This window comes from Bacillus sp. FSL R10-2780 (assembly GCF_038006125.1).
GTDB classification, from domain to species: Bacteria; Bacillota; Bacilli; order Bacillales; family Bacillaceae_G; genus Bacillus_A; species Bacillus_A cereus_U.
On sequence record NZ_JBBOUQ010000001.1, the window covers coordinates 4,403,529 to 4,461,199 of the forward strand.

The window sequence follows — 57,671 nt, forward strand, 5'->3', positions numbered from 1 at the left end:
ATTAATACCTGGTAATAAAAATATATTTTTGAATAAAATTCTATTGTTTATTTTCAGAAAAATTAAACATATAATAAGTATAAGGGAATGAATGGAAGGAGGGAATACTGTGGATTGGTTAGATGGATTTGGTATCTTTTACATCATTGGTGGAGTCACGATTCTCCTTGTATTTTTTATGTCATATTTACTAAAGAAACGTTTTCCAGACAAACAGTTTGATATTATATTTGCACTTAGTTTAGTATTTCTTTGTTTAGCTTTCTTTCCTGTAACAATGATTGCTATTGGTGGATGGGAAGGAATGGGATATGGATTTATTTGTTTCTTCGTTTTAATTGGTACACTTATTGGTATGGTTGCTCATCAACTTGTAAAAATAGTTCGGAAAAGTTATGTATAAAACAGTAAGAATTGAAAAGAATGTATAAAAAAAAAGAAAATTCACTCTTGTTTTGGAGTGGAATTTATATTATGATATTCAACAAATTTATTTCGTTATAACGATGAAAAAGGAATAGTACATGTCTTACCTTTTTGCAGAGAGAGAATCCTTTTGGCTGGAAGATTCTTAAAAGACGATATGGAACCTACCTTTGAGTTCTGCATATGCAGCGGGAAATTCCCGTTATCCAAAAGAGAGCATACTCAATTTTTTTGTGTATGAATCAGGGTGGTAACGCCGACAAAGCTCGGTCCCTATTTGGGGACACGGGCTTTTTCTATTTTCTAAAGGAGGAAGAATAACTATGGTAAAAGAACAAGTACAAGCCATTACGAAGATGGAAGAAGACTTTGCTCAGTGGTATACCGATATTGTAAAAAAAGCGGAGCTTGTTGATTATTCAAGTGTGAAAGGTTGTATGATTTTACGTCCATACGGTTATGCATTATGGGAAAATATGCAGAAAGTGATGGGTGAAAAATTAAAAGAATCTGGCCATGAAAATGTGTACATGCCAATGTTTATTCCAGAGAGTTTATTACAAAAAGAGAAAGATCATGTTGAAGGATTTGCTCCTGAAGTAGCATGGATTACTCATGGCGGGGATGAGAAATTGGCGGAAAGACTTTGTGTACGCCCTACATCTGAAACTCTATTTTGTGAGCATTTTTCAAAAATTGTTCAATCATATAATGATTTACCAAAGTTATATAACCAGTGGTGTTCAGTAGTTCGTTGGGAGAAGACAACGAGACCATTTCTTCGTACAACTGAATTTTTATGGCAAGAAGGTCACACGATTCATGAAACGGCAGAAGAATCTCAAATTGAAACATTAAATATTTTAAATCTATATGCTGCCTTTTGTGAAGAGTATTTAGCAATTCCGGTTATTAAAGGGCAAAAAACAGAAAAAGAAAAGTTTGCAGGAGCGAAGGCAACTTATACGATTGAAAGTTTAATGCATGATGGAAAAGCACTTCAAACAGGAACATCTCATAACTTTGGAACGAATTTCTCTGAAGCATTTGATATTAAGTTTTTAGATCGTAACGGTAAGTGGCAATATGTACACCAAACTTCGTGGGGTGTATCAACGAGAATGATAGGTGGACTTATTATGGTCCATAGCGATAATAACGGACTTGTAATGCCGCCCAAAGTCGCTCCATTACAAGTTGTTATTGTACCTATTGCTCAGCATAAAGAAGGTGTGTTAGAAAAAGCAACAGAGTTACAAGGACGTATTCAGAAGGTTGCGCGTGTAAAAATAGATGCTAGCAATAAAACACCGGGCTGGAAATTTAATGAGTATGAAATGAAGGGAATTCCAATTCGATTAGAAGTTGGTCCAAAGGATATTGAAAAGAATCAAGTTGTACTTGTAAGGCGAGATACGAAAGAAAAAGAATTTATAGCAATGGATCAATTAGAAGAACGTATTCCATCATTACTTGAGGAAATTCATCATTCTTTATTTAATAAAGCAAAAGTATTTCGCGATGAGAATACGTATAGTGTGACGAATTTCGAAGAGATGAAAAAAGCAGCTGATGAAAAGCAAGGGTTTATTAAGGCGATGTGGTGTGGAGAACTAGCTTGTGAAGAGAAACTAAAAGAAGAAGTTGGAGTATCTTCACGCTGTATGCCTTTTGAACAAGAACATTTAGCTGACGAATGTATTTGCTGTAGTAAAGAAGCAAAGCACATGGTCTATTGGGGAAAAGCATATTAATACTCTTTCTGATAGATGCCAAAAGGACTTTGGGTTGCATAATAAACTGCAATCCAAAGTCCTTTTTAGTTTTATATTGGTTTCATGTATTTTTTAGATGGAAGGATGTTGGTCTTTATTTTGCATTTTTACGGCGAATAAACAATAACATACCAATTAGGAATGTTGAAAGTCCCATTAAAATAGATGCAGGATAATGCGCTGCAGTAGTAGGTAACTTATCACCTTGTTTTGTCGCATTATCTTTTACGTTACCACCTTGTGAACTGCTATCACCTTTAACTCGATTGCCCTCTTGAGAGCCTTTGCCATCTTGCGAACTGCTATCGCCCTTAACTCGATTGCCACCAGAACCACTGCCATCAGAACCGTTGCCACCAGAACCGTTGCCACCGGAACCACTGCCATCAGAACCGTTGCCACCAGAACCGTTACCACCGGAACCGTTGCCACCAGAACCGCTACCACCAGAACCACTGCCATCAGAATCGTTGCCACCAGAACCGCTACCGCCAGAACCGTTGCCACCAGAACCGTTACCACCGGAACCGTTACCACCGGAACCGTTGCCACCAGAACCGTTACCACCGGAACCGTTGCCACCAGAACCGTTACCACCGGAACCGCTTGCCACCAGAACCACTGCCATCAGAACCGTTGCCACCAGAACCGCTACCGCCAGAGCCGCTACCACCAGAACCGTTACCACCGGAACCATTGCCACCAGAACCGTTGCCACCAGAACCGTTGCCACCAGAACCGTTGCCACCAGAACCACTGCCATCAGAACCGTTGCCACCAGAACCGTTGCCACCAGAACCACTGCCATCAGAGCCGCTACCGCCAGAACCGTTGCCACCAGAACCACTGCCATCAGAGCCGCTACCGCCAGAACCGTTGCCACCAGAGCCACTGCCATCAGAGCTACTACCGCCAGAACCGTTGCCACCAGAGCCGTTGCCACCAGAGCCGCTACCGCCAGAACCGTTGCCACCAGAACCACTGCCATCAGAGCCGCTACCGCCAGAACCGTTGCCACCAGAACCACTGCCATCAGAGCCGCTACCGCCAGAACCGTTGCCACCAGAGCCATTGCCGCCAGAACCACTATCGTCCTGAGAACCGTTGCTTCCTGGAGGTTTATTATTATCTTTTGAGTTTCCTTCTGCTAAATGATCACTGTTTTGTACAATAGCGTTTGTTATTGGATTGAAGTTTTCAGTTGCAGCACTACCAATATTTAAGCCGCTAAAAAAGGATAAAGAAAGTGTTGATGCTAAAATGAAGATTTTTGTCATTGTTTTCCTCCTGAAGAAAAAATTATTGTTCCATCTAAAATACACCCCTTCGTAATATTTCATAGGAAAAAGAGTTTTATGCAAAAAAAACTATATATAGAAAAAGGTGGTGTATTTCTAAAGGGAGAAAAGAGTTAATGTAAATTTTTTGCAAATAGTAGAGTGATGGAGAATTTATACTCATAACAGTAGAGGAAGTGGCAACGGATGAAAGAATATATTGCATTTGATATTGGTGGTACGCAAATTAAATATGGAATTGTTTCAGAAATAGGGGTAGTACTAATGCATAAAAAGGTCCCAACAGAAATTCACTTGGGCGGGGAACAAATTGTTCAAAAGCTTATATATTTATCAAAAAAGTTAATGACTGAACATACTATTTCCGGAATTGGTATTAGTACAGCGGGAATTGTTGATATTGATAAAGGAGTGATAACGGGAGGTGTGGATCATATTCCGCGTTATGCTAATATTTCTATTGTTGAGAGATTACAAGAAGCATTAAAAGTTCCTGTATCTATTGAAAATGATGTTAATTGTGCAGCCTTAGGCGAGAAATGGAAAGGTACAGGGAGGGGAGAAAGCGATTTTATTATGCTTACGCTTGGAACGGGCATTGGTGGAGCAATTGTTATAAATGGGGAGTTATACCGTGGACATTCGTTTGGCGCTGGGGAATGGGGGAACATGTTAATAGAAGGGAATACTTTTGAGGAGGTTGCCTCAATTTCGGGATTAATTCATCTTGTACGAAGATATAAAGGTGAAAAGGAGTGGGATGGTAAAACAATTTTCGAATTATATGATAAGGGTGATAGCGGTGTTACTCAAGCCGTGAAGATTTTCTTTAAACATTTGGCGATTGGAATTAGTAACCTTGCTTATATTTTTAATCCGAAAATAATTATTATTGGTGGGGGAATTACTGAAAGAGGAGATGATTTCTTAAATGAAGTGAAGAAAGAGATAGGAACATACTTAAATCAAGAGATTTATAGTAATTGTGAGATTAAACTTGCACAAAGCGGCAATTGTGCAGGAATGATTGGTTCTATTTACCACTTATTACATCAGTATAAATAAATATAGTATCTGTTTTCATATAATTGAGAATTTATCCTTTTTCTCATTAGATAAATAATGCTACAATATAAGAGGAGAATACAATGTTTTCCGATTTGGAAAATGCTTTGTAGAAAGGAAGAAACTTCATGCCTATTATTTTAGAAAAAGGACAAAAGATTGATTTAACGAAAGGACAACCGAGAGTAGCGAAACTGCAGGTTGGCTTAGGCTGGGATCCAATTGGGCAATCAGGTGGGTTTCTGTCTTCTTTATTTGGAAGTAAACCAAGTGTAGATTGTGATGCATCTGTTGTTATGTTAGAAGGGGATCGTTTTTTAAACAAAAATGATCTAGTTTACTTCGGCAACAAACTTTCTACTTGTGGTAGTATCATTCATTCAGGAGATAATTTAACAGGTGAAGGCGCTGGTGACGACGAAACAATTTTCGTAGAATTACATAAAGTTCCGAGCCGTATTAATCGTTTAGTATTCGTTGTAAATATTTACGACTGTGTAAATCGTCGTCAAGATTTTGGGATGATTCGCAATGCATATATTCGTATTCAAAACCCACAAACAGGTGAAGAATTAGCACGTTATAACTTGTCAGATAATTACGCTGGCAAAATGACTTTAATTGCAGGGGAAATGTATCGAGACGGAAACGAATGGAAGTTTTCAGCAGTTGGAGAAGGAACACAAGATAAAAACTTAAGTGAGATTGTATCACGTTACCAATAAAATAAACCAAGGAGGAATCGTATATGGCATCAATTTCATTGAAAAAAGGACAAAAGGTAGACTTAACAAAAACAAATCCAGGTCTTTCGAAAGTTCTTGTAGGACTTGGTTGGGATACGAATCGTTATGACGGACAAAACGATTTCGATTTAGATGTTAGTATCTTCTTAGTAGGTGCTAACGGTAAAGTTTCAGGAGCAGAGGATTTCGTCTTCTATAATAATCCAAAAGGTGCGAATGGTGCTGTAGAGCATTTAGGAGATAACCGTACAGGTGAAGGTGAAGGCGACGATGAAACAATTAAAATAGACTTAAAAAATGTTCCTGCACATATCGAACGTATTTGCTTCGCAATCACAATTTATGATGGAGAAGGCCGTAGCCAAAACTTCGGACAAGTTTCTAACTCTTTCGTACGCATTCTGGATGAAGAAAAGAATGCAGAATTAATTCGTTACGATTTAGGAGAAGATTTCTCTATTGAAACAGCTGTAGTAGTAAGCGAATTATACCGTCACGCAGGTGAATGGAAATTCAATGCAATCGGAAGTGGATTCCAAGGTGGATTAGGTTCTCTATGTAATAACTTTGGTTTAGATGTAGAGTAATAGATTTATATATCCATCAGTGAAACGCGTATTTACTGATGGATATATTTTTTGAAATTAAAATATAGAGGTGAATATATATGGTTATTCAATTGCAAAAAGGACAGAAAATTGATTTAGCTAAAACAAGCCCAGGTTTATCAAGAGCAGTAATTGGTCTTGGATGGGATATTAAATCTTATGATGGTGGATCTGATTTCGATTTAGATGCATCTGCCTTTTTATTAGATGCGAACGGGAAATGTACGAAGGAAACTGATTTTATTTTCTATAATAATTTACAGTCTCCTTGTGAATCAGTTTTACATACAGGAGATAACCGTACAGGTGCAGGTGACGGCGATGATGAGCAACTTGTTGTCGATTTGAAAAAGGTTCCAGCAGATGTTCATAAAATTGCTATTACAGTTACAATTTATGATGGTGAAGGCCGTAATCAAAACTTTGGACAGGTTGCAAATGCATTCGTTCGTTTAGCAAATGAAGAAACAAACGAAGAAGTTCTTCGTTTTGATTTAGGGGAAGATTTCTCCATTGAAACAGCAGTTGTCTTTTGTGAATTATATCGTCATAATGGACAGTGGAAGTTTAGTGCAGTAGGAAGCGGATTCCAAGGTGGATTAGGTGCGCTTGTAAAAGCGTATGGCTTGGATGCATAAGAAGGGAAACGGCATTCGTTTCCTTTTTTTGACCTTTCTATAAATCTAGCAAAGAATAGGGGATAAAGGTAAGATGAGTATTTTGCAAGGAATCCTTGATACGTATGCTCAGTTTTTCGACTTGGACATGTGGATTAAAGTGTTACAAGATCCAGTATCTTGGGGGTTAATAGGTACACTTGTTGTACTTGAAGGTTTATTATCTGCTGACAATGCACTTGTGTTAGCGGTAATGGTAAAACATCTTCCAGAAGAAAAACGAAAAAAAGCATTATTCTATGGACTGATTGGAGCTTATGTATTCCGTTTTATTGCAATTGGAATCGGAATGTTCTTAATTAAATTGGCCTGGGTAAAAGTGTTAGGTGCGCTTTACTTAGCTTGGTTGTCAATTAAATATTTCATTGATAAAAGAAAAGGCACTTCAGAAGAAGAGGAAGCCCATGGTATGAACCAAAATAGTATTCTCTTCAGGATGTTCGGTGTTTTCTGGGGAACGGTTGCGATGGTTGAATTAATGGATATCGCATTCTCTGTAGATAGTGTACTTGCTGCATTTGGTGTATCGAATGAAGTTTGGATTTTACTATTAGGTGGAATGCTCGGTATTTTAATGATGCGTGGTATCGCTGGCGTATTCTTAAAATTGTTAGAGCGTATTCCAGAACTTGAAACGACAGCATATATTTTAATCTTAATTATTGCGGCAAAAATGCTGTTATCTGTCATTCATATTGAAGTAAGTCATACAGTGTTCTTTATTGTTTTAGTTGTAGCGTTTGGAATAACATTTATAATTCACTACATGAAGAATAGTGGACAAGCACGAGAAGAAGTTGCAGCTACTAAAAATGAACATAAATAATTGAAATGGGTTTGCTCGTTATGCGAGCGCCCATTTTTTATAACTAAAAATAGTTTATAATAGAAGAGAGACTTTAGAAAAAACGTAAATGTTTTTGGAGGTGAACTGTTGTGTTTTCACGTTTTACACTTCAACCATGTGCATTAAAAGATGAATCAGATTTAAAGCAATTTGAAGCACTTTTAGAAAAACGCCCACAATATGAACTGACAGAGAATGAGATGAAATTTAGTTACATAGCAAGTCGCATTCTTGGTGTTCCGAATGATGTAGATGAATATTTCAATGGGCTATTTGATTATAGTGAAGCAAAAGGGATTGAGGTTTTGCATGAACAAAATTTAAATAAGGTGATTGATCCCGAAAAACTGCGCCATATTCAAGAAGTTTTTGCATTACATCAAGAAGCGCCGAATGGACTTACAGTAAATAGGCTTGTAGCACATTTGTCTGGGAAACAACTATTACCGCAAGTAGACAATCCGGATTTACAGCATTATATATATACGACGTTTATTGCTGTATTGAAATTGTATGAGAAACAACATAATCAATCTTTAAAAACAGAAGGATTCCGGCGTTTCTTAATCGATATGATTAAATTAAGTGAAAATTACGTAGCGAAGTGGTTCTCTACGATTAATTATAAGAAACAAATGCCGCGTATCGTTTGGTACGGTGATGCGACGGAGAGTCGTATATATTTCTTATACTTTCTTATTATGCTCGGCTGCGATGTGCTTTATTATCACCCAGAAGGAAAAGATGGATTTGAGAGTGTAGATGAGGAAGGAAAGACCCTTGTCATATCTCATTCGGGGCGTATTTCATTAGAACCATTTCCTGATCGGCGTCGTGAACGCGTCGCAACAGTAGCTTATCAAGCTTCAAAAGAAATCGAGCAAGTACTTCACCACGATAATTCATTATTATACAAACCGTGGCAATTCCGTTCGTATACACCTGTAGCCCGTACGCTCAAAACAACGTACGATGAACTCTTTTTAATTACGAAAGAAAAGGCATTTGTACGTCCAACATTCTTTGTTGAAAATAAGCATATTTATATTCCTTCTTTATTTGCAAAAATATCAGGCGTTTCAAAGAATGATAAAGAATATTTCCAGCGATTAAAGGCTGTTACATCATTTGATAACAGTTTTTTAATTAATACATTCCCGTTTACGAAAGAACAAAAAGCGAATTTCCAATATCATTATCGTGATGCATTGGACCGCGGGGGGAAGTTACACCCGGATTTAATTATGAACAGCCACTGGTGGCCGCATAAGCGTTTACCAGAAGGATTACAACATGGTATTGCAGAAGCGATTATTCATACGTGTGAAAGTGAAATGTGTAAACCAATTGCGAGAGAGACGAAACAAGATGTAGCACTGTATGTTTTCGCACAACTCTCGCAAATACCACCGAACATTTTAGAGCAGCTTGAGAAATTTGATTATTCGCAAGAAGTACCGAAAATTGTTATATTTAATAATGAGAAGAGCGGAGAATTAAGTCGTTCTGATGCTGTGTTATTACTATTTTTAAATCAAATTGGAGTAGATGTATTCCACTTTAATCCAACGGGGAGAAACGATATTGAACCGTATATTGAATCAGGAGCATTTGATTCACATTGGCTTGAAGAAGTTAATTTCGATCTTGAATTTCATGGTTCATCAGCCTATAAAAATTTATCACAAACAATAAAAGGACTATTTCGTCCATTTTTATAAGGAAAGGGAGAATATCATATGAATAACCCAGTCGTACTAGATTCGAAAACAGAATTGAATGAGCAAACCGCACAAGACGTTCGCTTGCAACTTAGACAAGATGCTGAAGTACAACGTATTTATAATGCAGTAGACATTAAAGACCAACTAGAATTAATCGAGCTTGGAAAAGAGCCTTCTATGGAGATTTCACGTTTCGCTGATCAAATTTTACATACAATGTCTTTATCGAAAATAGAAGACTCTGGTGAATTATTAAAACAGCTTGGTAAAATTATGGACAGATTTGATAGTAAAGACTTTGCGGAAGAGAAAAGTGGTTTCTTCTCACGTATGTTCAAAAAAGCAGATAAAATGATTGAACAAATCTTTAGTAAGTATCAGACGATGGGTCGCGAAATGGATAAAGTATACGTAGAAATTACGAAGTATCAAGATGAAATGAAAAAATCAATTGGTACGTTAGATGGTTTATATGAGCAAAACTTAAAGTATTATTTAGACTTAGAAAAATACGTAGTAGCAGGGGAAATGTTATTAGAGCGTTTAAATACAGAGTTAGTTCCGATGTACGAAGAGCGCATACGTAATAATGATCAGTTAGCAGGTATTGAATTAGAATCGCTTAAAAACTCTGTTGAAATTTTAGAACAACGTATTGATGATTTAGAAAAAGCACGTATGGTTGCTCTATTAACAGCGCCACAAATTCGTATGATTCAACGCGGTAACAATAAATTAATCGGTAAAATCAATACAGCATTTATTACAACGATTCCTATTTTTAAAAATGGTATCATTCAAGCGGTAAATGCGAAACGTCAAAAACTTGTTGCGGACTCTATGGCTGAACTTGATCGCCGTACAAATGAATTACTTAAGAAAAATGCACAAAATATCGCAACTCAAAGTGTGGAAGTAGCGAGAATATCAGGTTCTTCTAGTATTAAGATGGAAACACTTGAGGAAACTTGGAACATTATTTCAAGAGGTATGCAAGAAACACAACAAATTGAAGAGCAAAATAAACGTGAGCGTGAAGAAAGTCGCAAGCGTATGGCTACATTAACAGAAAACATTAAAAAAGAATTACAAGGATAAACAAAAAGGCAATGAGGAATATTCCTCATTGCCTTTTATTCGCTATTTGCGTGCTAATAATTAGTGGGGATGAACAAAATCTCCACTGATTAAAGTTGCACTTTATTTTCTCTTAAATAATTTAATGATTTCATTCACAACAAGCGGAATGATACTTAACAAGAGAACAAATCCCCAATCTCGCATTGTTAATGCATGCACACCAAATATATTGGCAAGAGGTGGGATGGAGATGATACACACTTGCATAAGAACACCGATTAGAAGTGAGAAGACTAAATATTTATTTGTAAATATCCCAATTGAAAAAATTGATTTCGTTCTTGAACGTAAGTTAAATGAATGAACGAGTTGAGAAAAACTAAGAACGACAAATGCCATCGTTTGAGCGTGTAATAGAGCGTCATCATCAATTTGATCTGGGAAGAGAGGAAATAAATTTGTATCTCCTGTATAGAGCTTTGCCCCGACGATAAAGGCTGTTAAAGTAAGAAGTCCAATTAAAACCCCATTGAAAATAAGAAAAGGAACGCTGCCGCTAAATAAGCTTTCTTTCGCATGTCGTGGTTTGTCCTTCATCACATCTGGATCTTCAGGATCAACACCGAGTGATAATGCAGGCAGTGTATCTGTAATTAAATTTACCCACAAAATGTGAATAGGTCGTAGTGGTGTTGCCCAGCCGAGTAAAATAGCTAAAAAGAGAGCTATAATTTCGCCGAAGTTACAAGAGAGTAGGAAGAGAATAGACTTTTTAATATTACGATAAATATTTCTTCCTTCTTCAACAGCTTTCACAATAGATGAGAAGTTATCATCTGTTAAAACTACATCTGCTGCGCCTTTTGCGACATCTGTTCCTGTAATTCCCATCGCTACTCCAACATCAGCTTGTTTTAAAGAGGGAGCATCATTTACACCGTCACCAGTCATGGAAACGATATTTCCTTCATCACGTAATGCTTTTACAATCTTCACTTTATGTTCTGGAGAAACCCTAGCAAAGACATTTAAGTGATTAATTTTACTTGCTAGTTCTGTATCTGAAATGTTATCTAATTCAGTTCCAATCATAATTTCAGATTTTTTTTCAGCAATACCAAGTTCTTTGGCAATTGCAAAGGCGGTATCCTTATGATCACCAGTAATCATAACTGTGCGAATACCAGCTTTTTTACATTCTATAATTGAATCTTTTACTTCTGTGCGTGGTGGATCAATCATACCGACAAGACCGATAAAGATGAGATTTTCTTCGAGGTGATTAATATCCACATCGTTTGAATCGTATCGTTTATATGCGAATGAAAGTACTCTTAAGGCTTCTTGCGACATTGACCCGGCAGATTCTAATATTTGATTTTTATCAGAATCTGTTAGGACCTCCAGTTTATTATTTATAAAAATATGGGTACAGTGAGGTAAAAGTTTATCAATAGCACCTTTCGTCATGCTATAGTAGCCTTCATCGTACGTATGTACAGTTGACATCATTTTACGATCAGAATCGAAAGGCAATTCGTTAACACGTTCATGTTTATTTTCTAAATAATCTTTTTGAATGTTAAAAGAGCTTCCGGCAACAAGAAGGGCAATTTCTGTAGGATCCCCCGTTTGTGAGTCGGCACCGTAAGAAGCATCGTTGCATAAAACCATATTTTCTAATAATAGACGGTGTGCAGCATTATTTACATTCAAATTTTCTAGCTGATCGTATGCACGATCACTATAAAAGTGAGTAACAGTCATTTTATTTTGAGTTAATGTACCTGTTTTATCTGAACAAATAATCGTGACAGAACCGAGAGCTTCAACAGCTGGTAGTTTACGAATGATAACGTTTTGTTTAATCATACGCTGAACACCAATTGCAAGAACGATGGAAACGATAGCTGGTAAGCCTTCTGGAATGGCTGCAACAGCTAAACTAATTGCGGTCATAAACATTTCCAAAGTATCTCTTCCTTGTAAAAAACCGATGAGAAACATAATAACGCAAATAGCTACAGCGACAAAACCTAAATATTTTCCTACTTGTGCTAAGCTTTTTTGAAGCGGTGTCATATCATCTTCAGCTTCATGCAAAAGAGTTGCGATTTTTCCGATTTGTGATTTCATTCCAGTTTCGACAGCAACACCGACGCCACGTCCGTATGTTACTAACGTCGACATAAAGGCCATGTTTTTTTGATCGCCTAATGGTACTTGCTCATCACTTTGCATGGAAGGGTGGTAGACTGCATCTTTATCGACAGGGACAGATTCACCAGTTAGAGCAGATTCTTCAATTTTTAAATTCGCAGTTTCGATAAGTCGTAAATCGCAGGGGATATACCGCCCAGCATCAAGCATAACGATATCACCTGGAACGACGTGCTCAGATGGAATCTCTTTAAGTTCACCATCTCGCTTTACGATAGCTTTAGGTGTTGCCATCTTTTTCAATGCTTCTAAAGCCTGTTCTGCTTTCGATTCTTGGATTACACCGATAACAGCATTTAAAACTACAACGAGCGCGATAATACTTGCATCGGCCCATTCACCTACAAAGGCGGAAATAAGGGCAGCGATAATAAGGACATATACGAGGACGTCATTAATTTGGGCGAAAACGCGCTGCCATAAAGTACGTTTTTGTTTTGAAGTCAATTCGTTTGGACCATACTGTTTTAAACGTTCATTTACGTTTTCATCTGTTAAACCGTGCTGTTCATTTGTTTCTAGGTCGATTAATGTTTGATTTTTCGTCTTACTGTACCAATTGCTCATAAGTAAGCACCCCCAGTAAAAACAGTTAGCAATGGTAGTGTGGCAATTTTTTTAGAGTAGTATGTATGGAGAAAAAATCTAAGGTGAGGTTCTACTTTCATTGTACAGTATTTTAGAATGTGATGAGGAAAAGAGAAGAGTTGTCATGAATTTGTTGAAATTAAAAGAGCCTCGAATACGTGAGGCTCTTTGTTATTTTTTAATTAATGTACCTAATTCCTCAGTAATAGCTTGCATTTCACTAATACTGAATGTTTCACGTTTCATAACATGCTCATAAATGTCACGTAAGTCCTCGTACATTTCTGCGTTAAAACTAGCAGCTCTCATTGCTCCAGCATTAACCATGCGTAATTTTTCTTTAATAGCTTCTACCATATATTCAACGTTTGCTTCTGATTTTACGGATAAATCCACCGAAGTGTCCCCCTTTAAAATAACATAAGGTTATCTTAACATTTTTTTATCATTTTCGTTAATGAAACTTTTCAATCCTATTAAATTAGTAGGGATTTCCTTTATATTTAATAATTGGTTGTTTATACTATATAAGTATATAGTAAGAAATGCACCAAGAAGGGAAGAAACAAAAATATGGTCCGGGTATTGTTTGTTTGTCTTGGGAACATTTGTCGTTCTCCAATGGCAGAAGCAATTTTTCGAGATATTGTCGTAAAAGAGGGACTCGAAGAGAAAATTGTCATTGATTCTGCAGGAACTGGAGATTGGCATATTGGTCATCCACCACATAAAGGAACACAAAAAATTTTAAAAGAAAATGAAGTCTCTTTTGAAGGAATTAAAGCACGGCAAGTAGAAAAAGAAGACTTAACAAAGTTTGATTATATTATTGCCATGGACAACAAGAATATAGCGGATTTAAAAAGTTTTGATAAAACTGGAGGCTATATTGGTAGACTGTCCGATTTTGTTCCAGACGGTGGCTGGACAGACGTTCCTGACCCTTACTTTACAGGGAACTTCCAAGAAGTGTATGACCTTGTAACAGAAGGGTGTGTAAAGCTATTAGCTTTCATTCGAAATGAACAAGGAATATGAGGAAGCTTAGAAAGTAATACTTTCTAATATAAGAAATGAAAGGGTGAAGGAATATGGCAAAGAAAAATAATATTGCTCGAAACATTGCGATTGGTGTAGCTGCAGGTGTAGCTGTATCTATGTTAAAGAAAGAAAACCGTGAAAAAGTAAAAAATACGGCAGAAAAAGCAAAAACAAAGATGATTGAAATTGGTGAAAATGCGAAGATAAAAGAAAAAGTGCAAACTGTTACAGATAAAGGACGCGAACTTGCTGATTTCAATGTAGTGAAAGCGAAAGTAGCAGAAATTAAAAAATTGACGCCGTCTGTTGTAGAAACGTTAAAAGAAACGAAAGAAATTTTTAGTAAGAAAAAAATTGTGCCAGTAGAAAAGCCGGAAACGATTGAAATTCAAGCTGTATCTCCAAAGGTAGATGAGCTTAAAGCAGAAGAAGAGCCAGTGGTAGCTGAAGATGGTGGTATGAAAGAAGCGCGTGAATTATTTATGAAGGACTCAAATGCAGAGGAAAAAAAAACTGAAGCATACATTGAGCTAAAGCAAAATAAAGAAGAGAAGAAAAGCGTCTAAAACATATGAAAAAATTTCTAGAAAAAGCAAAAAGAAATCGCACTTTTTCGTTTGGGAAAGATTTATATGACCGGACGATGCGCGATGATGTAGCGGGCTTAGCAGCACAGCTCGCTTATTTCTTCTTGCTTGCGATTTTCCCTGGGCTTGTTTTCTTAATTACGCTTCTTGGCTTTATTGACCTTCAAACAGAAAGTGTGCTCAATTTATTAGAACCGTACGTACCAGAAGATGCGATGAACTTAATTGAAGTAAACGTAGATAAAGTTGTAAACGAACAAAATGGTGGTTTATTATCATTCGGTTTACTATCGATGTTATGGTTTGCTTCTAATGGAGTAAATGCGATTATGAATGCTTTTAACCGTGCTTATGATGTAACAGAAACACGCTCCTTTATTAAAACAAGAGCTTTATCAATTGTGTTTACATTAGCTATTATTTTTATGATTGTGTTTGCGCTAATTGTTCCAGTATTCGGACAAGTAATTGGTGCAGCAGTGTTTAAAGCAATTGGTTTATCGGATAGTTTTGCTTATGTGTGGAGTATTGCACGTTTAGTAGCGAGTTTCTTCGTTTTGGTCGCTTTGTTTAGCTTTTTATATACGTTTGCACCTGATCGGAAATTAAAGCGAAGAGAAGTCATATCGGGGGCTTTATTTGCTACTGTAGGGTGGATTGTGGTATCGTACTCATTTGCCTATTATGTAGATAAATTTGCAAATTACGCTAATACATATGGTGGTCTCGGTGGTATCATTATTTTAATGTTATGGTTTTACTTAACTGCGTGGGTAATTTTACTTGGCGGTGAAATTAATGGTTTACTCCATCATTATAGAACGGGTGACAATAATTCCCGTAATGAAAAATGAGCTCTTGTTCCATAATAAAAGGGAACAGGGGGGATATTTCATGAGTAATAATAAAAAGAACCACAATAATAAAAGCAACAATAAACAAAAGAGCAGTTCGCATCCAAAGCATAAAACAAGCAGCAGTGCGAACGGTCATAATAGCTACCATTAAAAAAAACGGGTCCTTCATCAGGGACCCGTTATTTATTTCCTTTTAATAATCGTAAACCATTCAAAATGACAAGGATGGTACTTCCTTCATGTCCAATAACACCGAAGGGAAGAGCTAAAAACTGTAAAAAATTTGAACAAATCAGCATTGCAATGACAGCTAAAGAGAAGATAACGTTTTGCTTCACAATACGGTTCATTCGTTTTGATAAACGGATTGCTTGAGAGAGACGAGATAATTCGTTTTTCATAAGAACAACGTCTGCAGTCTCTAATGCTACGTCTGTTCCTTCACCCATCGCAACACCAATACTAGCAGTAGCGAGGGCAGGTGCATCGTTTATACCATCTCCAACCATGGCGACTATGCCATACTTTTCTTTTAACTGCTTTATCGTTTCAACTTTTGTTTCCGGTAAACATGATGCGTAATATTCTTTTATATTACTTTCATTGGCAATTGCTTTTGCTGTTTCTTCATTATCACCAGTAATCATGATTGCTTCGACACCAATGCTTTGCAAATCACGAATAGCCGCTATCGTTTCTTGGCGAAGGGTATCTTTTAAAGCGATCAGTCCAAGAATACCATCCTCATCACTAATATAAACGACAGTTTTTCCCTCTTTTTCAAGTGAAGCAGAAATGCCATTATGGAATGTTTTTATTTCTTCCCCGATAAAATCAGCTTTACCAATTTTATAAGCTTTGTTTTCTAATATTCCTTTTAATCCAAAACCAGTTACATCTTCAACGTTTTCTGGTTTTTTTATCGTAATGTCGTAAGCATGTTTTGCATATTTAACAATCGCTTCTGCTAAAGGATGTGTAGAGTGACTTTCAATCGCTGCTGTAATAGAAAGTACTTCACTTTCTGCTATGCCTTCTCGAACATATACATCTGTTACAGTAGGTTTTCCTTGTGTTAATGTTCCTGTTTTATCAAAGGCAATCGCCTTTACTGAAGCTAGACGTTCTAAATGAATACCACCTTTAAAGAGAATACCGTTTCTCGCTCCGTTTGAAATCGCTGATAAAGTTGCCGGTGTAATGGCTGCAACTAGTGCGCAAGGAGAAGCGACTACAAGTAAGATCATAGCGCGATAAAACGTTTCATTCCAACTCCAATCAAGTAAGAAATGAGGAACGAACATCATAAGCGCAACAACAAGTAGTACACCTTTTACGTATGTTCCTTCAAATTTTTCGATGAATAGTTGTGATGGTGATTTTTCGCTTTGTGCACTTTGAACGAGACGAATAATCTTTTGGAATAATGTTTGATCGCTCGGCTTCGTAATTTTAACTTCAATAGCTCCACGTAAATTTACAGTGCCAGCAAATACTTCATCACCGAATTTTTTCTCATTTGGAATAGGTTCTCCTGTAATAGCAGCTTCATCAATATTTGTTTCACCAGTATGAATTGTGCCATCAGCAGGAACACGCTCACCTGGCTTAATTAAAATAATATCGTTAATTTGTAATTGTCCAACTGGAATACGTTCCTCGGTTCCGTGTGAAATACGTAATGCTTCTTCAGGTTGTAAGTCAAGAAGCGCTGAAATTTCTTTTTGGCTTTTACTTAATGTATAAGATTCCATTGCTCCGCTTAATGCAAAGATGAAGATTAAAATAGCACCTTCTGCCCAGTAACCGATAACTGCGGCGCCGATAGCTGCAAAAATCATGAGCATTTCAACATTTAGCTCTTTCTCTTCAATTGAGTCTGCAATACCTTCTTTCGCTTTTGCAAATCCTCCAATTACATAAGCAAGGATATAGAAAGTAATACCTGCACTTATTGCATCATTTTTTGTGAATAACCAGCCAGCTAAAATAAAAATACCAGATGCGATTGCAAATATAAGTTCATAATGTTTCTTTAATGTATCCCATAAAGAGGGATGAGAAATATCTTTTTGTGCTTGTAATGTTTTTACTTCTGCGTTCATTAATACTCGCTCCTTCCGAATTCTTATTGAGAAAAAGAATCAAAATCGAAACCCCTATAAAACGACGAAAGCTGCCATCCATAATGGATAGCAGCATTTCTGTTGAATCTGATTTTAATAGTTATTATGTTGTAATTATTCTATAGTATAGCATATGTTTTTCTTAGATGATATGTTTTTGTTTTAGTATAAAGTGAAACTTTAATCAGTGGGGGTTTTGTTCATCCCCCACTGATTATTAGCCTTCACCAATCGGGCTTTTACGGGCAGCAGGGCTCCCACCTAACTGCTTTGCCCCAGCCGAATTTGGAGGTGGGAGTTTTACTACCCGGCGAATAGCGGGATAAACTGAAAACTTGTGTTTTCGCATTTCCTTTGGTATATATGAATATTGTTCATAAAAAGGTCGGAAAGGAAGACATCAAGTTGAAGACAGAGAAATTTTTTACCCATCCGATTGGCGTGTTTATTGCTGCAATAGTAGCAACATTTTTATGGGGAAGCGCATTTCCCTTTATTAAATTAAGCTATGTTGAACTTGGAATTCAGCCACAAGAAGTCGGGGAACAAATATTATTTGCTGGCTATCGCTTTTTCTTATCTGGTGTAATGCTCTTATTATTTTTTAAAGCGTTAGGAAAAGATATGAAGTTCAAAAAAGGAACAGGAAAGCAGTTAGTTCAAATTGGCTTGTTTCAAACTTTTCTTCAATATATATGTTTTTATATTGGAATGAGTTACAGCTCAGGAATTGAAGGAGCGATTATTTCAGGAACATCATCATTCTTTCAAATTTTACTCGCACACTTTTTATATAAAGATGATGCTCTAAATAGGAGAAAGGTAATTGGAGTAGCTATCGGTTTTTGCGGTGTGATTTTAGTGAATGTACCGAGTGATGGAAGTTTATCATTCCATTTTGGAATAGGTAGCTTATTACTTCTTGGAGCAGCGATGATGTATTCGTATGGAAACATATTAGCGAAAGAAGGTAGTAAAACGTTAGATATTGGGTATATGACAGCATATCAGATGATTTTCGGATCAATTGGTTTGATATGTATAGGTGCATTTCAAGTTGGAATGATGCCATTCGCATTTAATCTACATGCAATACTTATGCTCATATATTTATCGTTCTTATCAGCAGCGGGATTCTGTATATGGAATACAATTATGAAGTATAACAAGGTAGGGAAAGTCTCGATGTATATGTTCTTTATACCAGTGTTTGGTGTGCTACTATCAAGTCTGATTTTAGGGGAAGCAATTCATTCCTTTGTATTATTTGGTTTAGCATGTGTCGCAGCGGGAATTATTGTAGTAAATCGTAACCCGGTTAAAAAGAAAGTTGAGCAAGAAAAACAACTAGCATAGAGAACAGAAAAACGATTAAAATGGAAGAACAGTATTGTTCTTCTTTTTTTACATAGAAAAAGGAGAACGTGCTATATGTAACGAAAAAAAGATAGAAAAAGCATTTATTGAGGAGAACATATTATGAATGTACTTTACATTGTGTTAGTCGGGCAAATTATTCTTTTTTTAATGGGAGCAATTTATGCAATAGGACAGACGAAAAGAACGAGAAATAATATGCCGTTACCTTTAGCGGTTCGTCTTATTCTTAGTTTTTCTTTAACAGGAAGTGCAATTTGGATATGGTTACAAGATCCATCGGTTGAGTACAGTACGTGGGTTGCACTCGGTATGACATTGTCAACTGTAGGGGATTTATTTATGGCAGGATTAATTCCAATTGGTCATCGATTAATTGGAGGAATGGTTACTTTCGCTCTTGCACATTGTTTCTATGTGAAAGCATTTTTACAAACAGGTATTTCATGGAATGGTTTTTGGATCGGTTTACTCGTATACGGACTCTTTCTAATTATAGGATGGTTCTTTTTTATCCGAAATGAAAAACAGGATAAATTGTTTACGATTGGGGCTCTAATTTACGGTTTGTGGGTTGGAGGAATGGCATGTTTTGCATTCGCCTTATATTACGAGAATACAGGAATATGGTGGGTGCCAGCACTTGGTGGCTTATTGTTTGTGATTTCTGATTTTATTATCGGTGTGACAGATATCGGGGGGCGCAAACTGAAGTATGAACCACTTTGGGTTTGGTTTACATATGTCGCAGCGCAGATGTGTATCGTATATGTAGGATTATAAAAAGATACTCTCAAAAATAGTTGATAGACTATTTTGAGAGTATCTTTTTTATTGCTATGCTACTATATTTGTTTTTTAACTTATGCAGTATTCTATATTTTCTAAGCATGAATGTCATAGAAAAAGTCCTGTTTAGTAGATGAAAAATATAGTATATAAGGATAGTAAATTTATGGGTGTTGTTATTTTTATATTTGTAATATTCCAATGTTATAATTCAGAATTTTGTGGAAATTCATCAGTCGGAGTACTTATAATAAAAATAAAAAGATGATGAGATGGTGGAATGATGCAAAAGAAAAAACGTTTGCGTGAATTCTTTGAAATAATTGCGATTGCATGCTTAGTGGTGTTTTTGGCAAAAATCTTTTTGTTTTTTCCTACGACTGTAAAAGGCGCATCGATGAGGCCGACGTTACAAGATGGAGATAAAGTAATTATTAATAAACTTGCAAAGAGATTGGAAAGTTATGAGAGAGAGGATATTATTGTCGTGAAGACAGATAATTTCTACGTGAAGAGAGTTATTGGATTGCCAGGAGATGTAATTGAGATGAAGAATGATCAATTATATGTTAATCATCAAGTGAAAAACGAAGAGTATTTAAAGAATAATAAAAAACAGGCAGAAAAATTACTTATCAATTTAACTGAAGATTTTGGACCGATTACAATTCCTAAAAACAAAATTTTTGTGATGGGAGATAATCGTTTAGTTAGTAGGGATAGTAGGAACGGCTTAGGGCTCATTGATAGAACAGAAGTATTAGGAAAGCTCATGGCGATATATTATCCATTTGAACATGTGAAAATGGATAATTAGAAATAAGAAAAACCAAGCGAATTAGTTGCTTGGTTTTTCTTATTTAAACAGTTGGTGTTTTATTTATTGTTTCTTGTGAAGCAATGATTTCATTGTTTCGGTCGATATTTAACATGAATTTTCGTTGTAACAATTGCAATTTAAAGAGTGTTAAAGGATCATGATAAGTTTCTGGGTTCGTTCTTAGCTTTGTTAATGTTTGCTCATCTTCTTGTATTTCAAGTTGGGCCGCTTCTACGGTTTGTTTCAATATGCTAAGAGGGTCTTTAAAGAACATCATGATATCACGTTCTAGCGCACCTTCAAATACTTCAAATTGAAGGAAAAATTGTTTTGAAATCATCTGAGCAACTTCTGTATAATCTTCTGTTTCAATATATTGTTTATATTTATTTGATAGCATAGATTGATTTTTTTGCATATTACCGAATAATTTCCCTGCACTCTTTAAGAAAAATTGTGTCGGTGTAAAGCGTAATAAAATATTGATGTTAGCTACTGTAATTCTATTCGTCATTCTTGCAACATCTCTATCCCAGTCATCTAGTAATTTGAAATCACAAGGAAGTTTAATACGCTCTTCCTCATAGAGCTTATTAAAGGTATCGCCCATTTCATCTAAATAAGCCTGAGCTTGAATGAATTCATTATGAGCAGTTTCAATCCATTCTTGAATAGATTGAGTAAATTTAGGGAGAAGCACTTGCTGTACATGTTTTTGAATTCTTTCATTCATTGCTACATTTAGTTCTTCATGGACCAATTTGAAATCACTATCTTCTTGAACAAGATCAGAGCAACTCTGCAACAATTCAGGAATTTGAGAATGTATATCCTGCGTAATCTCTTCTTTCGTTAAGAGATAAGATTCTGTAATGGAACGAATTTTATCTTTTTGGATGGCAGTAAGATTATTAATAAAACCATCAAGTTTTACTAAAATATGTTTATTCCAGCGGACGGATTTCACTAACGTATTTTCTAATTCCACACGTTCATTGACAAGGTATGCGATTGTTTTTTGGATAAACCATAATAATTTTTCAATGCGTTCTTTTTCAACGTTACGCTGAGTAAGGTTAGAAAGAATAGAGTCTGTTACGTTACCTAGCTGTTCACTACTCTCTTGTGAAGGAGAGTAAGGGAAAAATTGTGCTTCTGGGAAATGTACGAGTATTTTCTTTTTAATGTTGTTCGTGATGTTTTCACTAGTATTCGTATCAATTGTTTGTAAGACGAATTGAATTTGTAAATTTGGTACTTGCTCACGAATATATAATAATGTATCGAGCTCTTCATCATGTAATGGTGAAGCTGAATTTAGTACATAGATGAGACTATCTGCTGCCTGTAAGTATTCAAAGTGAGAGCTGTTTTTGTCAAGTTGTCCATGCACAGTAGGTGTGACAAGGAATGAAAACTTATTTTTTCGTAAAAATCTACTTGGTAATTTAACTTCAATACATTTTTTTTCTAGTTCTGACTGAGAAGGTGCCGCTAGTATGTTATGAAGTTCGTCAAAGTTTGGTATATTTCGTATATCTAGCTCTGTAAGCTCAGTTATTTCAGTTTGACTATCATCTTTAAATGTAATTGAAGTTGTTATAGCCCCATTTAATATATTTTCTCCTAGTATAGAGTTAATAAAGGCTGATTTATCATAATCGCTAGCGCCTGCTACTAGAAGTTGTGTAACAGTTAAATCGTATAACTCACGAACAAGTAGTGTGAATTGATGACCTAAATCTACATCATTCTTCTCAGCCCATACAGCAATCGTTTCAAATAATGCTGATACGTCTGCCATATCAACATTTGCATGAGCTGATGCATTTGAAAGTAAGGCACCTGCGCTTTTTACGAGTAATGATTCTAGAGTTGTCGGTGAAACTTCATTCCATGCTAATACTGCTGCGGAGACAAGTAAAGAATCCTCGGTTTTCGTTAAACTAAACCAATTTGTTAATAAATCTGGTACAAGTCCTTGTAATTCGTGCATGAAATATTGTCCAGTAATCAATTCAAAATACGTCTCTTGATAGCGAGTAGAAATTTCATTCCAATCATCATTAGCGTCTACTTCAATATGTAAGAATAAGTGATTTATTGTTTGAATCCAAGGTAGATGTAATGATTCATTTTGATAACTGTTCCAAAGTGAAATAACAAGCTCTTTAAATTGAACTTGATCAATTGTATATAAGGCTTTTAAAGATTCATAGAAATACTCAGGTTTAATTTTTTTAGTAAAGCCTCTGTTCACATAATTTATTAAAGTATCGAACCAGTGTAATGATTTTGTTCGAATTCCTTCTTGAACAGCGAGTTCAATAGCATTATTCCAATCTTCTTGTTTTTCATAGAACGATCGAGCAATCGCAGTAATATTCGGATAGTCTGGTTGAAATGCAACAGCTTCACTAATCGTCTTAAATGCCAGTCCTAGACGGTCTTGCTCGATATAAAGAGAAAGAAGTTGTAGGGAAACTTCCATCGTAAGAGTTGTATCTTCTGATTGAATAGATTTATAAAGTTCCTCTGCTTTTGGTAAGAAACCTAATTCGAAATAAGCATCTGCAATATTCTTCATGGCCCAGAGAGCAAGTTCATTATTTACTTTCTCCCATTTAAATATTGCTGCTTCAAAGTCGTTATTTTGAAAGTAAACTTCACCTTGTGCGAAGCGAATATTAGATATATTGGAGAATTCATTTTTTGATTCATTTATATATGCTTCACCGAGTACTTCCGTTACCGGAATGGAAGTTTCTTCTGTTAAAAATGTTTTATAGTAAATCTTTTGGATAAATTGTTTTTCAATGGTCATGTTCGTTCCCCCTGTATAATTTAGAAAAATGATGTTGTATGTAAAAGGGTGCATGTTACTTTATTAGGTAGAAGTTGCATTATATAGACCAAACTACGTTTTTGCTAGATATATCATTTTTCCTGAGAGTTAAACCGTTGCGAAAAGTAACTTTCCTTTATTGTAACAAAAAAACAAGCCTATGAATTTTTATTTTTTAATCCCGATTGGTGCAGGCTAATAATCAGTGGGGATGGATAAAAAACCCACTGATTAAATCTCTGTTTAAGGAATGGAATAGAAGTAGAGTTCATTATAAAAACAATGTATAGTGAATATGTATACCATGTTTGTCTTAAAGATAGAATGGGCACAATATGGAATAACGATCGTGTATAGGATGTGTCTTCCGAATGGAACAACATATTGGCGAGTTAATCGCACATTATGGTTATTTTGGAATTATTATAGCTCTAGCTGGCGGGATTGTTGGATTACCTATACCGGATGAGTTTTTATTGACTTTTATTGGATATAACATTTCAAAAGGAGTTATGTCAGGAACAGCTGCTTTTTTAAGTGGAATGGCAGGGGCAATGCTTGGCATTACATTAAGTTACATGTTAGGTTTAAAACTTGGGCTCCCTGTTTTAAAAAAATATGGTCCGAAAGTTAGAATTAAGGAACATCATATTGAAAAAACACATATTTTATTTGAAAAATACGGTCCATTTCTTTTAATGATTGGATATTTTATACCAGGAGTACGTCATTTAACAGCATATTTTGCTGGAGTTTCAAATTTAACATGGTGGCGTTTTTGTTTGTATGCTTACGGTGGTGCACTAATTTGGATAAGTGTTTTTATTGGCCTAGGTTGGAAACTGGGAGAGAAGTGGCGCTTTGTTGAATATAGTTTACATCATTATGGAATATGGATTTTATTAGTTTCGGCAATTGTAACATTGATTGTGTGGATTTACATAAGGAAAAGAAAAAACCGCTAATAATAGCGGTTTTTTAGCTGAAAGCAATAAATAATACACCAGCTGTAATAAAGACTACACCAATACCAGTCATAAAGTTTAACTTTTCACCTAATATAATCATCGCGAGAATAATGGAAAATACTACACTTAATTTATCGATAGGTGCTACTTGTGAAACTTTTCCTGTTTTTAATGCAAGAAAATAAAATAGCCATGACGAAGCACCAGCGATTCCACTTAATGTGATAAATAGCAGTGCTTTTTTATTTAAGAGAACATCACCGATATTTTGAAATTTACCTTGTATAATAATAACCCCTACCATAAATAATGCCATAATAATAGAGCGAACCGTTGTTGCGACGTTGGCATCGATTCCATCTAAGCCAATCTTTCCAAAAATAGATACGAGGGCAGCGGCAACTGCTGATAATAGTGCGAATAATAGCCATGAACTCATAGGGAAATTCCTCCAATCTTACATTATTATACATGAAAATCATTCTCATGTATAAATAACGAAATAAACCCCCGCCCTATATTTTTAATAAGGTGGGGGTTTATTATGCTACTCTGCTATTTCTTCATATAAAAAGTACGTTACATTATAAATATGTTCTACTTCATCATCCGTCATAAATAATAATTCGTCACGTTCAATCCCTTTTTTCTTTTCAATAAACTCAATCATGTTTTTTCGTTCTTCTCTTTTCATCAATTTTTATTTCTCCCCTCAATCTGTTTTAATACAGTTTATTTAAGTTACTTCTATTATATAACAGAATCTTTAGAAAGTTCCACCTATTTTATTGTTTTTTTCAGAAGAACCTTTCGACAAAACAAGCCCACCAAAGGGGGCTTGTTTTTATTTTATAGTCGTAAAAACTCGGGCTCGGTCGTACCGGCACTATCGATGTAATAAATTGTATCGGGATTAATTTTTATTAGTACGTAATTAGGGTCTTCCGCACCGAGTAACCAGCGTTTTAAGCTATTAGTCCAAAATTTGTTTTTTAATGTTTGATCTTCTTCGATGGAAGCTATACCTTCAACTTCAATGTAATCTTCATCTAATTTCTTTCCTTCGCGTCCAAGTAGTACATGTACATTGGGATTTTTTTCGATATCTGTTATCTTTTTTGAATTTCGATCTGTTGCAACATATAGTACAAAATCTTCGTGGAAAAACATCATAAAGGCGCTATGTGGCTTATCGTTACGTACAGTAGATAATACACCAGTACGTTGACCTTGAATAATAGTTGCGATTTTTTCTTTTAAGTGCATATTTTTAGCCTCTTTTCATAATTCGTAATTTTTTCTGTCTGAACAAGATAATTTAAATATCTTTCATACTGTTTTCTTCAATCCGATTTTTTAAACGTAATTGTGATGAAATCGGACAAGTTAGGAGATGAATAATAATAATATCGAGGAGAAATACATACGATGGAAGGATGAAAAGCATGTTTAATAAAATATTTCTTACAGTAGCGCTTATAGGTGTACCACTTTCTGTAATCGGAAAAACACTTCATTGGCCACAAACCATTATGTTTGCTGTATACTGCATTACTATTATTGCATTAGCTGGTTTTATGGGGAGGGCGACAGAAAGTTTAGCAATCGTTTCTGGGCCTCGGATAGGTGGTTTATTAAATGCCACTTTCGGTAATGCCGTTGAACTTATCATTTCAATTTTTGCACTTCAGGCAGGATTAACAGAAGTTGTTTTAGCTTCCTTAACTGGTTCTGTACTTGGAAACTTATTACTGGTAGGAGGGCTATCCTTCTTTATAGGTGGCCTTAAGTATAAAAGGCAAAGTTTCAATGTTTATGATGCAAGACATAATTCAGCTTTATTAATATTTGCTGTTGTCGTAGCCTTTGTTATTCCGGAGATTTTTTCAATGAAGATGGATGCTGGAAAGACGTATCAATTAAGTATTGGTGTTTCTATTATCATGATTATTATGTACCTTGCTGCATTGCTATTTAAGTTAGTTACGCACCGTGGTGTATATCAACATAAAAGTGATGAAGTAGCACATGAGGAAGAGCCAGAGTGGTCCAAAGGTAAAGCGCTACTCGTTTTAGCGATAGCAACACTTGCAGTTGCTTATGTGTCAGAGGCACTCGTACATACTTTTGAAACGGTCGCAAAGTCGTTTGGCTGGTCAGAGTTATTTATAGGGGTTATTATCGTTGCAATTGTTGGTAATGCAGCAGAACATGCATCTGCGATTATTATGGCATATAAAAATAAAGTGAATATCGCAGTAGAAATTGCAGTAGGTTCTACATTACAAATCGCCATGTTTGTTGCTCCTGTGTTAGTACTTCTTTCGATGCTTTTTGCACAAAAGATGCCTTTAGTATTTACAATACCAGAACTTGTTTCTATGATTACAGCTGTTTTCTTAACCATTGCGATTTCAAATGATGGGGATACAAACTGGTTTGAAGGAGGCACTTTATTAGCGGCGTATGTCATTATGGGAATTGGTTTTTATTTATTATGAAAAATAGGGATAACAATGCGTATGAGAGAAAACAATAAAGTGAAACTTTAATTAGTGGGGGATTTCCATCTCCCGCTAATTATTAGCTGAACCAATCGGGCTTTTACGGGCAGTTGATTTCCAAACTAATTTCTTTGTTTAATTGGAATATTAAGGTGGAAATCTTACTGCCCGTTAATGCGGGATAAATACAGTAAATTATATACCTTTATGTAGGAAGGAGCCAGACAGGTGAAACGAGTATACAGCATATGTCTTTCAACCATGGTCTCGTTTATCTTATTATTTCCTAACAGTAGTTTTGCAAAGACAACGGTAGAAGTAAAAATGCCTTCATCTGTTTTAAATATTTCAAAAGATAATACATTTCCGAATGATGCACAAGATTTACCGCGTTTACAGCCAAGTAAGTTTGCGCAAGAACTATTGAAAACAGCAAATATCAAAATTGAAAATCCAGATTTAATTCGAATGTTTAATGAAACAACAATTTCGAATGCACCGCTTGCGGTAGGATACCGGGCGAAAATTTATTTAGGTCAATGGGCATTAAATTATGAGTCAATAGATACATCGATTAATTGGGAATATAAGCAAGTGAATCGCAACGTGTACGATAATCGCGGAGGTGATCGCTTATACCCACTTCGCTATAAGCAAGAAACCCAAAAGACAATCGAAGGTGATTTAACAGCAGATATGAAAGATGCCACAGATGTGAAAAAAATGATGCTTCTAAAAGCGCTTGAAAAAGTACAATTGCCACTTTCATTTAAAACAACCATTGGTTATGGTACCGGACATGAGCGTGTTTATAATATTAGTCCAAGTCAAATTGGATATTTATATGCGTATACACCAGCAGTAAATGAAAAAGGAAAAGTAACATTTGGAGAAGTCTACCTTGTGTTAAAAGGGAATCAAAAAAGACTTGTCGTGAAAAATATTACATCTCAAGGAATCGGAGCTGCTATTCCAATTCATGATCATTTATTTTTTAAATTTGTTTCTTCATCACATTCACAATGAAATAAAAAACGTCAGCCTATAAGCTGACGTTTTTTATTTATCCCGCTATTTGCCGGACAGTAAAACTCCCACCTCAAAATTCGGCTGGAGCAAAGAAGTTAGGTGGGAGCCCTGCTGCCCGTAAACGCCCGAATGGTGAAGGCTAATAATCGGTGGGGGATGAATAAAACCCCACTGATTAAAGTTTCACTTTATAACATAATGTTTGATGTTTTTGATAAGAAATCTTCTTTTGGATAGTAGCTATTTTTTACAAGAACATTGGGTCCAAGGCATTTCACGGCAGGACAATGGCAACTCAATGATTTTGCTGTTTTTGAGTCACACCATTTGTCGTAAGCTTCTTGTAGTGTATTTGTTTGTACATTACCTAGAAGCGGGACATCACCGAAATCGGTCACGATAATATTTCCATCGAAAATATTTACGTTCAAACGAGAACGACCATCTGGATCATTGCGGACAGTTACATTTTTACTTTCATGTAATCTCTTCAATGTGTATAAATCACGTTCATCATCACTACATGCATAGAAAGGTAATGTTCCAAATAACATCCATACATTTTCATCACGGATCTCTAATAAATGTTCAATTGCATTTCGAATTTCTTCTTTTGTTAAAATTTCAAGTGTGCTAGCGAAGTCACTCGGATACATTGGGTGCACTTCATGACGTTTACAGCCCATTTCTTCAACGATTTGACGGTGAATATGTTCAATATGTGGTAGAGTTCGTTTGTTTAACATAGTTTCGGCTGATACGAGTACACCTGCCTCTGATAGAGCTTTACTATTTGTAATCATTCTTTCAAATAATTTAGCGCGCTGTTCATAAGTAGGTTTACGCTCCATCATTGCAAATCCGCCTTCAACGAAGTCATCGATTGTTCCCCAGTTATGTGAAATGTGCAATACATCTAAGTAGGGAATAATTTGTTCGTAACGTGCTAAATCTATAGTTAAGTTTGAGTTGATTTGAGTGCGAACGCCTCGTTCATGGGCGTATTTTAAGAGTGGTGTTACATAGTTGTCGACGGATTTTTTTGAAAGCATAGGTTCTCCGCCTGTAATACTTAAAGAACGCAGATAAGGAATCTCATCTAATCGTTTTAATAAAAGCTCCATCGGAAGCGGATTTGGATCTTTCGGCTGTAATGTGTAACCAACAGCGCAATGCTCGCAACGCATATTGCATAACGTCGTCGTTGTAAACTCAACGTTTGTTAATAGTAGTTTGCCGTACTCTTCAAGGTCCATATACGCTTCCCATGGATCGTAAGAAGGAGTAATCGGCTTCATTATTTGTGATATCGTCATATGAAATACTCCTTTGACTATTGAAATAACAATTTGTCCATTCTCTATAATAGAAGAATATGTGCTTTTTATAAAGTGAAACTTTTTTGTGAAAAAAGAGAGAGGGCTTACATTATAATGAATTACTGCGACAAATTTGATGAAATTACATGCCCATATCCATCATTTTTGCGGTATAATAAAAGCAACTCGAATTAAAAGGAGAGTGCCTTCATGGGAAAAGCAATTCAAGATAAAGATTCACAACTAGTATATTTGAAAAAACGTTTAAATATGTTCATTGAAGTAATTGATACGATTGAACCAGAAGAGGTAGAATTAGAAGATGTAGATCGTCTTCTTGCAATGTTAGATGAATTAGAACTGAAATGTGAGCAATTTAAAAAAGACGAATAATATATTAAAAAGGCTGCCACTACAAAATTGGCAGCCTTTTTCTGTACGGATAATAGAAGGAATATAGAAAAAAAGGTATAATCAAGTTGTGAAAAATTTCATTTAACCTTTAATGGCGTGAAATAAATAAACAGCTGAAGAGTATAACAATGGAATTTTTATTTCATAACGTTTTGGTAGCGTTCACAATTGAGGGGGAAGTAACAATGGAAAAGCTTCAAGAAAGCATGTATCAACTAATTGTTGAAACGTCAACGAACTTACCGAAAGATGTTCGTCGCGCAATTCAACAAGCGAAAGAACGAGAAAATGCAGGAACTCGTTCGGCGATGGCACTTGGCACAATTACGAATAATATTAAAATGGCAGATGATAATATCTCGCCAATTTGCCAAGATACAGGGATGCCAACGTTTAAAATTTATACACCAGTTGGTGTGAATCAATTAAAACTGAAGGAAGCTATCTATAGTGCGCTTGAGCGGGCGACAAAAGATGGTAAACTTCGTCCAAACTCTGTTGATTCTCTTTTTGGAGACAATAGCGGAAATAATTTAGGACCAGGTACACCTGTTATTAAGTTTGAACAATGGGAAAAAGATTACATTGATGCACGTTTAATTTTAAAGGGCGGGGGCTGTGAGAACAAAAATATTCAATATAGCTTGCCTTGTGAAATAGAAGGACTTGGACGAGCTGGGCGTGATTTAGAAGGAATTCGTAAATGCCTTCTTCATGCAGTATATCAAGCGCAAGGGCAAGGGTGTAGCGCTGGGGTAATCGGCGTCGGTATCGGGGGAGACCGCACATCAGGTTACGAATTAGCAAAAAATCAATTATTCCGTACATTAGATGATGTAAATTCAGTTCCAGAATTACAAAAGCTTGAAGAGTACGTATTAGAGAATGCAAATAAGCTTGGCATTGGTACGATGGGATTTGGCGGAGAAACAACTTTATTAGGTTGCAAAGTTGGAGTATATAATCGTTTGCCAGCGAGCTTCTACGTATCTGTTGCATATAATTGTTGGGCATATCGTCGTCTTGGTGTAACAATTCATCCTGAAACAGGTGAAATTATGGATTGGTTGTACCAGGAAGGTGAAGATACACTTCAGCAAGATGCTGCGCAAGAACAAACAGAGCAGCGTGAAATCGTATTACAAGCTCCAATTACAGAAGAGCAAATTCGTGAACTTCGTGTTGGTGATGTTGTTACAATTAACGGCATGATGTATACAGGACGTGATGCGATTCATAAACATTTAATGGATAACGATTGTCCAGTAGATTTAAAGGGACAAATTATTTATCACTGCGGTCCAGTTGTAGTGAAAGATGAGAATGACAATTGGCAAATTAAAGCGGCAGGTCCAACGACAAGCATTCGTGAAGAGCCATATCAAGGCGATATTATGAAAAAGTTCGGTATTCGTGCTGTAATTGGTAAAGGCGGTATGGGTGCTAAAACATTAGCAGCTTTAGAAGAACACGGTGGTGTGTACTTAAATGCAATTGGTGGTGCAGCACAATATTATGCTGAATGTATTAAAGAAGTGAAAGATGTTGATTTCTTACAATTCGGTATCCCAGAGGCAATGTGGCATTTACGTATCGATGGTTTTAAAGCAGTTGTAACGATGGATTCTCATGGTAAAAGTCTACATGCTGATGTTGATAAAACATCACTTGAAAAATTGGCGAGCTTTAAAGAACCTGTATTTAAGTAAAGAGAAATGCATCTCGAATTATTCGAGGTGCATTTTTTTGGTATATATAGAAAATCATGTTCAGCATGAAAGAAAGCAGGGAAACAGAAACTACAGGTACGATTATATATGGAAAGGAGACTATTTATGAAATATAAATGGTTATATATAGGTCTCATTTTTTCAATTATGATGGCACTTGTTCCAGTTTCAACATTTGCTTATACGAATACACCACATAACTGGGGAATCCCACGTCCTAAAAATGAAACGGTGCCAGATGCAGGGAAACTATATACAGAATTAATACAAAAAAATGGTGGGTTTTATTTAGGAGATACGAAGAAAAAAGATATTTATTTAACATTTGATAATGGATACGAAAATGGATACACAGGAAAGATTTTAGATGTATTAAAGGAGAAAAAAGTACCAGCAACTTTCTTTGTGACGGGACATTATATAAAAACACAAAAAGATTTATTATTAAGAATGAAAAATGAAGGACATATTATTGGTAATCATTCTTGGAGTCATCCAGATTTTACAACAGTAAATGATGCAAAACTTCGTGAAGAATTGACGAGCGTAACGGAAGAGATTAAAAAAGTAACAGGGCAAAAAGAAGTGAAATATGTACGCCCTCCGCGAGGTGTATTTAGCGAAAGAACGTTAGCTCTTACGAAAGAAATGGGATATTATAACGTGTTTTGGTCGCTTGCATTTCTTGATTGGAAAGTAGATCAGCAAAGAGGATGGCAATACGCTCATAATAATGTAATGACTATGATTCATCCAGGATCTGTTTTGTTACTTCATGCAATATCAAAAGATAATGCAGAAGCACTTGCGAAAATCATTGATGATTTGCGCGAGAAAGGGTATCATTTTAAAAGCCTAGATGATTTAGTAAAAAGCAATCAACCGTAAGCATGTATGCTTGCGGTTTTCTCATGCTATAATGATGTGTAAAAAGGATGGGGAAACGTATGTGGAGCGAACATGTTACGTTAGAATATCCGTACCATTTTGAAGAAGTGCTAAAGCGTTTAGCTTTCGACCCGTTAAACGTCATTCAATTAGACGAGAAAGTAATTTATGTCCCGCTTTTTATAGACGAAGAACAAATTGTTGTTCGTTTGCAAGGGATTGGTACTGTTCAAAATCCACAGTTTTGGATTTCTAGTCAGGCAGGAGATCAAGAGAAAGTAATGAAACGAATGAGGTCCATTTTTCACTGGAATGAACCGTTTCAAAATATACAAGATCATTTTTTAAACACATCATTACGTCCACTGTTTGAAACATATGCTTATACTCCAATTATATTAGAATTTGATTATTTCGCTTGTCTTCTTCGTTGTATTATTCATCAACAAATAAATTTGAAATTTGCTACGGTGCTAACAGATCAATTTGTAAAACGATATGGGACAGAGAAGAACGGCGTTTTCTTTTTCCCAACACCAGAAAGAGTAGCGAATATTTCAATAGAGGAATTGAGAGAGCAGAAGTTTAGTCAGCGAAAAGCCGAATATATAGTAGGATTAGCAAAACATATTGCAGACGGTAAATTAGATTTAGCAAGGATAGAAAACGAAACAGAAGAAGAAGTATCGGCACAATTGTTACCAATAAGGGGTATTGGAGCATGGACAGTGCAAAACTTTTTAATGTTTGGGCTTGGCCGGAAAAACATGTTTCCAGAAGCAGATATCGGGATTAGGCGTGCACTTCAAGGTGTATTTCAATTAGATAATAAGCCTGATGATGCATTTTTAGAAAAAGTGAAACAAGAGTGTGAACCATATTGCAGTTATGCAGCGTTATATTTATGGAAAAGTATAGAGTAGAGGTGTAATAATGATACAAGAGCAACAAGAGAGTAAGTTGGAAGTTGGTCAAACGTTTCCTGTGACAATTAAACGTCTTGGGATTAACGGAGAAGGCGTTGGTTATTTTAAGAGACAAGTTGTTTTCATTCCAGGGGCATTACCAGGAGAAGAAGTTGTTGCTGAAGCAACGAAAATTCAGCGTGGCTTCGCTGAAGCGAAAGTGAAAAAAGTTCGTAAATCATCACCACACCGTGTGAAAGCACCATGTTCAGTATATGAGGAGTGTGGTGGCTGTCAATTGCAGCACTTAGATTATAAAGAACAATTAAATCAAAAGCGTGATATCGTTGTACAGGCATTCGAGAAGTATATGAATGACAGTCTAGAAGAGAAAATTCGTCCGACGCTTGGTATGGAAAATCCATGGCATTATCGTAATAAAAGTCAATTGCAAGTGGGGCGTAAAGACGAAAAGGTTATTACAGGGTTATATAAGCAAAACTCACATCAGTTAATTGATATTTCTCATTGTATGATTCAACATAAAGCAACGAATGAAGCGACAAAAGTTGTAAGACGTATATTAGAAAAATTAAATGTTTCTATTTACAATGAGAAAAAACAAAAAGGTTTAGTACGCACAATTGTGACACGTACTGCAGTTCAAACAGGGGAAGTGCAAGTCACACTTATTACAACAAAAGAAGAATTACCAAATAAAGATCAATTTATCGCAGAAGTACAAAAACAAATGCCAAGTGTTAAATCAATTATGCAAAACGTAAACTGGCGTAAAACATCTGTTATTTTTGGTGATAAAACATTTAAATTAGCTGGAAAAGAAGTAATTCAAGAAACACTAGGTGATTTATCATTTGAATTATCAGCACGCGCATTCTTCCAATTAAATCCAGAACAAACGGTTGTTTTATACGATGAAGCGAAAAAAGCAGCTGCTTTAACAGGAAACGAGAAGATTGTGGATGCGTATTGCGGTGTCGGTACAATTGGACTTTGGCTTGCGAATGATGCAGCGGAAGTACGTGGTATGGATGTAATTCCAGAAGCGATTGAAGATGCAAAGAAAAATGCAAAACGCCACGGATTCACAAATGCAAAGTATGAAGCTGGTAAAGCGGAACAATGGTTACCAAAGTGGGTAAAAGAAGGATGGCGTCCAGATGTCATTGTTGTCGATCCACCGCGTACAGGTTGCGATGATAAATTACTGGAAACGATTTTAAAAGTAAAGCCGAAAAGAGTTGTTTACGTATCTTGTAATCCATCCTCATTAGCACGTGATGTGAACGCATTAATGAAGAGTTATGAAGTGGAATATGTACAACCAGTTGATATGTTCCCACATACAGCTCATGTGGAGAGTGTAGTTAGATTAAAGTTGAAATAAGAAGGATTAAAAATGTTGATGTAGTTAACTGCATCAACATTTTTTGTTATATTAGCAGCTAGATTCAAGGTAATTACTTATCACGTTACATAATCAATATACATATTTTCTGTAGAGAGTATATGAGTTTTTCTTTCTAAATTCGAAATGAGTTTGTAAAAATATACAGTATTAAGATTGTATAGACCACTACGCTTTAATAAATTACAATATGTATGTATTATAGCGATTTTGCTATAGAAAATAAGCTAAAAGGGAGAAGATTTATGAAAAAATGGTTGGCGTTATTTGTCTTTGGAATCGTTTCTTTATTCGCAACTTCTGCATATGCGGAATCGTATGAAACAACAAAAACATTAAAAGTATATGAAAGCCGCAGTTTTAATTCACCTGTAAAAAAAGAACTGCAGCCAGGAGAAATGGTTTATGTTACAAATCGACATCCTAATGGATGGTGGAAGATTAGTGGCGGATTTATTGCGCCTGAGGGTGCTCAAGTAGAAATTAATCGGACTTTTGAAGCTTTTGATTGGATTAATATGGACAGTGCGAAGTACGTATTTGGTCCTCAAACTGTTATTGCACGTGATGGTACACTGAGAGGTGAAATTTTAATTGATACATATTTGGGGCAGAAGTGGACAAGTGTAAATGGAATGCCGCAAATAATGAAGCAGAATTTCGCTGCATACAGTAGCCCTGAAGCTAAAAATCCAGATGCTTGGTTCGCTCCACAAACGGTTAATATTTTGCAGACAAAAGAAAACGGTTGGTCTTTAATTAATACGTATTTAGGACCGAAGTGGATTGTTCGTTACCCACACGTGGAACATATTAATCGTGATTTTTATGCATACAATGAACCGAAGTACATGCATCACGGTGTGAAAATTTCAGCTCAATCTGTAAGAGTACTTCAACAAGGAGAAAATGGTTGGAAGAAAATTAAGGCTGATGTTGGAGAAAAATGGATTGCGCCACAAGGGTCTTATTACTACGTCCCAAATGCGTTTACAGCATTTGACCAACCTTTAGGTAGAGCAATCGGCAGTTTTGCACCACAAACAGTATTTGTAGTTGAAGAATCTACAACATCATTTGGTTGGTTGAAAATTAAAACATATTTAGGAGATTCTTGGATTCAAACGAATCGTAATTAGTAAATAGATTACTGTATTCCTTTTGGAATGAAGTAACAATATGTTATAGTTCCCTCATATGGCAAAGTTGTATGAGGGATTATATTTTTAGCCTATTAAAGGCAAGGAGAATACAATGAACAATTATAAATTAACAATTCAGTATGACGGTGCACGATATAAAGGGTGGCAACGTCTTGGTAACAATGACAATACGATTCAAGGAAAAATCGAAAGCATAATATCTGAAATGGTCGGAAAAGAAACTGAAATTATCGGCTGTAGTAGAACGGATGCTGGTGTACACGCTTTGAATCAAGTAGCTAACTTTCAAAGTGATGAGAAGTTAGTAGAACATAAAGTGAAAAAGTATTTAAATCAATATTTACCAAATGATATTAGTATTACGAGTGTAGAAGAAGTACCAGATCGTTTCCACGCTCGTTACAATTCTAAAGCAAAAACATATCTGTATAAAATTTGGAATGAAGAGCATACGAACCCATTTATGCGTAAATACAGCATGCACGTGAATAAACAATTAAATGTGAAAAGCATGAAAGAAGCTGCGAAACATTTAATTGGTTCACATGACTTCACTGCTTTTTCAAATGCAAAGTCTAAGAAAAAATCTATGGTTCGAGAAGTGTATACACTTGATGTTTTCGAAGAATCAGGATTTGTACAAATTAGAGTAAGTGGTAACGGATTCCTTCATAACATGGTGCGAAAAATTGTTGGAGCATTAATTGAAGTTGGATTAGGACAATTAGAGGCGGACGCAATTCCAAACATTTTAGAGGAAAAACAACGTAATCAAATTAATTGTCTTGCTGAGGCGAGCGGGTTGTACTTGGAGAATGTTAAATTTTAATAATAAGTAAAAAAATCGAGCTGATAAGGCTCGATTTTTTTTGCACTTTGAAATTAAGAAGATTTTTCTTTCTTCATACGTAGCTTCAAATTCCAAAAAGCAGCAAGCATAATAGCTGCAAAGGAGCCACTAATTATGCCTAATAGCTTTGCATGAGGAAAGCTGCTCATATCAATGAATAGCATTATACATAGAATGGTAGGGAAAAGACCTAAATAGTGTAGTAACTTTAATTTTTTATCATTACTCATATATATAGCCCCTTTCTAGCATGTTGCATGTATATTATAACATATTTTCCCAAATGGTTACTTACACTTGGAGAAATATTCATCCCGCTATTTGCGGGCAGTAAGACTCCCACATCAAAATTCGGCGAATGCGAGGGAGTTAGGTGGGAGTCGGGCTGCCCGTAAACGCCCAATTGGTGTGGGCTAATGATCAGTGGGGGATGGACAAAACCCCCACTGATCAAAGTTTCACTTTATTTCATATGTGTAAATGCAATTTTTTAATTCGATATTGTAAGTTTTGTCTGCTCAATCCTAAAAACTTTGCGGCCTGTGAGATATTACCTTTATTTTCTTTAAGAATTTGATGGATATATTTCTTTTCCATTTCTTCGATTATACGTTTTAAATTTTGTGGCGTATCAGTATTGTGACTAGTTAGCGGAGTCTGCATATTGAGTTCCTTTTTTGCTAGTTCGCGAAAGTGCGTTGGCATATGGAACGCTGTAATGATATCTTCATCTTCTATTAAGTTCATGGAGCCTTCAATTATATGTTCTAGTTCTCTCACATTACCAGGCCAATCGTATTTATAGAAGAAGTTATTTACGTTTAAATCTACATCTTTTACGCTAAGATCAAATTGGATATTGTATTTTTCAATAAAGTGTTGAACAAGATATGCAATATCTTCTTTTCGTTCCCGTAAAGGTGGAAGACATAAAGTAACAACGCTTAATCTGTAATATAAGTCTTGCCTTAATCGATTGTGTGCTATGGCTTCAAGAGGATCTTCATTAATAGTTGCTATAATACGAACATCAATTTCTTTTTCTTGTGTGCCTCCGATTCTTCGTATTGTTTTTTCTTGTATAGCCCGCAGCAATTTAGCTTGAAGTGTTGGACTTAGTGAGTTGATTTCATCTAATAACAAAGTCCCGCCGTTTGCTTCTTCAAATAAACCAGGTTTATCTATTGCTCCTGTAAAAGCACCTCGATTTGTACCAAATAGTAGACTTTCCATTAAGGTTTCTGGTATAGCGGCACAGTTTTGCGAAATAAATGGTTTTGTTGAACGCTGGCTTTCATTATGGATGCTTTGCGCAAATAGCTCTTTACCAGTCCCTGTTTCCCCGATGATAAGTATGGAGGAGGATGTACGTATTACTCTCTTTGCCTCTGCAATGACCGATTGAATAGCTCTAGAATCACCAATTATGTGATCAAAGGTAAACTTAGTATTTTGTTTGCGAGAAAGGTTCGTTTTCATTGTTTGCTTTAAATGACTAATCTCTTTTGAAATTTCAATAGCGCCTTTAATTTTTCCATTTTCTATTATAGGAAAAGTATCGTTAATCGTCGTAATCTCTTGTCCTTTATTGTTAAAATACGTTTGTTTTATATTTTTGTTTGTTTTTCCAAGTTTTAATGCTTCTATAAGAGTACTATTTTTATTTTCTTCAAATGCAAATACTTCTAAAGGATTTTTGTCTAGCACATCAGAACGATCCATTGATTCAATGTCCATCATTTTGCGGTTATAGATAATCGTTTTACTTTCCTCATTAATAATATGAATCCCAATATCTAGTTCATTTAGTAAAGTTTCATATAGCATATTCATTTCAATAATCTTTTTAAAATTGATTTCTTCTGTATGCATGTATTATCTTCTCCTCGTTATACCCTATGAAGACTGACTTTTTATAATTTTATTAAAATTCTCATAAAATCGCAAAATTTTTTTGCTATTTTCTCTTAAAACTTTTCAAATGATAGAAAAATTTTGCGGTTATGCAGATTTTTTTCGTAAGAAATCCCAATTTTACATAGGTGTTGAGGTTGGTACGTATTTTGCATGAATAGTAGTTGAGATCTCTAAATTTAAAGAGTAGGGGGATTAGGAATCTTTATAGGTTATGCAACGTTTCAGTGCCAATTAATAAGAGGGAGGAATTTATAAAGTGAAGACGGTTATAGAAGGCGTGTATAGTCCTTGTTACGGGAAAGTAGAGAAATTATTTGTTACTGAAAGTTCTTACGTATATGAGTGGGAGAAATTAGCGTTAATTGAAACAATAGATAAGCAGCAAGTGGAAATTAAAGTGGGAATCAGTGGTTATATCGAATCCTTAGAAGTGGTAGAAGGACAAGCTATCGCTGATCAAAAACTATTAATAACAGTGAGAGATGACCTTTTAATAACGGGTAGTGATTAATAGTAGTAATATGTATTTTGCACTTTTTAATAATAATTTTTACTATGAAGGGTTTTAAAAACGCTTACATTAAAAGGGTTTGCTAAGTGAAAAGGGGGGATTTATATGATGGATCAAAACCAGGGATTAAAAAGGGAATTGAAAAGTCGGCACATATTTATGATTGCACTCGGGGGAGTTATTGGTACAGGACTTTTTTTAGGATCGGGTTATACAATTCATGAAGCTGGACCTGGAGGGGCAATTGTAGCGTATCTTGTCGGTGGGTTTGTTATGTATTTAACGATGCTCTGTCTAGGAGAGTTAGCGGTTGCGATGCCTGACGCAGGATCTTATCAAACGTATGCTACAAAGCACATTTCTCCTGCAGCGGGTTATGTAGTGGGATGGATGTCGTGGCTAAACTGGTCTGCTACGATAGGTATTGAATTAATTGCAGTTAGTATTTTGATGAAACGATGGTTTCCTGATGTACCGTCATGGATTTGGTGTGTAGCGTTTGCAGTGTTGCTCTTTGCTATTAATGCATTATCTTCAAGAAGTTTTGCGGAAGTTGAATTTTGGTTTGCAAGTATTAAAGTAATTACAATCATTGCATTTATTATTTTGGGCGGGGCGGCAATGTTTGGTTTTCTAGATATGAAAGGAAATGAACCAGCACCAATGTTTTCTAGCTTTACTGATTATGGTGGATTATTCCCAAATGGATTATCGGCTATTTTAATTACGATGATTGCAGTTAATTTTTCCTTCCAAGGAACAGAACTAGTTGGTATTGCAGCTGGTGAGAGTGAAAATCCAGAGAAAACTATCCCGAAGGCAATTAATAATACAGTTTGGCGCATACTTATTTTCTTTGTACTATCTATTTTTATTCTTGCGGGACTATTTCCTTGGCAGCAAGCAGGCGTGATAGAAAGTCCATTCGTAGTTGTATTTGATAAAATTGGTATTCCTTATGCGGCTGATATTATAAATTTCGTTATTATTACAGCTGTACTATCAGTTGCGAATTCAGGATTATATGCAACTTCCCGTATGCTATGGTCGATGTCGAATCAAGGAATGATTAGCCCGATTTTTGGTAAATTATCTAAAAACGGTGTTCCTATTTATGCATTGATTGTAAGTACGTTTGTAGGGTGTCTCTCATTACTATCAGGTATTTATGCGGAAGATACAGTTTATTTATGGCTTCTTTCAATTGCAGGGTTCGGAGCGATATTAGTTTGGGCATCTATTGCTTTATCTAACCTATTAGCTAGAAGGACATACTTAAAGCAGGGCGGAGATATTAAGGATTTGAAATTTAAAACACCACTGTATCCATTTGTTCCAATTCTTGCGTTAGTATTAAATTTAACTGTAATTGTTGGCATGGCTTTTATTCCGGAACAAAGAATGGCATTGTATTGTGGTATTCCATTTATGATTATTTGCTTACTGTTTTACCGTGCTACAAGAAATAAGGGAAGTAAAGTAGAACATATTGAAAAGACAAATACAACAGAAGTAGAAAGTTTACCCCGCATTAACGGGCAGTAAAACTCTCACTTCAAAATTCGGCTGGAGCAAAGAAGTTAGGTGGGAGATCAACTGCCCGTAAACGCCCGATTGGTGAAGGCTAATAATTAGTGGGGGATGAACACCCCCCACTAATTATAGTTTCACTTTATAATATTGATTAATTTGGAGACTGTAAGATTGTAAACAGTCTCTTTTTTTGTGAAAATAAAGCTGGAAACATACTACGTATGCAAAGGGGAATTAGCAATGAATCAAGAAGTTGCACAGCTATTAAAACAAATTGATTTACGAAAAGACGAGCTACTAGAACTTACAAAAGCTTTAATTCGCTTTGAAACACCAGCACCACCAGCAAGAAATATAAATGAGGCGCAAGAATTTGTGGCAGAGTTTCTAAAAAAACGAAATTTTAGTATTGATAAATGGGATGTATATCCGAATGATCCGAATGTTGTTGGAGTGAAAAAAGGGACAGCAAGTGAGTCACATAAAAGTCTCATTATTAATGGGCATATAGATGTTGCAGAAGTATCAAAGGACGAGCCGTGGGAAACAAATCCGTTTGAGCCGTTTATAACAGATGGTTGGTTAGTTGGGAGAGGCGCGGCAGATATGAAAGGTGGACTAGCTGGAGCCTTATTTGCTATTCAGCTTTTAGAAGAAGCGGGGATTGAATTGCCTGGGGATTTAATTTTTCAATCGGTAATTGGCGAAGAAGTAGGAGAAGCAGGGACACTTCAATGTTGTAAGCGTGGTTATGATGCTGATTTTGCAGTAGTAGTGGATACGAGTGATTTACATATGCAAGGACAGGGCGGCGTAATTACTGGATGGATTACTGTGAAAAGCCCGCAAACGTTTCATGATGCAACACGTAGACAAATGATCCATGCTGGAGGACGTCTATTTGGAGCGAGTGCGATTGAGAAAATGATGAAAATTGTGCAAAGCTTACAAGAATTAGAGCGTCATTGGGCAGTCATGAAAACATATGAAGGCTATCCATCTGGAACAACTACAATTAATCCAGCTGTTATTGAAGGAGGACGTCATGCGGCATTTATTGCGGATGAGTGCCGATTGTGGATAACCGTACATTTTTATCCAAATGAAACGCATGAACAAATAATAGAAGAAATAGAAGAGTATTTAGGAAAAGTGGCAGCAGCAGATCCATGGTTAAGCGAGAACCCACCACAATTTAAGTGGGGCGGAGAATCAATGATTGTGGATCGTGGCGAAATTTTTCCTTCTTTAGAAGTAGATAGCGAACATGTTGCTGTAAAAACTCTAAGTTCAGTACATGAATCTATTTTATCTAAAAATGCAATTTTAGATATGTCAGCAACGGTAACTGATGGCGGTTGGTTTAGTGAGTTCCACATTCCAGCGATTATTTATGGACCAGGCACACTAGAAGAAGCACACTCTGTAAATGAGAAAGTTGAAGTGGAGCAGTTAATTGAATTTACAAAAGTAATTACTGCTTTTATATATGAATGGTGTCATACGAGAAAATAAGAAAATAGTTTGATTTTTGAATCGTGCGAGTGAGTATGCTTGTACGATTTTTTTGTAACTATTTCAGAGGTGGATAAATTCAATATCTGAAATAGCTTGTTATGCTGTTTATGTTCTTCGTTTGACTTCAATTAATTTCTCTTTAGCTAATTCAACGGCAATGGCATCATCTAAATAGCCAATTGGAAAAAGATAATCGGGAATAATGTCTGTTGATAAAATGAAATATAGTAAGGCACCCCCAATAATTGCACGTTCTTCGTTTGAAATGGTTTCTGTACAAAATTGTTGGTACATACTTGTTAATTGTTCAATGAAAGGGCCGGCACTATCAATTTGTTCTAGTTTACTTTTGAAACTCTCGTGAATACGTTTTTCGCCTTCAGTAGTTTGAGCATAGCGCTCGTAATTTTCAAGTTCTTGTTTCACACGAGTTGTTGTGTACTCGAAGTCGAATAGGTTAGAGGATTGTAATGTTTGCTGAATTGTATCGAGAGATGTGTACATATCTGCTTTTTCCTTATTTATGTGTGGAGAGTCAGGATACATTTCATCAAGTAATAATTGCGGTGGAACTTGTAGACATTTTGCGAATTTTTGTAAATGATTTTGCTTCGGTTGTTGTTTGCCATTAATTATTCTTGAAATTGTTGCAGGATCAATATTTGTCAGTGTTCCTAGTTGGCGCATAGATAGAGCACGCTCCTTTAACAGTTTCTTTATTAATTTACCGAGCCGCTCATTTGGATTTTCCTTGGGCATAATGTAGGCACTCCTTTTCTAGTGTTTATCGTTGAAAAAATGTTGAGCATTTATTACAAGTATATGAAACAGACAGGCACAGTTGCTCAACATTTTCATAATATGCATTGAAAAGTGAGAAAGGGGTGACTGTACGATGAGTACAGCGGGTTTATTTTCAATTTTTTTAATCGGGATTGCGTCTAATTTAGATAATGCAGGTGTTGGGATTGCATATGGCATTCGTAAAATTCGAATTTCGTGGTTCAACAATTTTATCATCGCATTTTTTGGATTTTCATTTACTTTACTAGCTGGATTTTTTGGGAATTGGATCGCATTATTTATTTCAGAGTTCACAGCAAACCTTATTGGAGCAATTGTTTTAGGAATAATTGGGTTGTTTATTTTATGTCAGCCTTTCTTGAGTCAACAAGATACCCTAGGATCTAAAGATGGTAGTGTACTTATAGGGATTTTACGTGATCCAGAAAAAGCAGATTTTGATGGTTCTAAAACAATTAGTTTTTCTGAAGCAATTGTTTTAGGAGTTGCATTATCCATAAATAATATTGCAGGTGGATTTGATGCTGGAGTAACAAATTTAAATCTTTGGCTTACGGCATGTATTTCTGGGATTTTTAGTTTTATTTGTATTAGTGGTTTTATGTATGTTGGTAAAAGATTTTTAGCTGAATACTTAGGGAAATGGGCAACTATAATTGCAGGTGTGTTATTAATTCTTATTGGAATTGATCAATTGTTGTAAGAAGGATAGAGAAAACAGTATTCGAGTATTTCCTTGGAAATACACTAAGAAATTGCATATATCGACGTGAAATCTTTTCACGGTAATGAAAATTTGTAAGTATTATCCAATGTTTGTGCAAAAGGTTTAAAAAAATAAAAGCACCTGTATAGGTGCTTTTTAGCGTATATCTTCAATTAGTTGTGCACATTCATCATCATGCATACTGTACTCACTTAAAACTTGAATACAAAGCCATTTCAGCTCTTCAATACTATGCTCAAGTTCTTCGGGAAGTACATGGTAAATGTCTTCAAGTCCCATTCCGAAATGAATAAGTTCTAGTACTTGATCATCGATGTTCCGATCCATTAATAGTTCAAGCACTTCTAAATTGAATATGTATCGGTGAGCTTCATCGAGTGAAACAACTTTTAGTTTCAAACTTTCTACAATACTCAATATGAAAAGGAGAATTGTTTTTTCGAGAACAGGTTGTTTCTCCATTTGAAATATGAGTTTCATCTTTTACACCTCCACATACAGCGCTAGGTTGTACTATATTATTCAGGAGGGGGGAACAAATATGCATAATAAAGAGAACTTTTATTACTGTTTTTTTGAATTGTGTTGATGCCTAGTAGAAAGGACTTTTTCGTGAAATAAAAAATCCTGCCAATATAGCAGGATAACTTCTAAATTAAAACATACTCCAACCTTCTTGGGCAGAAAGTAATTCAAGAATTTTAAAACCAGCGATACTATTTCCATTTGCATCTAAAGCCGGTCCGAAAATGCCGATTCCCATTTCGCCTTTTACGCAGCCGAAAATGCCGCCCGCTACACCACTTTTTGCAGGGATTCCAACACGAATTGCAAATTCACCAGATTCATTATACATCCCGCAAGTAACCATAAATGTTTTACAGATTTTCGTAATATGTTTAGGGATGATCTGTTTCTTTTTATATGGATCATATCCATCCATTGCAAAAATTAAGCCAATACGTGCTAAATCGATACAGTTTACTTCAACTGCACATTGACGAGTGTATAAATCCATAAGTTCTTCAATATCACAATCGATAATGCTGTTTTGTTTCATATAGTAACAAAGTGAACGGTTTAAGTAAGCAGTCTCTAATTCTGAATTAGCAACTGTAGAAGAATAATTAATAGTAGGATTATCTGTTATTTCACGTACAAAATGAAGAATATGCTCCATTTTTTCTTCGTTATCTTTTCCCGCTAACATGCTTGTAATAGCTAGTGCTCCTGCATTAATCATTGGATTAAGAGGTTTGGAAGGACTTGTCGTTTCTAACTTAATAATAGAATTAAAAGGGTCACCAGTTGGCTCCATTCCAACTTTAGAAAATACATATTCTTCACCACGATCTAAAAGGGCAAGTGCAAGTGTAATTACTTTGGAAATACTTTGAAGAGTAAATAGTGTTTGTGAGTTGCCAGCATGGATATATTCTGTTTCTTTATGGAAAATGGCAATCCCTAAATCAGCTGGATCTGCATTTCCTAGTTCGGGGATATAAGTAGCAAGTTTTCCTTTTTTCGTATATGGTTTTACTTGTTCTAACAACTGCTGTAAGTTGTTTGTTTCAATGCACTGCATAGTACCAACGCTCCTATTTCGAATTAACTAAGTTTACTTTTCCCGATATGCTCGGAAATAAATAATAACATGAAAAAGTGGAATGATAAAACGAAAGTTATTTGTGCGATAATAAGTTTTTTTGTCTGTATATTGTGTAGCTAACAAGGAGAATTTTCCTTTTATATAACAGTTTGGAAATAGAAAACTTATCCATAAAAAGTTCGCAAATAAAAACTACACATCTATACAACTATATGTTATTATGGTTATGTAATAGAAAGCGTTTTCTAAAGCGTACTTATAATGATAACGATTTCATAAATTTGATAGGGGGAATTAAAATGTTGCAGTTTTTACAACGTATTGGTAAAGCGTTAATGCTTCCAATCGCAGTACTACCAGCAGCAGGATTATTGCTTCGTTTAGGACAAGAAGATGTATTTAATATTCCTGTTATGGCACAGGCCGGTGCAGCAATTTTTGATAATTTAGCACTTATTTTTGCAATTGGTGTTGCAATCGGTTTGTCTATTGATGGTAGTGGAGCAGCAGGACTTGCTGGGGCAATCGGATATCTTGTTTTACAAAATACAACGAACGCTCTAAGTAAGGCATATTCAGCAGCAGAGCTGAATGATAAATTTAAAAGTGTTCAGGATTTAGTCGGTTCAGCAGATCCAACTAAATTAGCAGATACAATGACAAAAGTTTCAAAAGCAGCGGCGTTAACGCCAAAAATAAATATGGCCATACTTGGTGGTATTATTGCTGGGGTTGTTGCGGGGTTACTATATAACAAATTCCATAAGATTAAATTACCAGAATGGTTAGGTTTCTTTGCGGGGAAACGTTTTGTACCAATCATTACTTCTATTGTAATGCTTCTTCTAGGATTAGTATTCGGTCAAATTTGGCCAACAATTCAAAGTGGTATTGATGCGGTAGCACACGGCATCGTGAACTTAGGTTCAGTTGGTGCTGGTTTATTCGGATTATTAAACCGTTTATTAATTCCAATCGGTTTACACCATGTAATGAACACATACTTCTGGTTTGTACTTGGTGACTTTACAAACGCAGCTGGTGATATCGTTCATGGTGATATTGCACGCTTCTTTGCAAAAGATCCATCAGCAGGTATGTTTATGACTGGTTTCTTCCCAATTATGATGTTCGGTTTACCGGCAGCATGTTTCGCAATGATTGCGGCTGCTAAACCAGAAAAACGTAAAATGGTTACAGGTATGTTAGGTGGTCTAGCATTAACTTCATTCTTAACTGGTATTACAGAACCAATTGAATTCTCATTCATGTTCTTATCACCAGTATTATATGGTATTCATGCAGTATTAACAGGTCTTTCTTTATTCATTACAACGACACTTGGCATTCATGATGGTTTCTCATTCAGTGCCGGTGCAATCGATTACGTTTTAAACTTTGGTATTGCAACAAAACCAGTATTATTAGCGGGAATCGGTTTAATTTACGCAGCAATTTACTTTGTAGTATTCTACTTCTTAATTAAGAAATTCGACTTGAAAACTCCTGGTCGTGAAGATGAAGATGAAGATGAGTTAGCTGAAGAGGGTGATGCACCAGTTGCAGGTTCAATTGGTGAAACTTACGTAGCTGCTTTAGGCGGAAAAGAAAACTTAGCAGTTATTGATAACTGTGCAACTCGTCTACGCTTACAAGTGAAAGATGCAAGTTTAGTAAATGAACCAGCATTAAAACGTGCCGGTGCAAAAGGTGTTATGAAATTAAGTAACACAAGTGTACAAGTTATCGTAGGTACAAATGTTGAATCTGTTGCCGATGATATGAAAAAACACGTGTAAATAGTTAGATAAGAGGATATCCAAAAAGATTGATAACAACAGTCTTTTACAGGATATCCTCTTTTTTTGTTAATTTTTTAAAGGGAATCTTACTTTTATAAATTTTCTTTTTCTTTTTTGAACATATAGGTTGGTAATATGTTCGGTGCGTGATACAGTAGTGATGACATGAAATGGAGTGTCCATAATCTGCGAAAATGATTTGAAATAAGTCTTGTGTAGATGAATTAAATTATCGGTAAATAAGGGGAAAAAGGTAATCATGGATCAGGAAAAAAATACTGTTAATGGGAAAGCAAATCGGTCGATTGTATACATAAAAAGAACAATCATTCTAGCCCTACTACTGTCACTTGTATATTTCATGTATACAAAAATTGTTGCGCATAATAAAAAAGAGGAAACTTTAAAAGCAGCAGCAGAAATGAAGAAGCAAGAAGAGTTGAAAAAGAAAGAAGAAGAAAAAAAGAAGCAAGAAGCACAAAAACAAAAAGAGCAGGAAGAACAAGTGAAACAAGCGCAAGCTATAGAGCAGCCTGCTGAAGGACCGCCTCAAGAAATTAATGAAAACGCTCAATTGGATCAATATTTACAAAACGCAGGATTTAGTGGAACAGCTGTTATTGTGAAGAACGGAAAAGTTCTTTTGAATAAAGGATACGGTATGGCGAACAAAGAGAAGCAAGTACCGAATAATTCAGAAACGACCTTTTATATTGGCTCTATTTCAAAGGCATTTGTAGCGACTGCTATTATGCAATTAAAAGATCAAAATAAATTACAAGTAGAGGACACGGTTGCAAAATATATTCCAGATTTTCCTCAAGGTAATAGCATTCAGCTAAAACATTTATTAACACATACATCAGGGATTCCAGAATATGAGCAGGGAACAGAAGATATCTCTCATGAAGAGTTGATAAAACGGATAGGAAAGCAAAAGCGTGTTGGGAGTCCAGGAGAAAAATGGAAATATTCCGATTCGAACTATTCGATACTTGCCTACATCGCTGAGAAGGTAAGTGGACAACCGTTAGAAGAATACATTAAACAACATATTTTTGCGACAGCTGGTATGAAACATTCTGGTTTCGGTAAAGCGTTAGAGCAAACCAGGTTTCCGTCGACAGGTTATAAAATAGTAAATAACAATATGACAACACCTAATATTCCGAGCATGTCACAACTATATGGTTGTGGTGATATATATACGAGTGCGCACGATTTATATTTATTTAATGAAGCGTTGTACTCTGGAAAGTTAATTTCTAAAGAGAGTTATGATCAAATGTTTACAGCTGTGAAAAAGGATTACGGATTTGGATGGTACGTTGACCCAGGAAGTTATTCGAATCACGGTGTAATGCCAGGATGGAATTGTTTAAATGGATTTAGTAAAAACGGAAGTGTTTATGTCGTTTTATTATCTAACATTCAAAATAACATTAAATCGTTTGGTAAAGTGAATAACGACATTTATACGATGTTGCGAAATATTGAAGTGTAAAAGACTGTCCTTTTGGATAGTTTTTTTTGCATTGAGGAAATATATGTGCGGTGCGATAATGAAATAAATGGAAAAGGGGGAGGTTTATGAGTATACATAAGCATCATGCACGCAATGCGAAACGAACTTTGTTTATAGCTATCATTGTATGGATTATCGTTGTAATTGGATTAGTTATGGAATATAAAAAAGGAACAATATTCACTTCAGATAAAGAAATCCTGAAATTAATAGGTATTTTGCTACCAACGTTTGGATTACTAATATATAGTTTTATAGAAAAACGAAGAGCAAAAATGCTTAAACAGGACAATTGTAATATAGGGAGCTCTAGATTATTTGAACAACAAAAGTTCGTTGTTCGTAGAGAGGTAGGGGTATTTCAAGTAATAACGTACTTTGGATTAGATGGCAAGGCAGTAGGGTTTTTAAAAGAAGAGTATAATTCCGTTATTCAAAGTATATGGAAAGGTGCACTTTCTTTTCTTTTTAAGGGACTACATAAGCAACAATTTTATTTATATAATCAATCGGGAGAAAGATTGCTGCGTGTTCAAAAGAAGATGGGCGTGCGTAACTTCTATATATTTTATAGTATAAATGGAAAGAAAATTGGAGAGTTGAAACAAGTACTAAGTTTAACAAAATGGGAATGGATATTTTTAGAGATGAATGGTAAGGAAATTGGTAAAGTGGCTGGGGACTTTTCAGCAACAATGCAGAAAATAGACTGGCAAGATGGAACACATATTGATGTGAAAGAAGATGGTATTCCGTTAGAAGCTGCAAAATATTTTTCGGCAAGTGGTGGATCCCTTGTTACAGCTTCTATATCCGAACAAGCAGAATTATCAAGAGCGGTATATTACGGCGTAGCTGCCATTGTGACAATTAAAAATTAAAGATTAGCAAAGAGATAGATGGGAAACCATCTATCTTTTTTTATGCTCTGAAACAATTATTTCTTTTAGAAAATGTATGCCTTACCTATCACAAAAAACCCTGCTTTGTATAAATTAAGATGTATGGATGTGAATTTTTGTACTTTAAAAATAATAGGAGGAGAAGCATATGTGTCTGTTCAAAAAATATTGGCATAAATTATCCAGACTGTTTAATAGACAATTAGGTTATTTTTTAGATGACAAGTTACTGCCTGCTGTGGAACGACTTTTATTTTCGCAAAACTTCGCGAGGTTTATTCAAAGAAATTCTAAGCAAGCTATGGAAGAATTTATAGAATCAAGTCAATTTCAATCTATTATTTGTAACATTTTAAAAGAATGCAATACATCACCTTTTAAAGAAATTGCAAAGCAATATTTAGGGGAAAACGTAGAAATTACTGTGACAGTTGGACAGTTAACAGGTGTTATTGTAGCAGTTGGTGACGATTTCTTAACGCTGCAAGAAGGAATAGGAACAGAAGTTTTATTACCATTTACAAGTATTATATCAATGAAAGAAGCGTAAGAAAGGAGACTTATATATGTTATTTACTGATGAATTGCGTAACCATGTTGGTGAGTTAGTGCAAGTTGTGACAGCTGTAGAAGTTGTTGCAGGTATTCTTTTATCTGTGACGGATGGGGCAGTAAGTGTTCGTACATCTCCTTCTTATGGACCACCTGAAGATGTACTCGTGCGTATTCCTATTATTGCTTATGTTCGCTTGGAAGGGTAAGAGTGATACAAGTATGAGAATATCAGTTGTTATTCCAGCGCATAATGAAGCAAGTACTTTATCACAAGTTTTAGTAGAAGTGGAGAAGTTGAAACCGTATGAAATTATTGTAGTAGATAATGGATCGACAGATGGAACGAAGGAAGTCGCATTACAGCATAGTTGCCATGTAATTTATTATAAACATTCTCTTGGTAATGATGTAGGAAGAGCAATTGGAGCTAGAGAAGCAAAAGGTGAAATTGTATTGTTTTTAGATGGTGACATCGTTATTGAGAGTAAAGAGCTACAACGTTTCGTGAAAGGAATTCAGCAGGGGCATCAAATTGTTGTGAATAATTTAACATGGTCTGTTTATTTAAAGATGAGACCACATTATACGACAGTTGGGAAATCCATGTTGAATCGTTATTTGAATAAAAAAGAGCTTGTTGTTGGTTCTTTAATCGCAATTCCACATGCGATGAGCCGGGAAGCTATCGAGAGACTTGGATGGTGGAATTTAGCAGATCCAGCACTATTTCAAGCGATGGCGATGTCTAGAGGAGTAGATATTGCTGATATGGCTTCGGTCGATGTAATTCACACGAATAAGGTTCGTCCTGTGCATACGGGTACATCACCTGGTTCTCCTTATCCGAAAGCGACTAGTCGTATTATGGGTGATCATTTGCGTGCTTTGCAATACGTAATCGAAACATATGGTAAACGCGGCGGTTTTTCGGAGGGAAACAGGGATAGAGAGTTTATAGGGAAGTATAAACCAGTTTTATTACAAAAGGAAAAAGCGAAATACAGTGCGATTATACCAGTATCAGAAGAAAAAATGACTATAAGATCTGTTATACAAGAAGTGAAAAAAGCAGATATAGATGAAATTATAGTTGTTGCGAATGGAGCGGATGCGGAGACAATTAAACAAGCAAAACTAGAGAATGTTATTGTAGTTGAATTCGCGAAGGCACTTGGACATAATGTAGCTCGAGCGATAGGGGCTATGCATGCTACGGCAGATATTTGTTTATTTGTTGATGGTGATTTTGCTATTCCGGCAAAAAAGCTAATTCCATTTTTGCATGCTATTGAAGACGGAAATGATGTGGCGTTAAATGATTTGCAATGTTTGTTAGATATGTTTCACCCGGCAGATCCAATTAGTATGGGGAAATATTTCGTGAATTTGGTAGCGAAACGACCAGATTTATGGAACAACTCATTAACGGCAGTGCCACATGCTATGCATAAAAAAGTAATAGAGAAGATTGGATACGAGGCCCTCGTTATTCCACCGTTAGCTCAAATGAAAGCTATTTTAGCTGATTTTTCTATAAGCGCAATAGATTTTGTTGATGTTATAAAACCGAACCGTATACGTCCAGAACAACACGGGTTTGTAAACGGACGAATTCCTGCATTCGATCGTATTTTCGGAGATCAGCTTGAGGCGATTGCTTATTTATTACAACATACGAATGAGCGCGGGAGTTTTACGGATGGAGAAAGGGATAGAGATATAATACTACAATTGAGAAGGGAAGAAGAGAATATAGATGAATGCTAGTAGTAAAGTAACCATTATTGGATTAGGATATGTTGGCCTTCCTTTAGCGGTCCTTTTTGCAGAAAGAGGACATGCTGTACTTGGATTAGATAAGGATACTAGGAAAATAGAATCAATTATAAAAGGAGAAAGTTATATTCCTGATGTGTCTTCTAAAGTATTACAAGGCTTAATAAACGAAAGAAAATTAATAGTGAATACACCAGATAAAGGTGTTGCGGATTTTAAGCATAGCGATTATGTCATTGTGACCGTGCCAACCCCAATTAATGAGCAGAAAGAACCAGATTTAAGTGCCCTCATTTCAGCCTCTTATTATATACAACAAAACCTTCAAAAAGGACAAACCTTCATTTTTGAAAGCTCCACATATCCAGGTACACTGGAGGAAGTTATCATTCCGATTATTTCTCAAACAGGTAAAAAGGTAGGAGAAGATTATTATACTGGCTATTCTCCAGAACGAATTGATCCAGCGAATAGCCAGTATTCAGTCCAAACTATTCCGAAAGTTATTAGTGGACAAACCGAGCAGTGTAAACAAAAAGTACAGGATTTGTATAGCGCTATATTTGATGTAGTCGTTCCAGTTAGCTCTCCGAAAGTGGCCGAGATGTGTAAGCTATTTGAAAATATTCAGCGCTTAGTTAATATTTCATTAGTAAATGAGTTAAATATACTTTGTGAAAGTTTGAATGTTAATTTTTATGAGGCGCTTGAAGCTGCATCTACAAAACCGTTTGGATTTACTCCATATTGGCCAGGTCCAGGGATAGGGGGACATTGTATTCCAGTAGACCCTTTATATTTTCAATGGAGAATAAAAAAGAGTGGAGCAATTAGTCAATTAATTGAGGCGGCACATGTAATTAATGAAGAAATGCCAGAGAAAATAATTGGGAAAATAAAAGGTATGGTGCAATCACCCGCAACGGTGTTAATTGTAGGGGTTGCGTATAAGAAAGATGTAAATGATCTGAGAGAATCACCAGCGTTGCCAATTATTCAATTATTAATAAAAGAAGGGTACAAGATAGAATATCATGACCCTTATATTTCTTCAGCGAAAATTGGGGATACACTATATCAATCCATTCCATTAGATGAACAAAGAATTAAACAAGCAGATTGTATTTTAATTGTAACGGATCACTCTAGTATCGATTGGAAGCTCTTTAAAGGAATTGAGCGATTAATAGATACACGTGGAATCGTAAAGAAGGTGAGTGTATGAGTAAAAAATGTTTAATTACAGGTGGAGCAGGATTTATTGGTTCACATTTAGCTGAAGGGTTGGTGAAAAGAGGTTATGAAGTTACTATTGTGGATAACTTCTATAAAGGAAAAAATAAATATCATAATGAGTTAATGAAAGAGATTTCAGTTATTCCAATAAGCGTGTTAGATAAAAGTTCAATTTATGAATTAGTAAATCAACATGATGTGGTGTTCCATTTAGCTGCAATTTTGGGAGTCAAAACTACAATGGAAAAAAGTGTAGAGCTCATTGAAACAAATTTCGATGGAACGAGAAATATTTTACAAGCAGCGTTAAAAGGGAAGAAGAAAGTAGTATTTGCATCTACTTCTGAAGTATATGGAAAGGGAGAGCCACCATTCTCTGAAGAAGGAGATCGTTTATACGGTGCAACTTCCAAAATACGTTGGAGTTATGCAATTTGTAAAACGTTAGAGGAAACATTATGTTTAGGGTACGCATTAGAAGGCTTACCTGTAACGATTGTTCGTTATTTTAATATTTATGGTCCAAGAGCGAAAGATGGTCCGTACGCAGGAGTAATTCCACGATTTATTCGTGCGGCTTTGCAAGGTGACGATATTCTCGTATATGGAGATGGGAAGCAGACACGTTGCTTTACGTATGTAAGTGATGCGGTCGAGGCAACAATTCTTGCAATGGATGAGAAGGTAAATGGTGAAATTATTAATATAGGTTCTGAGAATGAAAAAAATATAAGGGAAGTAGCGGAAGATATAAAAAAATTAACGAAGTCTGTTTCCAAAATTGTGCACGTTCCATTTGAGGAAGTATATCCACATGGATTTGAAGAAATTCCAAATCGAAAACCAGATGTAACGAAATTAAGAGAACTTGTTCAGTTTCAAGCGAAAGTAACGTGGGAACAAGGATTGAAAGAAACTATTAAGTGGTTTCGTGAAGAAAACAATGGCTAAGTCGTTATCAGTTATTATTCCCGTATGTAATGAAGTGGATACGATTTTAGACGTGGTTCAATCGGTAAAAGCACTAAACCCAGTAGAGATTATTGTAGTAGCAAATGGTTGTAATGATGGTACAGAAGCGATTGCTGAGAGCTTAGGATGTACAGTAATCCAGCATAAAGAGTCACTTGGTAACGATGTTGGACGCGCAGTTGGTGCAAAACATGCGATAGGTGATGTATTACTGTTTGTAGATGGTGATTTTGCTATTCAAACTTCAAAATTACAATTATTCCTTAATCCGATTTTGCATGATCAGGCGGACATCGTTTTAAATAATTTAGACGCATTATTTTTAAAGAAACAAAAACCACATTCTATTACAGTATGGCGCCAAATATTAAATGCAATGTTAGAGCATGAAGAATTAAAAATTGATTCTTTACTATCTGTACCACATGCGCTGAAGAAGGAAGTTGTGCAAAGTATTGGATACGAATGTTTTGTTAATCCTATTGTGGCTCATCTACGCCTAGCGCAAAGTAAATGGAGAATTAGTCGTCATTGTGCAATTGACGTTATTACGCCGAATAAATTTCGTCCATTTGAGCATGCTGCATACGGCACGAATCTTGCTCATTCCGAAAAACGAATGATAGGCGATCATATAGAAGCTGTAGCAGAAAGGATATTAGGCAGTGATACGCGCGGGGGATATTGCGATGGAAATAGGAAAAGAGATAGTGTCTACCATACTCTAAATTTTGAAGACTTTTATCAAGGATGGGGCATTACATCTAATTTGTATAAAGGACAGCAATTATCGGTTATTATTCCTGTGCAAAATGAAGAGATGACGATTGGAAAGATTATAGAAGAGCTTCGCAAAATTGAACCATTGGAAATCATTGTTGTTGTAAATGGTTCGTCCGATAAAACGGCAACAATTGCAAAAGACAAGGGAGCAACAACAATTGTGTATAAAGAAGCACTTGGAAACGATGTGGGGCGTTCACTTGGAACTTATTTTGCAAAAGGAGAAATTGTTTTATTTATAGACGGTGATTTTGTTATCCCAGCTAGTGAGCTATATCCCTTTGCAAAAGCTATTGCAGATGGAACGGATGTCGCATTAAATGATTTAAATCATTATTTAGATTTGAGAGTACCACTTCATCTTGTAACAGCATTTAAATATGCATTAAATTTAGCTTGTGATAGAAAAGATTTAGGAGTAGGCTCTCTTATTGCGGTTCCTAATGCGTTTAGTCGTACTTGTTTGAAGGAAATAGGGTATAAATCATTATTGTCACCTTGTGTAGCACAAGTGAAAGCTGTACTTTCAGGTTTTGAAATCGCTTGTGTAAGTCGTATCGATGTTGATAAGATGAACCGTATTCGTCCCAGTGAACATTTCGCAAAAATAGGTCATCCTCCAGCTGTCCTTCGAATTATTGGTGATCATATAGAAGGATTAGAGCAATTAATTGCATTAACAAACAGTCGTGGTGGATTTTATGATGGAAATAGAAAAAGAGATGTTTTATAGTGGTAACAAAAAAAGTGTACAACGTATGTACACTTTTTTGCTCTGTTATAAAAACTATAACAGATTAGGAGATAAGAGTATTACAGCTCTACAATGGGTATCGTTCTTATATTACAAAATAGGACTCGTATATAAGGGTACCAAAAAAATACAATTAAAGAAAGGTTTAGTTATAAAGACTTTTACATGAAGTTAACACTACGGGTATAGTAGTTTGCTCAACATTTCACAAACATGTCACAACTATTTCGTCCACCTCCGAAAAAAAGTAGTATTCTAAGTGTGTAAGCTGTTATATAAAAAAACGCAGTCCTGTACTAATCAAAAATGGAGGAGATTAGGATGACTCAAGTATTAGAAAATGTAAAAAACGCGTGGGAAAACTTTAAAGGTGAAAAATGGAAAGCAGAGATTGATGTTCGCGATTTCATTTTAAATAATGTAAACGTTTACGAGGGAGAAGACTCTTTCTTAGCGGAAGCAACTGAAGCAACGAAAAAACTTTGGGATCAAGTAATGGATTTAACAACAAAGGAACGTGAAAACGGTGGCGTTCTTGATATGGATACAAAAATTGTTTCTTCTATTACATCACATGAACCAGGATATTTAAATAAAGAGATTGAAAAAGTAGTCGGTTTCCAAACTGATAAACCATTTAAACGTTCTTTACAACCATATGGTGGTATTCGTATGGCGGAACAAGCTTGTGAAGCGTATGGATATGAAATGGATAAAGAACTTAGCAAGATTTTCAGAGACTGGCGTAAAACTCATAATCAAGGTGTATTTGATGCATACACACCAGAAATGAAAGCGGCTCGTAAATCAGGTGTTATTACTGGTCTTCCAGATGCATATGGACGTGGACGTATTATCGGTGACTATCGCCGCGTAGCGCTATATGGTATAGATCATTTAATTGAAGCGAAAAAAGCTGATTATAATTTAACTGGCGGTGTAATGAGCGAAGATACAATGCGTTTACGCGAAGAATTATCTGAGCAAATGCGTGCACTTCAAGAGTTAAAACAGATGGCTGCTTCTCATGGATTCGATATTTCTAAGCCAGCTACAAATGCACAAGAGGCCTTCCAATGGTTATACTTTGCTTATCTTGCAGCAATTAAAGAGCAAAACGGGGCAGCAATGAGCCTTGGACGTACCTCTACATTCCTAGATGTTTACATTGAAAGAGATTTAGCAAATGGTACTTTAACAGAAGAAAAAGCACAAGAAATTGTTGACCATTTCATTATGAAATTACGTCTTGTGAAATTTGCAAGAACACCTGATTATAATGAACTATTCTCTGGAGATCCAACTTGGGTAACTGAATCTATCGGTGGTATGGCGTTAGACGGTCGTCCGTTAGTAACAAAAAACTCATTCCGTTTCTTGCATACATTAGATAATTTAGGACCAGCACCAGAACCAAACTTAACAGTTCTTTGGTCTAAACAATTACCGCAAAACTTTAAAAACTACTGTGCAAAAATGTCTATTAAAACATCAGCAATTCAATATGAAAATGATGACATTATGCGTTCTGACTACGGTGATGACTACGGTATTGCTTGTTGTGTATCAGCAATGAGAATTGGTAAACAAATGCAGTTCTTCGGAGCACGTGCAAACTTAGCGAAAGCATTACTATATGCGGTTAACGGTGGTAAAGATGAAAAGTCAAAAGCACAAGTTGGTCCTGAATACGCACCAATTACTTCTGAAGTATTAGATTATGAAGAAGTTATGCGTAAATTCGATATGACAATGGAATGGTTAGCTGGTCTATACTTAAATACATTAAATGTAATTCACTATATGCACGATAAATATAGCTATGAACGTATTGAAATGGCACTTCATGATACAAATGTTCTTCGTACAATGGCAACAGGTATCGCTGGATTATCTGTAGTAGCAGACTCTTTAAGTGCAATTAAATACGCAAAAGTAAAACCAATTCGTGATGAAAATGGTATTGCAGTTGATTTCGAAATTGAGGGAGATTTCCCTAAATACGGTAACAATGATGATCGTGTAGATGAAATCGCAGTAAATCTTGTGAAA

Annotated in this window: 53 protein-coding genes, 1 pseudogene and 1 other annotated feature (1 of these 55 only partly in view); of the genes and pseudogenes, 40 read left to right on the top strand and 14 right to left on the bottom strand. The window is 35.7% G+C overall.

Annotation, left to right across the window (positions count from 1 at the left end; genetic code table 11):
- The first annotated feature begins 109 nt into the window (after nucleotides 1-109).
- Entirely contained in the window at nucleotides 110-403 is a 294-nt protein-coding gene (locus NSQ47_RS22890) for a YesK-like family protein (protein ID WP_341038043.1), read from the top strand.
- A 94-nt stretch (nucleotides 404-497) separates the two neighbouring features.
- Nucleotides 498-704 (top strand) — a binding site (T-box leader).
- Between the two features lie 45 nt (nucleotides 705-749).
- A complete protein-coding gene (gene proS, locus NSQ47_RS22895) occupies nucleotides 750-2,180 on the top strand; it encodes a proline--tRNA ligase (RefSeq protein ID WP_341038044.1) in 1,431 nt (476 codons plus the stop codon).
- A gap of 115 nt (nucleotides 2,181-2,295) precedes the next feature.
- Here the strand turns inward: proS and NSQ47_RS22900 are convergent.
- A pseudogene (locus NSQ47_RS22900) lies at nucleotides 2,296-3,478 on the bottom strand (cell wall anchor protein).
- A gap of 207 nt (nucleotides 3,479-3,685) precedes the next feature.
- Between NSQ47_RS22900 and NSQ47_RS22905 the strand changes: the two are divergent.
- The 7 genes from NSQ47_RS22905 (at nucleotide 3,686) to NSQ47_RS22935 (ending at nucleotide 10,264) form a co-directional block, all read left to right on the top strand.
- Nucleotides 3,686-4,564 carry an ROK family protein gene (locus tag NSQ47_RS22905; RefSeq protein WP_002113697.1) on the top strand — a complete coding sequence of 293 codons (879 nt, stop codon included), beginning with the start codon at nucleotides 3,686-3,688 and terminating at the stop codon, nucleotides 4,562-4,564.
- Between the two features lie 128 nt (nucleotides 4,565-4,692).
- Nucleotides 4,693-5,289 carry a TerD family protein gene (locus NSQ47_RS22910; RefSeq protein WP_002029589.1) on the top strand — a complete coding sequence of 199 codons (597 nt, stop codon included), beginning with the start codon at nucleotides 4,693-4,695 and terminating at the stop codon, nucleotides 5,287-5,289.
- Nucleotides 5,290-5,312: 23 nt separating this feature from the next.
- Nucleotides 5,313-5,897 (top strand): TerD family protein, encoded by a 585-nt coding sequence (locus NSQ47_RS22915; protein ID WP_002113699.1) that lies wholly within the window; start codon nucleotides 5,313-5,315, stop codon nucleotides 5,895-5,897.
- Between the two features lie 80 nt (nucleotides 5,898-5,977).
- Nucleotides 5,978-6,556 (top strand): TerD family protein, encoded by a 579-nt coding sequence (locus NSQ47_RS22920; RefSeq protein ID WP_002091197.1) that lies wholly within the window; start codon nucleotides 5,978-5,980, stop codon nucleotides 6,554-6,556.
- A 73-nt stretch (nucleotides 6,557-6,629) separates the two neighbouring features.
- The gene (locus NSQ47_RS22925; protein WP_002113704.1) at nucleotides 6,630-7,421 is read left to right on the top strand and encodes a TerC family protein; all 792 of its coding nucleotides are present in this window, start codon (nucleotides 6,630-6,632) and stop codon (nucleotides 7,419-7,421) included.
- Between the two features lie 110 nt (nucleotides 7,422-7,531).
- Complete coding sequence (locus NSQ47_RS22930; protein WP_341038045.1) at nucleotides 7,532-9,163, top strand: YceG family protein; 1,632 nt, start codon at nucleotides 7,532-7,534, stop codon at nucleotides 9,161-9,163.
- An 18-nt stretch (nucleotides 9,164-9,181) separates the two neighbouring features.
- Complete coding sequence (locus NSQ47_RS22935; protein ID WP_002115838.1) at nucleotides 9,182-10,264, top strand: toxic anion resistance protein; 1,083 nt, start codon at nucleotides 9,182-9,184, stop codon at nucleotides 10,262-10,264.
- A gap of 102 nt (nucleotides 10,265-10,366) precedes the next feature.
- Here NSQ47_RS22935 and NSQ47_RS22940 read toward each other — a convergent pair whose 3' ends face one another.
- Together NSQ47_RS22940 and NSQ47_RS22945 are read right to left on the bottom strand one after the other, a co-directional pair.
- Nucleotides 10,367-13,033 (bottom strand): cation-translocating P-type ATPase, encoded by a 2,667-nt coding sequence (locus NSQ47_RS22940; RefSeq protein WP_341038047.1) that lies wholly within the window; start codon nucleotides 13,031-13,033, stop codon nucleotides 10,367-10,369.
- Nucleotides 13,034-13,225: 192 nt separating this feature from the next.
- Nucleotides 13,226-13,450, bottom strand: coding sequence for a DUF1128 domain-containing protein (locus NSQ47_RS22945; RefSeq protein ID WP_002113714.1), 225 nt, complete (start codon nucleotides 13,448-13,450; stop codon nucleotides 13,226-13,228).
- A gap of 177 nt (nucleotides 13,451-13,627) precedes the next feature.
- On the opposite strand from NSQ47_RS22945, the gene NSQ47_RS22950 reads away from it, so the two are divergent.
- Genes NSQ47_RS22950 through NSQ47_RS22960 form a run of 3 tightly spaced genes read left to right on the top strand, consistent with a single transcriptional unit; the run spans nucleotide 13,628 to nucleotide 15,536 of the window.
- Entirely contained in the window at nucleotides 13,628-14,092 is a 465-nt protein-coding gene (locus NSQ47_RS22950) for a low molecular weight protein-tyrosine-phosphatase (protein WP_341038049.1), read from the top strand.
- A gap of 53 nt (nucleotides 14,093-14,145) precedes the next feature.
- Entirely contained in the window at nucleotides 14,146-14,661 is a 516-nt protein-coding gene (locus NSQ47_RS22955; protein ID WP_002115844.1) for a DUF4075 domain-containing protein, read from the top strand.
- A gap of 5 nt (nucleotides 14,662-14,666) precedes the next feature.
- Entirely contained in the window at nucleotides 14,667-15,536 is an 870-nt protein-coding gene (locus NSQ47_RS22960) for a YihY/virulence factor BrkB family protein (RefSeq protein ID WP_002113728.1), read from the top strand.
- A gap of 182 nt (nucleotides 15,537-15,718) precedes the next feature.
- Here NSQ47_RS22960 and NSQ47_RS22965 read toward each other — a convergent pair whose 3' ends face one another.
- The gene (locus NSQ47_RS22965) at nucleotides 15,719-17,644 is read right to left on the bottom strand and encodes a heavy metal translocating P-type ATPase (protein WP_002113732.1); all 1,926 of its coding nucleotides are present in this window, start codon (nucleotides 17,642-17,644) and stop codon (nucleotides 15,719-15,721) included.
- Nucleotides 17,645-18,070: 426 nt separating this feature from the next.
- Here NSQ47_RS22965 and NSQ47_RS22970 point away from each other — a divergent pair, with 426 nt between their 5' ends.
- The 3 genes from NSQ47_RS22970 to lepB all read left to right on the top strand — a co-directional run bounded on the left by NSQ47_RS22970 (nucleotide 18,071) and on the right by lepB (nucleotide 20,648).
- Complete coding sequence (locus NSQ47_RS22970) at nucleotides 18,071-19,021, top strand: DMT family transporter (protein ID WP_088077378.1); 951 nt, start codon at nucleotides 18,071-18,073, stop codon at nucleotides 19,019-19,021.
- A 123-nt stretch (nucleotides 19,022-19,144) separates the two neighbouring features.
- Entirely contained in the window at nucleotides 19,145-19,825 is a 681-nt protein-coding gene (locus tag NSQ47_RS22975) for a lysoplasmalogenase (RefSeq protein WP_341038051.1), read from the top strand.
- Between the two features lie 286 nt (nucleotides 19,826-20,111).
- Nucleotides 20,112-20,648: a signal peptidase I gene (lepB, locus tag NSQ47_RS22980; protein ID WP_070169839.1), complete on the top strand. Its 537-nt coding sequence runs from the start codon at nucleotides 20,112-20,114 to the stop codon at nucleotides 20,646-20,648.
- A gap of 43 nt (nucleotides 20,649-20,691) precedes the next feature.
- On the opposite strand, the gene NSQ47_RS22985 is transcribed toward lepB, so the two are convergent.
- On the bottom strand, nucleotides 20,692-23,475 hold the full coding sequence (locus tag NSQ47_RS22985; protein ID WP_341038052.1) for a tetratricopeptide repeat protein: 2,784 nt from the start codon (nucleotides 23,473-23,475) through the stop codon (nucleotides 20,692-20,694).
- Between the two features lie 392 nt (nucleotides 23,476-23,867).
- Between NSQ47_RS22985 and NSQ47_RS22990 the strand changes: the two genes are divergently transcribed.
- A complete protein-coding gene (locus NSQ47_RS22990; RefSeq protein WP_078180151.1) occupies nucleotides 23,868-24,461 on the top strand; it encodes a DedA family protein in 594 nt (197 codons plus the stop codon).
- 13 nt (nucleotides 24,462-24,474) lie between these two features.
- Here the strand turns inward: NSQ47_RS22990 and NSQ47_RS22995 are convergent, their stop codons facing one another.
- The 3 genes from NSQ47_RS22995 to NSQ47_RS23005 form a co-directional block, all read right to left on the bottom strand.
- Nucleotides 24,475-24,903: an EamA family transporter gene (locus NSQ47_RS22995; RefSeq protein ID WP_002113746.1), complete on the bottom strand. Its 429-nt coding sequence runs from the start codon at nucleotides 24,901-24,903 to the stop codon at nucleotides 24,475-24,477.
- A gap of 108 nt (nucleotides 24,904-25,011) precedes the next feature.
- The gene (locus NSQ47_RS23000) at nucleotides 25,012-25,158 is read right to left on the bottom strand and encodes a BH0509 family protein (RefSeq protein ID WP_000817786.1); all 147 of its coding nucleotides are present in this window, start codon (nucleotides 25,156-25,158) and stop codon (nucleotides 25,012-25,014) included.
- 155 nt (nucleotides 25,159-25,313) lie between these two features.
- Nucleotides 25,314-25,730: a pyridoxamine 5'-phosphate oxidase family protein gene (locus tag NSQ47_RS23005; RefSeq protein WP_002140268.1), complete on the bottom strand. Its 417-nt coding sequence runs from the start codon at nucleotides 25,728-25,730 to the stop codon at nucleotides 25,314-25,316.
- 179 nt (nucleotides 25,731-25,909) lie between these two features.
- Between NSQ47_RS23005 and cax the strand changes: the two genes are divergently transcribed.
- Entirely contained in the window at nucleotides 25,910-26,965 is a 1,056-nt protein-coding gene (gene cax / locus NSQ47_RS23010; RefSeq protein WP_002159406.1) for a calcium/proton exchanger, read from the top strand.
- A gap of 231 nt (nucleotides 26,966-27,196) precedes the next feature.
- Nucleotides 27,197-27,994: a YfkD famly protein gene (locus NSQ47_RS23015; RefSeq protein WP_002159405.1), complete on the top strand. Its 798-nt coding sequence runs from the start codon at nucleotides 27,197-27,199 to the stop codon at nucleotides 27,992-27,994.
- A 191-nt stretch (nucleotides 27,995-28,185) separates the two neighbouring features.
- Here NSQ47_RS23015 and yfkAB read toward each other — a convergent pair whose 3' ends face one another.
- A complete protein-coding gene (gene yfkAB / locus NSQ47_RS23020) occupies nucleotides 28,186-29,313 on the bottom strand; it encodes a radical SAM/CxCxxxxC motif protein YfkAB (RefSeq protein WP_002113768.1) in 1,128 nt (375 codons plus the stop codon).
- A 213-nt stretch (nucleotides 29,314-29,526) separates the two neighbouring features.
- Here yfkAB and NSQ47_RS23025 point away from each other — a divergent pair, with 213 nt between their 5' ends.
- The 7 genes from NSQ47_RS23025 to truA all read left to right on the top strand — a co-directional run bounded on the left by NSQ47_RS23025 (nucleotide 29,527) and on the right by truA (nucleotide 36,674).
- On the top strand, nucleotides 29,527-29,709 hold the full coding sequence (locus NSQ47_RS23025) for an SE1561 family protein (RefSeq protein WP_002091170.1): 183 nt from the start codon (nucleotides 29,527-29,529) through the stop codon (nucleotides 29,707-29,709).
- A 206-nt stretch (nucleotides 29,710-29,915) separates the two neighbouring features.
- Nucleotides 29,916-31,439 (top strand): class I fumarate hydratase, encoded by a 1,524-nt coding sequence (gene fumA / locus NSQ47_RS23030; protein WP_087945984.1) that lies wholly within the window; start codon nucleotides 29,916-29,918, stop codon nucleotides 31,437-31,439.
- 126 nt (nucleotides 31,440-31,565) lie between these two features.
- Nucleotides 31,566-32,348: a delta-lactam-biosynthetic de-N-acetylase gene (gene pdaA, locus NSQ47_RS23035; protein WP_016097025.1), complete on the top strand. Its 783-nt coding sequence runs from the start codon at nucleotides 31,566-31,568 to the stop codon at nucleotides 32,346-32,348.
- Between the two features lie 59 nt (nucleotides 32,349-32,407).
- Nucleotides 32,408-33,271, top strand: a complete 864-nt coding sequence (locus NSQ47_RS23040) for a DNA-3-methyladenine glycosylase family protein (protein ID WP_002113774.1) — start codon at nucleotides 32,408-32,410, stop codon at nucleotides 33,269-33,271.
- Between the two features lie 10 nt (nucleotides 33,272-33,281).
- Nucleotides 33,282-34,661, top strand: coding sequence for a 23S rRNA (uracil(1939)-C(5))-methyltransferase RlmD (rlmD, locus tag NSQ47_RS23045; protein WP_341038053.1), 1,380 nt, complete (start codon nucleotides 33,282-33,284; stop codon nucleotides 34,659-34,661).
- Nucleotides 34,662-34,927: 266 nt separating this feature from the next.
- Nucleotides 34,928-35,821 carry an S-layer protein gene (locus NSQ47_RS23050; RefSeq protein ID WP_341038054.1) on the top strand — a complete coding sequence of 298 codons (894 nt, stop codon included), beginning with the start codon at nucleotides 34,928-34,930 and terminating at the stop codon, nucleotides 35,819-35,821.
- Between the two features lie 115 nt (nucleotides 35,822-35,936).
- Nucleotides 35,937-36,674 carry a tRNA pseudouridine(38-40) synthase TruA gene (gene truA / locus NSQ47_RS23055; RefSeq protein ID WP_002113777.1) on the top strand — a complete coding sequence of 246 codons (738 nt, stop codon included), beginning with the start codon at nucleotides 35,937-35,939 and terminating at the stop codon, nucleotides 36,672-36,674.
- A gap of 53 nt (nucleotides 36,675-36,727) precedes the next feature.
- Here the strand turns inward: truA and NSQ47_RS23060 are convergent, their stop codons facing one another.
- Nucleotides 36,728-36,925, bottom strand: coding sequence for a hypothetical protein (locus tag NSQ47_RS23060; protein ID WP_002159401.1), 198 nt, complete (start codon nucleotides 36,923-36,925; stop codon nucleotides 36,728-36,730).
- Between the two features lie 238 nt (nucleotides 36,926-37,163).
- Nucleotides 37,164-38,567 carry a sigma-54 interaction domain-containing protein gene (locus NSQ47_RS23065; protein WP_002159400.1) on the bottom strand — a complete coding sequence of 468 codons (1,404 nt, stop codon included), beginning with the start codon at nucleotides 38,565-38,567 and terminating at the stop codon, nucleotides 37,164-37,166.
- Nucleotides 38,568-38,868: 301 nt separating this feature from the next.
- Here NSQ47_RS23065 and NSQ47_RS23070 point away from each other — a divergent pair, with 301 nt between their 5' ends.
- From NSQ47_RS23070 to NSQ47_RS23080, 3 genes are all read left to right on the top strand, one after another.
- A complete protein-coding gene (locus NSQ47_RS23070; RefSeq protein WP_002010281.1) occupies nucleotides 38,869-39,123 on the top strand; it encodes a biotin/lipoyl-containing protein in 255 nt (84 codons plus the stop codon).
- Between the two features lie 105 nt (nucleotides 39,124-39,228).
- Entirely contained in the window at nucleotides 39,229-40,668 is a 1,440-nt protein-coding gene (locus NSQ47_RS23075; RefSeq protein ID WP_002159399.1) for an amino acid permease, read from the top strand.
- A 180-nt stretch (nucleotides 40,669-40,848) separates the two neighbouring features.
- Nucleotides 40,849-42,171 carry an acetylornithine deacetylase gene (locus NSQ47_RS23080; protein WP_341038055.1) on the top strand — a complete coding sequence of 441 codons (1,323 nt, stop codon included), beginning with the start codon at nucleotides 40,849-40,851 and terminating at the stop codon, nucleotides 42,169-42,171.
- Between the two features lie 108 nt (nucleotides 42,172-42,279).
- Here NSQ47_RS23080 and NSQ47_RS23085 read toward each other — a convergent pair whose 3' ends face one another.
- Nucleotides 42,280-42,933, bottom strand: coding sequence for a helix-turn-helix domain-containing protein (locus NSQ47_RS23085; RefSeq protein ID WP_002159397.1), 654 nt, complete (start codon nucleotides 42,931-42,933; stop codon nucleotides 42,280-42,282).
- 136 nt (nucleotides 42,934-43,069) lie between these two features.
- On the opposite strand from NSQ47_RS23085, the gene NSQ47_RS23090 reads away from it, so the two are divergent.
- Entirely contained in the window at nucleotides 43,070-43,681 is a 612-nt protein-coding gene (locus tag NSQ47_RS23090) for a manganese efflux pump (RefSeq protein ID WP_341038056.1), read from the top strand.
- A 159-nt stretch (nucleotides 43,682-43,840) separates the two neighbouring features.
- On the opposite strand, the gene NSQ47_RS23095 is transcribed toward NSQ47_RS23090, so the two are convergent.
- Both NSQ47_RS23095 and glsA read right to left on the bottom strand, forming a co-directional pair.
- Complete coding sequence (locus tag NSQ47_RS23095; RefSeq protein WP_002091149.1) at nucleotides 43,841-44,185, bottom strand: DUF3969 family protein; 345 nt, start codon at nucleotides 44,183-44,185, stop codon at nucleotides 43,841-43,843.
- 175 nt (nucleotides 44,186-44,360) lie between these two features.
- Nucleotides 44,361-45,290, bottom strand: coding sequence for a glutaminase A (gene glsA, locus NSQ47_RS23100; protein ID WP_002113796.1), 930 nt, complete (start codon nucleotides 45,288-45,290; stop codon nucleotides 44,361-44,363).
- Nucleotides 45,291-45,613: 323 nt separating this feature from the next.
- Here glsA and nagE point away from each other — a divergent pair, with 323 nt between their 5' ends.
- From nagE to pflB, 11 genes are all read left to right on the top strand, one after another.
- The gene (gene nagE / locus NSQ47_RS23105; protein WP_341038057.1) at nucleotides 45,614-47,113 is read left to right on the top strand and encodes an N-acetylglucosamine-specific PTS transporter subunit IIBC; all 1,500 of its coding nucleotides are present in this window, start codon (nucleotides 45,614-45,616) and stop codon (nucleotides 47,111-47,113) included.
- Between the two features lie 262 nt (nucleotides 47,114-47,375).
- A complete protein-coding gene (locus NSQ47_RS23110; RefSeq protein WP_341038059.1) occupies nucleotides 47,376-48,620 on the top strand; it encodes a serine hydrolase domain-containing protein in 1,245 nt (414 codons plus the stop codon).
- A gap of 86 nt (nucleotides 48,621-48,706) precedes the next feature.
- Nucleotides 48,707-49,522 (top strand): sugar ABC transporter ATP-binding protein, encoded by an 816-nt coding sequence (locus NSQ47_RS23115; protein ID WP_341038060.1) that lies wholly within the window; start codon nucleotides 48,707-48,709, stop codon nucleotides 49,520-49,522.
- 169 nt (nucleotides 49,523-49,691) lie between these two features.
- A complete protein-coding gene (locus tag NSQ47_RS23120; protein WP_341038061.1) occupies nucleotides 49,692-50,093 on the top strand; it encodes a DUF2642 domain-containing protein in 402 nt (133 codons plus the stop codon).
- Nucleotides 50,094-50,109: 16 nt separating this feature from the next.
- The gene (locus tag NSQ47_RS23125; protein WP_002159390.1) at nucleotides 50,110-50,304 is read left to right on the top strand and encodes a hypothetical protein; all 195 of its coding nucleotides are present in this window, start codon (nucleotides 50,110-50,112) and stop codon (nucleotides 50,302-50,304) included.
- A gap of 13 nt (nucleotides 50,305-50,317) precedes the next feature.
- Complete coding sequence (locus NSQ47_RS23130) at nucleotides 50,318-51,865, top strand: glycosyltransferase family 2 protein (RefSeq protein WP_002159389.1); 1,548 nt, start codon at nucleotides 50,318-50,320, stop codon at nucleotides 51,863-51,865.
- The gene (locus tag NSQ47_RS23135) at nucleotides 51,855-53,099 is read left to right on the top strand and encodes a nucleotide sugar dehydrogenase (RefSeq protein ID WP_341038062.1); all 1,245 of its coding nucleotides are present in this window, start codon (nucleotides 51,855-51,857) and stop codon (nucleotides 53,097-53,099) included. Before NSQ47_RS23130 ends, NSQ47_RS23135 begins: the two co-directional genes overlap by 11 nt.
- Nucleotides 53,096-54,061 (top strand): NAD-dependent epimerase/dehydratase family protein, encoded by a 966-nt coding sequence (locus NSQ47_RS23140; RefSeq protein ID WP_341038063.1) that lies wholly within the window; start codon nucleotides 53,096-53,098, stop codon nucleotides 54,059-54,061. Before NSQ47_RS23135 ends, NSQ47_RS23140 begins: the two co-directional genes overlap by 4 nt.
- On the top strand, nucleotides 54,054-55,598 hold the full coding sequence (locus NSQ47_RS23145; protein WP_341038255.1) for a glycosyltransferase family 2 protein: 1,545 nt from the start codon (nucleotides 54,054-54,056) through the stop codon (nucleotides 55,596-55,598). Before NSQ47_RS23140 ends, NSQ47_RS23145 begins: the two co-directional genes overlap by 8 nt.
- The gene (locus NSQ47_RS23150) at nucleotides 55,567-55,788 is read left to right on the top strand and encodes a hypothetical protein (protein WP_002159385.1); all 222 of its coding nucleotides are present in this window, start codon (nucleotides 55,567-55,569) and stop codon (nucleotides 55,786-55,788) included. Before NSQ47_RS23145 ends, NSQ47_RS23150 begins: the two co-directional genes overlap by 32 nt.
- A gap of 152 nt (nucleotides 55,789-55,940) precedes the next feature.
- Nucleotides 55,941-57,671 carry the 5' portion of a formate C-acetyltransferase gene (pflB, locus tag NSQ47_RS23155; protein WP_088077393.1) on the top strand. Its footprint extends 519 nt past the window's final position, so only the first 1,731 of its 2,250 coding nucleotides appear in the window; its start codon is at nucleotides 55,941-55,943; its stop codon lies beyond the right edge, outside the window.

Excerpts from the sequence above, each read along its gene's own strand:
- NSQ47_RS22960 (WP_002113728.1), top strand. The coding sequence starts at position 14,667 with ATGAAAAAATTTCTAGAAAAAGCAAAAAGAAATCGCACTTTTTCGTTT.
- NSQ47_RS22950 (WP_341038049.1), top strand. The coding sequence starts at position 13,628 with ATGGTCCGGGTATTGTTTGTTTGTCTTGGGAACATTTGTCGTTCTCCA.
- NSQ47_RS23140 (WP_341038063.1), top strand. The coding sequence starts at position 53,096 with ATGAGTAAAAAATGTTTAATTACAGGTGGAGCAGGATTTATTGGTTCA.
- proS (WP_341038044.1), top strand. The coding sequence starts at position 750 with ATGGTAAAAGAACAAGTACAAGCCATTACGAAGATGGAAGAAGACTTT.
- NSQ47_RS22915 (WP_002113699.1), top strand. The coding sequence starts at position 5,313 with ATGGCATCAATTTCATTGAAAAAAGGACAAAAGGTAGACTTAACAAAA.
- NSQ47_RS23115 (WP_341038060.1), top strand. The coding sequence starts at position 48,707 with ATGAGTATACATAAGCATCATGCACGCAATGCGAAACGAACTTTGTTT.
- lepB (WP_070169839.1), top strand. The coding sequence starts at position 20,112 with ATGATGCAAAAGAAAAAACGTTTGCGTGAATTCTTTGAAATAATTGCG.
- NSQ47_RS23145 (WP_341038255.1), top strand. The coding sequence starts at position 54,054 with ATGGCTAAGTCGTTATCAGTTATTATTCCCGTATGTAATGAAGTGGAT.
- NSQ47_RS22955 (WP_002115844.1), top strand. The coding sequence starts at position 14,146 with ATGGCAAAGAAAAATAATATTGCTCGAAACATTGCGATTGGTGTAGCT.
- NSQ47_RS22985 (WP_341038052.1), bottom strand. The coding sequence starts at position 23,475 with ATGACCATTGAAAAACAATTTATCCAAAAGATTTACTATAAAACATTT.
- NSQ47_RS22925 (WP_002113704.1), top strand. The coding sequence starts at position 6,630 with ATGAGTATTTTGCAAGGAATCCTTGATACGTATGCTCAGTTTTTCGAC.
- NSQ47_RS23025 (WP_002091170.1), top strand. The coding sequence starts at position 29,527 with ATGGGAAAAGCAATTCAAGATAAAGATTCACAACTAGTATATTTGAAA.
- NSQ47_RS22920 (WP_002091197.1), top strand. The coding sequence starts at position 5,978 with ATGGTTATTCAATTGCAAAAAGGACAGAAAATTGATTTAGCTAAAACA.
- NSQ47_RS23065 (WP_002159400.1), bottom strand. The coding sequence starts at position 38,567 with ATGCATACAGAAGAAATCAATTTTAAAAAGATTATTGAAATGAATATG.
- yfkAB (WP_002113768.1), bottom strand. The coding sequence starts at position 29,313 with ATGACGATATCACAAATAATGAAGCCGATTACTCCTTCTTACGATCCA.
- NSQ47_RS22935 (WP_002115838.1), top strand. The coding sequence starts at position 9,182 with ATGAATAACCCAGTCGTACTAGATTCGAAAACAGAATTGAATGAGCAA.
- cax (WP_002159406.1), top strand. The coding sequence starts at position 25,910 with ATGTTTAATAAAATATTTCTTACAGTAGCGCTTATAGGTGTACCACTT.
- NSQ47_RS23040 (WP_002113774.1), top strand. The coding sequence starts at position 32,408 with ATGTGGAGCGAACATGTTACGTTAGAATATCCGTACCATTTTGAAGAA.
- NSQ47_RS23110 (WP_341038059.1), top strand. The coding sequence starts at position 47,376 with ATGGATCAGGAAAAAAATACTGTTAATGGGAAAGCAAATCGGTCGATT.
- NSQ47_RS23150 (WP_002159385.1), top strand. The coding sequence starts at position 55,567 with ATGATGGAAATAGAAAAAGAGATGTTTTATAGTGGTAACAAAAAAAGT.
- pdaA (WP_016097025.1), top strand. The coding sequence starts at position 31,566 with ATGAAATATAAATGGTTATATATAGGTCTCATTTTTTCAATTATGATG.
- NSQ47_RS22965 (WP_002113732.1), bottom strand. The coding sequence starts at position 17,644 with ATGAACGCAGAAGTAAAAACATTACAAGCACAAAAAGATATTTCTCAT.
- nagE (WP_341038057.1), top strand. The coding sequence starts at position 45,614 with ATGTTGCAGTTTTTACAACGTATTGGTAAAGCGTTAATGCTTCCAATC.
- truA (WP_002113777.1), top strand. The coding sequence starts at position 35,937 with ATGAACAATTATAAATTAACAATTCAGTATGACGGTGCACGATATAAA.
- fumA (WP_087945984.1), top strand. The coding sequence starts at position 29,916 with ATGGAAAAGCTTCAAGAAAGCATGTATCAACTAATTGTTGAAACGTCA.
- NSQ47_RS22910 (WP_002029589.1), top strand. The coding sequence starts at position 4,693 with ATGCCTATTATTTTAGAAAAAGGACAAAAGATTGATTTAACGAAAGGA.
- NSQ47_RS23090 (WP_341038056.1), top strand. The coding sequence starts at position 43,070 with ATGAGTACAGCGGGTTTATTTTCAATTTTTTTAATCGGGATTGCGTCT.
- NSQ47_RS23060 (WP_002159401.1), bottom strand. The coding sequence starts at position 36,925 with ATGAGTAATGATAAAAAATTAAAGTTACTACACTATTTAGGTCTTTTC.
- NSQ47_RS23075 (WP_002159399.1), top strand. The coding sequence starts at position 39,229 with ATGATGGATCAAAACCAGGGATTAAAAAGGGAATTGAAAAGTCGGCAC.
- glsA (WP_002113796.1), bottom strand. The coding sequence starts at position 45,290 with ATGCAGTGCATTGAAACAAACAACTTACAGCAGTTGTTAGAACAAGTA.
- NSQ47_RS22940 (WP_341038047.1), bottom strand. The coding sequence starts at position 13,033 with ATGAGCAATTGGTACAGTAAGACGAAAAATCAAACATTAATCGACCTA.
- rlmD (WP_341038053.1), top strand. The coding sequence starts at position 33,282 with ATGATACAAGAGCAACAAGAGAGTAAGTTGGAAGTTGGTCAAACGTTT.
- NSQ47_RS23095 (WP_002091149.1), bottom strand. The coding sequence starts at position 44,185 with ATGAAACTCATATTTCAAATGGAGAAACAACCTGTTCTCGAAAAAACA.
- NSQ47_RS23000 (WP_000817786.1), bottom strand. The coding sequence starts at position 25,158 with ATGAAAAGAGAAGAACGAAAAAACATGATTGAGTTTATTGAAAAGAAA.
- NSQ47_RS23135 (WP_341038062.1), top strand. The coding sequence starts at position 51,855 with ATGAATGCTAGTAGTAAAGTAACCATTATTGGATTAGGATATGTTGGC.
- NSQ47_RS23005 (WP_002140268.1), bottom strand. The coding sequence starts at position 25,730 with ATGCACTTAAAAGAAAAAATCGCAACTATTATTCAAGGTCAACGTACT.
- NSQ47_RS23125 (WP_002159390.1), top strand. The coding sequence starts at position 50,110 with ATGTTATTTACTGATGAATTGCGTAACCATGTTGGTGAGTTAGTGCAA.
- NSQ47_RS23130 (WP_002159389.1), top strand. The coding sequence starts at position 50,318 with ATGAGAATATCAGTTGTTATTCCAGCGCATAATGAAGCAAGTACTTTA.
- NSQ47_RS22975 (WP_341038051.1), top strand. The coding sequence starts at position 19,145 with ATGAATGTACTTTACATTGTGTTAGTCGGGCAAATTATTCTTTTTTTA.
- NSQ47_RS23050 (WP_341038054.1), top strand. The coding sequence starts at position 34,928 with ATGAAAAAATGGTTGGCGTTATTTGTCTTTGGAATCGTTTCTTTATTC.
- NSQ47_RS22905 (WP_002113697.1), top strand. The coding sequence starts at position 3,686 with ATGAAAGAATATATTGCATTTGATATTGGTGGTACGCAAATTAAATAT.
- NSQ47_RS23085 (WP_002159397.1), bottom strand. The coding sequence starts at position 42,933 with ATGCCCAAGGAAAATCCAAATGAGCGGCTCGGTAAATTAATAAAGAAA.
- NSQ47_RS23120 (WP_341038061.1), top strand. The coding sequence starts at position 49,692 with ATGTGTCTGTTCAAAAAATATTGGCATAAATTATCCAGACTGTTTAAT.
- NSQ47_RS22995 (WP_002113746.1), bottom strand. The coding sequence starts at position 24,903 with ATGAGTTCATGGCTATTATTCGCACTATTATCAGCAGTTGCCGCTGCC.
- NSQ47_RS22990 (WP_078180151.1), top strand. The coding sequence starts at position 23,868 with ATGGAACAACATATTGGCGAGTTAATCGCACATTATGGTTATTTTGGA.